The organism is Paraburkholderia graminis C4D1M (assembly GCF_000172415.1).
GTDB classification, from domain to species: domain Bacteria; phylum Pseudomonadota; class Gammaproteobacteria; order Burkholderiales; family Burkholderiaceae; genus Paraburkholderia; species Paraburkholderia graminis.
In genome coordinates this window covers 224,525-282,195 of sequence record NZ_ABLD01000005.1, presented here as the reverse complement: position 1 = coordinate 282,195, position 57,671 = coordinate 224,525, and the positions used below count along the sequence as shown (strand labels likewise).

47 protein-coding genes and 1 tRNA gene (1 of these 48 cut by a window edge) are annotated in these 57,671 nt (G+C 64.0%); 18 read left to right on the top strand and 30 right to left on the bottom strand.

What is annotated here, in order from left to right:
* Positions 1-85 precede the first annotated feature (85 nt).
* Positions 86-1,432: a trigger factor gene (tig, locus tag BGRAMDRAFT_RS11600; RefSeq protein ID WP_006048926.1), complete on the bottom strand. Its 1,347-nt coding sequence runs from the start codon at positions 1,430-1,432 to the stop codon at positions 86-88.
* 399 nt (positions 1,433-1,831) lie between these two features.
* Between tig and BGRAMDRAFT_RS11595 the strand changes: the two genes are divergently transcribed.
* Both BGRAMDRAFT_RS11595 and BGRAMDRAFT_RS11590 read left to right on the top strand, forming a co-directional pair.
* Positions 1,832-2,977 (top strand): glycerate kinase, encoded by a 1,146-nt coding sequence (locus tag BGRAMDRAFT_RS11595; RefSeq protein WP_006048925.1) that lies wholly within the window; start codon positions 1,832-1,834, stop codon positions 2,975-2,977.
* Between the two features lie 64 nt (positions 2,978-3,041).
* Positions 3,042-3,494 carry a MarR family winged helix-turn-helix transcriptional regulator gene (locus tag BGRAMDRAFT_RS11590; protein WP_006048924.1) on the top strand — a complete coding sequence of 151 codons (453 nt, stop codon included), beginning with the start codon at positions 3,042-3,044 and terminating at the stop codon, positions 3,492-3,494.
* 136 nt (positions 3,495-3,630) lie between these two features.
* Here BGRAMDRAFT_RS11590 and BGRAMDRAFT_RS11585 read toward each other — a convergent pair whose 3' ends face one another.
* Both BGRAMDRAFT_RS11585 and BGRAMDRAFT_RS11580 read right to left on the bottom strand, forming a co-directional pair.
* Positions 3,631-5,163 (bottom strand): DUF3999 domain-containing protein, encoded by a 1,533-nt coding sequence (locus BGRAMDRAFT_RS11585; protein WP_006048923.1) that lies wholly within the window; start codon positions 5,161-5,163, stop codon positions 3,631-3,633.
* Entirely contained in the window at positions 5,160-8,663 is a 3,504-nt protein-coding gene (locus BGRAMDRAFT_RS11580; protein ID WP_006048922.1) for a DUF2339 domain-containing protein, read from the bottom strand. The genes BGRAMDRAFT_RS11585 and BGRAMDRAFT_RS11580 overlap by 4 nt, the downstream gene beginning before the upstream one ends.
* 518 nt (positions 8,664-9,181) lie before the next feature.
* Between BGRAMDRAFT_RS11580 and BGRAMDRAFT_RS11570 the strand changes: the two genes are divergently transcribed.
* Positions 9,182-9,469: a hypothetical protein gene (locus BGRAMDRAFT_RS11570; protein ID WP_006048921.1), complete on the top strand. Its 288-nt coding sequence runs from the start codon at positions 9,182-9,184 to the stop codon at positions 9,467-9,469.
* A 345-nt stretch (positions 9,470-9,814) separates the two neighbouring features.
* Complete coding sequence (locus BGRAMDRAFT_RS11565; protein ID WP_006048920.1) at positions 9,815-10,042, top strand: hypothetical protein; 228 nt, start codon at positions 9,815-9,817, stop codon at positions 10,040-10,042.
* A gap of 160 nt (positions 10,043-10,202) precedes the next feature.
* On the opposite strand, the gene BGRAMDRAFT_RS35340 is transcribed toward BGRAMDRAFT_RS11565, so the two are convergent.
* Both BGRAMDRAFT_RS35340 and BGRAMDRAFT_RS11555 read right to left on the bottom strand, forming a co-directional pair.
* Entirely contained in the window at positions 10,203-10,463 is a 261-nt protein-coding gene (locus tag BGRAMDRAFT_RS35340; protein WP_232292256.1) for a hypothetical protein, read from the bottom strand.
* Between the two features lie 57 nt (positions 10,464-10,520).
* A tRNA-OTHER gene (locus BGRAMDRAFT_RS11555) sits at positions 10,521-10,606 on the bottom strand.
* A 230-nt stretch (positions 10,607-10,836) separates the two neighbouring features.
* Here BGRAMDRAFT_RS11555 and BGRAMDRAFT_RS11550 point away from each other — a divergent pair.
* On the top strand, positions 10,837-11,697 hold the full coding sequence (locus BGRAMDRAFT_RS11550; protein WP_029968337.1) for a squalene/phytoene synthase family protein: 861 nt from the start codon (positions 10,837-10,839) through the stop codon (positions 11,695-11,697).
* Between the two features lie 25 nt (positions 11,698-11,722).
* Here the strand turns inward: BGRAMDRAFT_RS11550 and BGRAMDRAFT_RS11545 are convergent, their stop codons facing one another.
* Positions 11,723-12,925, bottom strand: coding sequence for a DUF1501 domain-containing protein (locus BGRAMDRAFT_RS11545; RefSeq protein WP_006048918.1), 1,203 nt, complete (start codon positions 12,923-12,925; stop codon positions 11,723-11,725).
* A gap of 325 nt (positions 12,926-13,250) precedes the next feature.
* Positions 13,251-13,577, bottom strand: coding sequence for a hypothetical protein (locus BGRAMDRAFT_RS33650; RefSeq protein WP_082366974.1), 327 nt, complete (start codon positions 13,575-13,577; stop codon positions 13,251-13,253).
* A 229-nt stretch (positions 13,578-13,806) separates the two neighbouring features.
* Between BGRAMDRAFT_RS33650 and ompR the strand changes: the two genes are divergently transcribed.
* The 4 genes from ompR (at position 13,807) to BGRAMDRAFT_RS11525 (ending at position 17,315) form a co-directional block, all read left to right on the top strand.
* Positions 13,807-14,541: an osmolarity response regulator transcription factor OmpR gene (ompR, locus tag BGRAMDRAFT_RS11540; protein WP_006048917.1), complete on the top strand. Its 735-nt coding sequence runs from the start codon at positions 13,807-13,809 to the stop codon at positions 14,539-14,541.
* 44 nt (positions 14,542-14,585) lie between these two features.
* Entirely contained in the window at positions 14,586-15,935 is a 1,350-nt protein-coding gene (locus tag BGRAMDRAFT_RS11535) for an ATP-binding protein (protein ID WP_006048916.1), read from the top strand.
* A gap of 238 nt (positions 15,936-16,173) precedes the next feature.
* Entirely contained in the window at positions 16,174-16,722 is a 549-nt protein-coding gene (locus BGRAMDRAFT_RS11530; RefSeq protein ID WP_006048915.1) for a peroxiredoxin, read from the top strand.
* Positions 16,723-16,796: 74 nt separating this feature from the next.
* Complete coding sequence (locus BGRAMDRAFT_RS11525; protein ID WP_006048914.1) at positions 16,797-17,315, top strand: carboxymuconolactone decarboxylase family protein; 519 nt, start codon at positions 16,797-16,799, stop codon at positions 17,313-17,315.
* 78 nt (positions 17,316-17,393) lie between these two features.
* Here the strand turns inward: BGRAMDRAFT_RS11525 and ispF are convergent, their stop codons facing one another.
* A complete protein-coding gene (gene ispF / locus BGRAMDRAFT_RS11520; RefSeq protein ID WP_006048913.1) occupies positions 17,394-17,873 on the bottom strand; it encodes a 2-C-methyl-D-erythritol 2,4-cyclodiphosphate synthase in 480 nt (159 codons plus the stop codon).
* Between the two features lie 54 nt (positions 17,874-17,927).
* A complete protein-coding gene (ispD, locus tag BGRAMDRAFT_RS11515; protein WP_029968333.1) occupies positions 17,928-18,641 on the bottom strand; it encodes a 2-C-methyl-D-erythritol 4-phosphate cytidylyltransferase in 714 nt (237 codons plus the stop codon).
* 120 nt (positions 18,642-18,761) lie between these two features.
* Here ispD and mfd point away from each other — a divergent pair, with 120 nt between their 5' ends.
* From mfd to mscL, 4 genes are all read left to right on the top strand, one after another.
* Positions 18,762-22,244, top strand: a complete 3,483-nt coding sequence (gene mfd, locus BGRAMDRAFT_RS11510; RefSeq protein ID WP_006048911.1) for a transcription-repair coupling factor — start codon at positions 18,762-18,764, stop codon at positions 22,242-22,244.
* Between the two features lie 218 nt (positions 22,245-22,462).
* The gene (argE, locus tag BGRAMDRAFT_RS11505; protein ID WP_006048910.1) at positions 22,463-23,710 is read left to right on the top strand and encodes an acetylornithine deacetylase; all 1,248 of its coding nucleotides are present in this window, start codon (positions 22,463-22,465) and stop codon (positions 23,708-23,710) included.
* A 62-nt stretch (positions 23,711-23,772) separates the two neighbouring features.
* Entirely contained in the window at positions 23,773-24,807 is a 1,035-nt protein-coding gene (locus tag BGRAMDRAFT_RS11500) for a threonine/serine dehydratase (protein WP_006048909.1), read from the top strand.
* A 110-nt stretch (positions 24,808-24,917) separates the two neighbouring features.
* Positions 24,918-25,364, top strand: a complete 447-nt coding sequence (mscL, locus tag BGRAMDRAFT_RS11495) for a large conductance mechanosensitive channel protein MscL (protein ID WP_006048908.1) — start codon at positions 24,918-24,920, stop codon at positions 25,362-25,364.
* Between the two features lie 93 nt (positions 25,365-25,457).
* Here mscL and BGRAMDRAFT_RS11490 read toward each other — a convergent pair whose 3' ends face one another.
* The 3 genes from BGRAMDRAFT_RS11490 to BGRAMDRAFT_RS11480 all read right to left on the bottom strand — a co-directional run bounded on the left by BGRAMDRAFT_RS11490 (position 25,458) and on the right by BGRAMDRAFT_RS11480 (position 29,702).
* Complete coding sequence (locus BGRAMDRAFT_RS11490) at positions 25,458-27,431, bottom strand: hybrid sensor histidine kinase/response regulator (protein WP_006048907.1); 1,974 nt, start codon at positions 27,429-27,431, stop codon at positions 25,458-25,460.
* Positions 27,432-27,483: 52 nt separating this feature from the next.
* The gene (locus BGRAMDRAFT_RS11485; RefSeq protein ID WP_006048906.1) at positions 27,484-27,969 is read right to left on the bottom strand and encodes a response regulator; all 486 of its coding nucleotides are present in this window, start codon (positions 27,967-27,969) and stop codon (positions 27,484-27,486) included.
* Between the two features lie 122 nt (positions 27,970-28,091).
* The gene (locus tag BGRAMDRAFT_RS11480; RefSeq protein ID WP_044020853.1) at positions 28,092-29,702 is read right to left on the bottom strand and encodes a sensor histidine kinase; all 1,611 of its coding nucleotides are present in this window, start codon (positions 29,700-29,702) and stop codon (positions 28,092-28,094) included.
* 334 nt (positions 29,703-30,036) lie between these two features.
* On the opposite strand from BGRAMDRAFT_RS11480, the gene BGRAMDRAFT_RS11475 reads away from it, so the two are divergent.
* Positions 30,037-30,528: a hypothetical protein gene (locus BGRAMDRAFT_RS11475; RefSeq protein ID WP_006048904.1), complete on the top strand. Its 492-nt coding sequence runs from the start codon at positions 30,037-30,039 to the stop codon at positions 30,526-30,528.
* 101 nt (positions 30,529-30,629) lie between these two features.
* On the opposite strand, the gene BGRAMDRAFT_RS11470 is transcribed toward BGRAMDRAFT_RS11475, so the two are convergent.
* Positions 30,630-33,284, bottom strand: coding sequence for an AsmA family protein (locus BGRAMDRAFT_RS11470; RefSeq protein ID WP_006048903.1), 2,655 nt, complete (start codon positions 33,282-33,284; stop codon positions 30,630-30,632).
* A gap of 201 nt (positions 33,285-33,485) precedes the next feature.
* Here BGRAMDRAFT_RS11470 and BGRAMDRAFT_RS11465 point away from each other — a divergent pair, with 201 nt between their 5' ends.
* Together BGRAMDRAFT_RS11465 and BGRAMDRAFT_RS11460 are read left to right on the top strand one after the other, a co-directional pair.
* Positions 33,486-34,196 (top strand): ABC transporter ATP-binding protein, encoded by a 711-nt coding sequence (locus BGRAMDRAFT_RS11465; protein WP_006048902.1) that lies wholly within the window; start codon positions 33,486-33,488, stop codon positions 34,194-34,196.
* A complete protein-coding gene (locus BGRAMDRAFT_RS11460; RefSeq protein ID WP_006048901.1) occupies positions 34,193-34,999 on the top strand; it encodes an ABC transporter permease in 807 nt (268 codons plus the stop codon). The genes BGRAMDRAFT_RS11465 and BGRAMDRAFT_RS11460 overlap by 4 nt, the downstream gene beginning before the upstream one ends.
* A gap of 24 nt (positions 35,000-35,023) precedes the next feature.
* On the opposite strand, the gene BGRAMDRAFT_RS11455 is transcribed toward BGRAMDRAFT_RS11460, so the two are convergent.
* The gene (locus tag BGRAMDRAFT_RS11455; RefSeq protein ID WP_006048900.1) at positions 35,024-35,587 is read right to left on the bottom strand and encodes a DUF6013 family protein; all 564 of its coding nucleotides are present in this window, start codon (positions 35,585-35,587) and stop codon (positions 35,024-35,026) included.
* A 396-nt stretch (positions 35,588-35,983) separates the two neighbouring features.
* Entirely contained in the window at positions 35,984-37,000 is a 1,017-nt protein-coding gene (locus BGRAMDRAFT_RS11450; protein ID WP_006048899.1) for a zinc-binding alcohol dehydrogenase family protein, read from the bottom strand.
* 160 nt (positions 37,001-37,160) lie between these two features.
* Here BGRAMDRAFT_RS11450 and BGRAMDRAFT_RS11445 point away from each other — a divergent pair, with 160 nt between their 5' ends.
* Entirely contained in the window at positions 37,161-38,126 is a 966-nt protein-coding gene (locus tag BGRAMDRAFT_RS11445; RefSeq protein WP_006048898.1) for a LysR family transcriptional regulator, read from the top strand.
* A 19-nt stretch (positions 38,127-38,145) separates the two neighbouring features.
* Here the strand turns inward: BGRAMDRAFT_RS11445 and BGRAMDRAFT_RS11440 are convergent, their stop codons facing one another.
* The 4 genes from BGRAMDRAFT_RS11440 to BGRAMDRAFT_RS11425 form a co-directional block, all read right to left on the bottom strand.
* Positions 38,146-38,448: a hypothetical protein gene (locus BGRAMDRAFT_RS11440; RefSeq protein ID WP_006048897.1), complete on the bottom strand. Its 303-nt coding sequence runs from the start codon at positions 38,446-38,448 to the stop codon at positions 38,146-38,148.
* Positions 38,449-38,729: 281 nt separating this feature from the next.
* Positions 38,730-41,528: a DNA ligase D gene (gene ligD, locus BGRAMDRAFT_RS11435; protein ID WP_006048896.1), complete on the bottom strand. Its 2,799-nt coding sequence runs from the start codon at positions 41,526-41,528 to the stop codon at positions 38,730-38,732.
* 9 nt (positions 41,529-41,537) lie between these two features.
* Positions 41,538-42,545 (bottom strand): non-homologous end joining protein Ku, encoded by a 1,008-nt coding sequence (gene ku, locus BGRAMDRAFT_RS11430; RefSeq protein ID WP_006048895.1) that lies wholly within the window; start codon positions 42,543-42,545, stop codon positions 41,538-41,540.
* Between the two features lie 161 nt (positions 42,546-42,706).
* The gene (locus BGRAMDRAFT_RS11425) at positions 42,707-43,936 is read right to left on the bottom strand and encodes a cytochrome P450 (protein ID WP_006048894.1); all 1,230 of its coding nucleotides are present in this window, start codon (positions 43,934-43,936) and stop codon (positions 42,707-42,709) included.
* Positions 43,937-44,375: 439 nt separating this feature from the next.
* Here BGRAMDRAFT_RS11425 and serB point away from each other — a divergent pair, with 439 nt between their 5' ends.
* Positions 44,376-45,221, top strand: a complete 846-nt coding sequence (gene serB / locus BGRAMDRAFT_RS11420) for a phosphoserine phosphatase SerB (RefSeq protein ID WP_006048893.1) — start codon at positions 44,376-44,378, stop codon at positions 45,219-45,221.
* Positions 45,222-45,504: 283 nt separating this feature from the next.
* Here serB and BGRAMDRAFT_RS11415 read toward each other — a convergent pair whose 3' ends face one another.
* From BGRAMDRAFT_RS11415 to pgeF, 11 genes are all read right to left on the bottom strand, one after another.
* Positions 45,505-45,966 (bottom strand): hypothetical protein, encoded by a 462-nt coding sequence (locus BGRAMDRAFT_RS11415; protein ID WP_006048891.1) that lies wholly within the window; start codon positions 45,964-45,966, stop codon positions 45,505-45,507.
* Between the two features lie 205 nt (positions 45,967-46,171).
* Positions 46,172-47,356, bottom strand: a complete 1,185-nt coding sequence (locus BGRAMDRAFT_RS11410) for a cystathionine beta-lyase (RefSeq protein ID WP_006048890.1) — start codon at positions 47,354-47,356, stop codon at positions 46,172-46,174.
* A 126-nt stretch (positions 47,357-47,482) separates the two neighbouring features.
* Positions 47,483-48,127 carry a hypothetical protein gene (locus BGRAMDRAFT_RS11405; protein WP_006048889.1) on the bottom strand — a complete coding sequence of 215 codons (645 nt, stop codon included), beginning with the start codon at positions 48,125-48,127 and terminating at the stop codon, positions 47,483-47,485.
* 59 nt (positions 48,128-48,186) lie between these two features.
* Positions 48,187-49,371: a beta-ketothiolase BktB gene (gene bktB / locus BGRAMDRAFT_RS11400; protein ID WP_006048888.1), complete on the bottom strand. Its 1,185-nt coding sequence runs from the start codon at positions 49,369-49,371 to the stop codon at positions 48,187-48,189.
* Positions 49,372-49,441: 70 nt separating this feature from the next.
* A complete protein-coding gene (locus BGRAMDRAFT_RS11395) occupies positions 49,442-50,377 on the bottom strand; it encodes a sugar kinase (RefSeq protein WP_006048887.1) in 936 nt (311 codons plus the stop codon).
* Positions 50,378-50,380: 3 nt separating this feature from the next.
* On the bottom strand, positions 50,381-51,772 hold the full coding sequence (gene rimO / locus BGRAMDRAFT_RS11390) for a 30S ribosomal protein S12 methylthiotransferase RimO (protein WP_006048886.1): 1,392 nt from the start codon (positions 51,770-51,772) through the stop codon (positions 50,381-50,383).
* Between the two features lie 281 nt (positions 51,773-52,053).
* Entirely contained in the window at positions 52,054-52,665 is a 612-nt protein-coding gene (gene phaR, locus BGRAMDRAFT_RS11385) for a polyhydroxyalkanoate synthesis repressor PhaR (RefSeq protein ID WP_006048885.1), read from the bottom strand.
* A gap of 127 nt (positions 52,666-52,792) precedes the next feature.
* Positions 52,793-53,533, bottom strand: a complete 741-nt coding sequence (locus BGRAMDRAFT_RS11380) for a 3-ketoacyl-ACP reductase (protein ID WP_006048884.1) — start codon at positions 53,531-53,533, stop codon at positions 52,793-52,795.
* 198 nt (positions 53,534-53,731) lie between these two features.
* Positions 53,732-54,913 carry an acetyl-CoA C-acetyltransferase gene (locus BGRAMDRAFT_RS11375; protein WP_006048883.1) on the bottom strand — a complete coding sequence of 394 codons (1,182 nt, stop codon included), beginning with the start codon at positions 54,911-54,913 and terminating at the stop codon, positions 53,732-53,734.
* 123 nt (positions 54,914-55,036) lie between these two features.
* A complete protein-coding gene (phaC, locus tag BGRAMDRAFT_RS11370; protein WP_006048882.1) occupies positions 55,037-57,004 on the bottom strand; it encodes a class I poly(R)-hydroxyalkanoic acid synthase in 1,968 nt (655 codons plus the stop codon).
* 374 nt (positions 57,005-57,378) lie between these two features.
* Positions 57,379-57,671 carry the final stretch of a peptidoglycan editing factor PgeF gene (pgeF, locus tag BGRAMDRAFT_RS11365; RefSeq protein ID WP_006048881.1) on the bottom strand. The gene runs 568 nt beyond the window's last position, so 293 of the gene's 861 nt are visible here — the last part of the coding sequence; its start codon lies off the right edge, out of view; it ends in the stop codon at positions 57,379-57,381.

Here is a 57,671-nt window from a genome sequence, read left to right as displayed (position 1 = left end):
GCACGACAGGCAGTGCAAAAATGCCGCACAAAAAAACGGCGTGCGGGCCGTCGCTCCGACAGCCGGCACGCCGTTGCAGCGACGCTTACGCTTGCGCCGTTGCGCTTGCCAGTTCTTCGAAGCTCACTTCCTTGTCCGTCACCTTGGCCTTGCTCAGCACGAATTCGACGACGTTGGCTTCAACGACGTACGCTTCCATTTCAGCAAGGCGTTGCTGGTTCGAATAATACCAGCGGACGACTTCCTTCGGGTCTTCGTAGCTTTTCGCGAATTCGTCGACTTCGGCGCGGATCTGTTCCGGCTTTGCCTGCAGGTCGTTCGCCTTCACAAGCTCGGCCAGCACGAGACCCAGCTTCACGCGACGCTCGGCCTGTTCCTTGAACATAGCGGCAGGAATCGGCGCATCTTTAGCGTTCGGCACGCCGCGCTGCTCCAGATCCTGGCGAGCCATCGCGACGAGGCGTTCCTGATCCTGTTCGATCAGCGCGTTCGGCACGTCGAGTTCCGAAATCTTGAGCAGCGCGTCCATCACCTGATTCTTGACGATGGCTTGCGTGCGGCGCTTGGCTTCGCGCTCCAGATTGTCCTTGATCTCGGCGCGCATCTTGGTCAGATCGCCGTCTTCAATGCCGAGCGACTTCGCGAATTCAGCGTCGATTTCCGGCAGATGCGGCCACTCGATCTTCTTCATCGTGATCGTGAATTGCGCGGTCTTGCCGGCCACTTCCTTGCCGTGATAGTCGGCCGGGAATGCCAGGTCGAATTCCTTCGACTCGCCGACCTTCAGGCCCGTAGCCGCCTTTTCGAATTCCGGCAGCATGCGGCCTTCGCCCAGCACGAACGCGAAGTCTTCGGCGCTGCCGCCCTGGAACACTTCACCGTCGATCTTGCCGACGAAGTCGACCGACACGCGATCGCCTTCCTTGGCCGCCGTATCCGCGCCGCCGTCGCCGTGCTCGCCGGCTTCGCCGCGAGCGTGGAAATGCACGCGCTGCTTGCGCAGGATTTCGAGCGTGCGGTCGATTTCCGCTTCGGTGATCGTGGTCGTGGTGCGCTCGATTTCAGCCGTGGCGACATCGCCCAGCTTCACTTCGGGATAGACCTCGAAGGTCGCGTCGAAAGCGTAATCGCCTTCAGTCGCGTCGACCTTCGGCGCAAAGCTCGGCTGACCGGCGACGCGCAGGTTTTCGGCGCGGCTGATGTCGAAGAATTCCTTGCCGACCTTGTCGCTCAGCACTTCCGCTTCCACCTGGCCCGAATACTGTTGCGTCACCATCTTGAGCGGCACCTTGCCCGGGCGGAAACCCGGCATGCGCACGTTCTTCGCGAGTTGACGGATACGCGAGTCCACTTCCTTCTGCACGGCGTCCTTCGGCAGGGAAATCGTTACGCGGCGTTCGAGCTTGCCGAGGTTCTCAACAACGTTAGCCATGGCTTCAATCGTCCTAAAATTATTCGAGCGAATTCAGTTATCTTCTCGTGCCGCATTTGCGCGCCTGCGCCGCGGGCTTGCAGGCCGCCGGCAGCACGGTTGGGTCCAAAGAGCCGAATATTTTAGCAAACTATTTGCGCGCCTAGCCGGGATTCGATGATTACGCGCGTTTTTATCGGCATTCGGAGCCCTTTCCGGGCTGTTTTCGAGTCGGTTTCGCACTTCGCCGACGATGCCGCCGCGCTACCGGATCGCAATTTCCACAATGCCGCCTATGCCTTTCGGCATATTTAGTCGGCGCGGCCATGCTGATAAGCTAGCGAACGCGTTCGGAGCGGCCCCGCGTCCGCTCCACCGCCGCCTCCCGGCTCGTAACCATTCAAACCATTTAGAGACACCATGCCGAATTCGCCGTCCACGCCTGTCGTCGTCATCGCCCCCGATTCCTTCAAAGGCTCGCTCAGCGCCGAACAGGTCGCGCAGGCGATCGCGTCGGGCGTGCGGCGTGCCCGTCCGGACGCCGAAGTCCGTATCTGCCCGATGGCGGACGGCGGAGAAGGCACGCTCGACGCCATGCTGACGAGCGGCGGCGAGCGCCGCACGCTGAGCGTGCGCGGTGCGGCCGGGCCGGTGCGCGACGCGCTGACCGGCGTGCTCGCCGACGGCAGCGCGATCGTGGAAACCGCGGAGATCGTCGGCATCACCGATCCGGTCGGGATGGGCGTGCCGGTTCAGGCGCGCAACACGCGCGGCATGGGAGAAGCGATCAGCGCGCTCCTCGACGCGGGCGTGCGGCGATTTTTCGTCGCGCTCGGCGGCAGCAGCACGAACGACGGCGGCGCGGGCCTTCTCGTCGGACTCGGTCTGAAACTCTTCGATGCGCAAGGCGGGGAACTCGAGCCCTCGCCCGAGCAACTCGCTCGCGTCGCGCGCGTGGACGTGTCGCAACTCGACGCGCGGCTGGCGGGCACGCAATTCATCGGCATGTCCGATGTGGACAATCCGCTGACCGGTGAGCATGGAGCGACCGCCGTCTTCGGCCCGCAAAAGGGCGTCAAGCCGGAACAGGTCGCGACGATCGACGCCGCCCTCGCCCGTTACGCGGATCTCCTCGAAGCGGCGCTCGGGCGCAGTGCCCGCGATCTGCCCGGCGCGGGCGCCGCGGGCGGCCTGGGCTTCGCGCTGCACATGCTCGGCGCGCAGTTCGAGCCCGGCGCCGAAACGGTCGCGCGGCAACTCGGCCTCGACGCCGCGCTCGAAGGCGCGAACTGGCTGATCACCGGCGAAGGACGCTCGGACGTGCAAACGCTGCATGGCAAAGCGCCCTTCATCGCGTGCCGTCATGCGCAAGCCGCAGGCGTGCCGGCGACACTTTTGTCGGGCGCCGTGGACTCCGCCGCGTTGCCGCGCCTTGCCGAATTTTTCAGTGGTTGCTTCTCGCCGGCACCCGGTCCGATCACGCTTGAATTCGCGATTCGCGACGCCGCGCGGCTTTTGGCGGATGAGGCCGAACAACTGACGCGTTTGAAGTACGGCGCGCGTTGACCAGGCGGCATGGTTGCGGCAACAATCACAGCGCCACAACCACGCCACTCATCACGGGAAGACCATGAAGGACTCCGCCAAAGCTGGCCTGGAACAGCTCCTCACTTATCGTCTGCATGTACTCAACAAGCTTGCTGAGCGCGGCATCAGCGAGCGCTACCAGGACAAGCTCGGCGTGACGTTGCCGGAAGCTCGCGTGATTGCGTCGGTGGGATCGTTTGGACCGTTCTCGATCATGGAACTCGCGAGGCATGCCAATCTCGACAAGAGCCAGGCGAGCCGCGCCGCCGAAGGTCTGATCAGACAGGGACTCGTCAAACGCGAAGCGAGTGCCGACGACGGCCGCGTGGTGCTCGTGTCGCTCACACCCGAGGGCCGCGCGCTGTATCGCAAGGTGATGCCGATCGCGCGCAAGTGGAATGGCGATCTGTTCGATTGCCTCGACGAAAGCGAAAAGCTCGCGCTAGGCGAAGCGCTCGACAAGGTCATCGAGATGATGACTACGCGCGACACGTGAAGCACGTGAAGCGCTGCTCGAGTCTGAAACCGGCAAGCGTCAGACATGGCGCGCGGCGCTTCCAATTCGCGGCCAATGCCGTGCTAGTCAACAGAGGTCGATAACGCGTGTCGTTCGTTGCGAACGCACGCGTGCTTCAGTCGTTGCTCTCGCGCCGATGCCCGGCTTCCGGCGCGTGCCCTGCACCACCGGAAACCGCGTTCGCATTATCCTGGGGCGAAGCACTTGCTGGAACGTTTAGGTCCGTTGCCGCAGCCGCCGTAGTTGCAAGACCGCCGGCCATCGCGCCCGATGCGCTTGCCGCGGCATCGCCCGCCGGCACCCGATGCGACACGCTGCGCGCCAGACGCCACGCGATCGCCGCGAGCGAGCCGACGGCCAGTAGCAATGCGGCCCACAGCACATAGCGCCGATACGCATCTGCATTGGCCGGCGACGGCGCATTCGCATTCGGCGCAAGCGCGAGCGGCTCGCCGACGCGCGCGGTGGCAATCGCCGAGGACGCGTCCATCAGCAACTCATCGCGCCCGACCGCGGTCGACACTGCGGACGCATTGCCCACGCCGAGCGTGAAAGGCGCCGATCCGCGCGCGACGAACGTCAGCGTCGCCGGACGCCACCCCGCTGCAACAGTCAGCACGCCGCTGCCGAGTCCGCCGTTACGCGCATCGACAACCACCCGCCAGTGACGGTCCGTATCCGGCGGCAATTGAAGCGACGGATTGTTCTGTTCGACGTCTCCGTTATGCAAACGGAACAGCGTCGCATTCGACACCTCGCGCCACGCCCCGCCCAGTTCGCCGCGCGAATAGACGACCGCGGGCGCCACCGTGTTCGGCTGCGGCAGATTCAGCCGCAGCCGGTCGACCGGGAAAGGACCGCTGGTGCTAAAGAAATATTCGCCGGCCTTCGGACCCGCGCGCGCGACGATGCCTTCGCGCCACTCGCGCTGGCTGTCCGCGAGTTGCGCGCGCCCCGCGCCGGCCGCCTGCACTTCCACGTCGATCGATTCGAGGTACGGCGCGCCGTCGAGCCAGCGCAGGCGCAGGTAGCGCGCGTGCGCACCGTTCAGTTCGATGCGGTCCTGGCTCAGCGTGCTGCCGTTGTAGCTGACCTTGAGCAGTTGCGCGTCGCCGGCCGGTTGCCAGTTGCGCAGATCGTCGCTCGATTCGACCGACACACGCCCCTGGTAATTGTCGTCGCGCAGATGGATCAGCAGCGCGCTCGCGCGGCCTTCATGCGACGCCTGACCGGCATCGATCAGATCGGTGTCGTGCTGCGCGCGCCCAGGCGGCGCGGCGGTGGCGCGCAGCGATCCGTCGGCGGCGATCGTCACGCCCAGCGGCGCGCCCGCCTGACCTGCGGCGGCCGGACGAAGCGGGAACCAGCGGGCCGGACGCAGCGTCGGCGGCGTGCGGGCCGGCTCGCGGAGCCCCTCGAGCGAGTACGGCACGGGCTCGCCCGCGCCGTTGAAAACGCGCACGTCGCCGAGATCGTTGCGCTGGCTGGCCGCATAGACCGCGGCCGGCAGCCTCACGCTGTAGTAGGCCGCGCCGTCGTCGAGCTGAAGCGCAAAGTGCCGCGCGAAATCTTCGGCCCACGCGGGCGCCGCGGTCCACGCGCACACGAGCGCGGCACACCAGCCCGTCACTTTCAGAAGATGCTTCATTGTTCAGTTTCCCTGACCATCGGCTTGGGCGGCAGCGGCGAGAAGTAGCCGATCAGCAGCAACATCAGGCCGATACCGATAAACGATACGATGCGCTCGATCCCCGTCACGTGCGACAGGTCGAACAGAAATAATTTGACGACAGTCGCGCCGAGCAACCCGCCGCCGATGAACCACACGATACGGCTTGCGCGTCTCGTCGCCCAGATCATCGCCGCCAGCGCGCACAGCGTCCAGAAGACCGAGACCGACGCCTGCACGAGCATCGACTCGGACATCTGCGCGAACTCGTACGGCACGCCGATCCAATGATGCAGCGTGCGCAGCAGCATCGCATTCAACCACACGAAGCCGGTCGCCCCGGCCGCGACTTGCAACGGCAGCCGGTAGCCGTCGAGCGGCACGCCGAGACGGTGAACGCGCACGAGCCAGAGCGCGGCCAGTGCAAACACCACGGCCTGCACGAGATCGAGCGGATTCAACAACGGCAGCCGCGCCCACGCGCCGCCGTCCTGCGTCAGGTTGGCGTAGAAGGTCCACAGCCACATCACGAGCACGAGCGGCGTCGACGCAATTGCGCACAGGCGCACGATGCTGTCGCGTCGCGCGAGCCACAAACCGGCGAACGCGAACGCGCTCCATCCGACCAGGAACACCTGCTGCAGCGTGAACGACGCGAGCACCGCGGTCACGTCGTACGCCGCGTCGAAATGATGATGCAGCGTGCGAAGCAGCAACGCATTGAACCACAGGAACAGCGTCGCGAGCACGGCGTAATCGAACGCGCGCGGGTGCCATTGCACACCCAGTGCGCGCAGCCGCCGCAGCCACACGGCGCCCGCGACGAACACGAGTATCTGTGCGACGTCGAGCGGATTGACGATAGGCAGCCAGAAGAGCGGCGCGGCGCTGCCGTCGCTCGTCACGCTTGCAATGGTCCACGCCCACAGCAACGCGGCGAGCGGCGCCGCGGCCCACACCTGATAGGCCCACGTGAAGCGCCCAACCGGCCAACGCAGACGATGCCCCACGCCGGCCAGCAGCAACAGCAGCGCGCCGAAGCCATACGCCCACGCGCTCCACCTCCATGCACCTTCGGGCACGTAAGCGCGCAACGCCCAGTAGCCTTCGAGCGCGGCGAGCGTGCCGGCGGTCCAGAACATCAGCGTGTGCAGCGGCGCGAGAATGCGCTCGCCGACGTCGCGCTGCTGACGCCATAAAAGCGCGTAACTGGCGACGGCAACCAGCAGACAAACCAGCCAGCCGTAGCCGCTGACCGGCCTCATGTTCAATGCAAAAAGTCCGAGTGTGAGCGCGGCGAGAACAGGCACGAGCGCGAGCGCCGGCCACTCTGCGAGCGGCCAGCGCAGCTTGCGGCGCGCGCCATGAGCGAGCCATGCGCTCAGCGCGGCGAACAGCGCGACGAATGCGATGCCGACTCGGTCGCGGCCGTCCGGAACGTACGCATGGACGTAGCTCTGTATCTCGTTGAGCCCGCCCCCCACCCACCACAGCAGACCCCACAGACTCGCGACCACGCCGATCTGCGGCAGCCACGCGTGCCAGTCGCGTGCTTCGCTGCGACCGTGCAAACGCCATCCGGTGAAGATGCCGGCGAGCGCGATCAGTACGCTTGCCAGATACGCGCCGTTCAGCACCGGCAAGCTCGCCGCGTGGCTGAACGACAAAACCGTGCCGACGACAAACGCGCCCGCCGCGGCCAGTTGCATCAGCAGGCCGAAGGCGAACGCGACGAGGCGTCGTTGCCGCACGGCGAGCCATGTCACCGCGGCGCCTTCGATTGCCCACGTCGCGCTAGTCGTCGGTCCGGTGAACGCGAGCGGCACGGCGAGCGTCGCGAAGATGACGGCGAGCGCGAACATCGAGTCGAATAGCAGGCCGAGACGCGCGCGGCGCGGCGCGAGCCAGCCCGCTATCGCGAGATAGAACACGGCGAGCGCGACGGCGCTCCATGCGAGCCCGAACTCGGTGCCTCGCATCAGCGCGGACTGCAGGCCGATTGCGACGAGCGGCGTGCCGAACACGAGCGTGCCGTCGACGTAATGCCTGAGCGTCAGTTCGCGGCGCACCGCGTAGAGCAGCGCGATACCGACATACATCAGGAAGAAGAGGATCAGAAACGGCTCAGTGCTCGCGAGGAGTTCCGGACGATATGCCGTCGCGCCCCACGCCGCGCCGATCGAGAACGTGAAGACAAAGCCGAGCAGATTCAGCGGACGCCATGCCTTGAACCACGCGATCGCGAAGATGCCCGCGTTGAGCAACGCGTAGTAGCTAAAGAGCATCACATGACTGCCGCCGCCGGTGGACAAGAGGAGCGGCGCGAGGAAGCCGCCCGCGCTGCCCATGAACGCGAGCGAAGGCGCGTTCTGCCGTACCGCGAGGAACGCGCTCAGCGCGCAGGTCGCGACCATCAGCGGCAAGGCTGCGCCGGCGGGCAGCAGATGATAGAGCCGGGTCGCGGCGAACACCGTCAGGTACAGCGCGCCGACGCCGCCGCCTTGCAGCACGAGCCCGTACGCGCCGCGACTGTCGCCGATGCGCCAGCCGAGCACGAGCAGGGCCGTCGCGGCGAGCGCGACGCTTGCGAGGCGGAATTCGATCGGCAGCAGGCTGTTGTCGGCGGCGTATTTCAGCAGGAAGGCAATGCCGAAGAACAGCACGACGATGCCGACGCGCACCACCGTATTGCCGCCGAAGAGCCAGTCGCGGCCTGCTTTGAAAAGGCGCTCGACGACGCCGGGGCCGCGTGGAGGTGCGGGTGGGAGGTTGGGTTGTGCGGGGGCGGCGAGGTCAGGTTGGGTATGCGCAGCGGCGGCGGGTTGCGGTTGGGCGCGTTGTGCCGCGTCGGTCGCAGTGGCTTGCGGGAGGCCCGCGAGGTTCGGTTGTGCTGGCGCGGCGGCGTCGGCTTGGGTGCGCGCGGCGGCGGCGGGTTGTGCTTGCGCTTGTGCTTGTGCTTGTGCGGCGGCGTCCATGCCGGTTGACGTTTCCGTCTGCGGATCAATCGACGCGCCCGCCTCCCCGCCCGCTGGCGCAAGTGCCGCCGACGCTCTCGCCGTAAGCTTCACGGCCTCTTGCGGCGCGATTGCGTAGCGATGCTCAGTGGTGGCTGCCGCGACGGAGTCGCGCATCGTTGCGGCGTCTGATGCGTGCATCGGCGCTGGCGCTCGAGCGTCGTCGTCGGCTGATGCAATACCCGCTGCCTCACGCAATTGCCGGATCTCGCCGCGCAGCGAAACGAGTTCACGTTCCAGCCACTCGACGCGAGCCGCCAGGTCACGAGGCGCGCCGGGCGCATCCGCGGCGGTAGCGCCCGGCAATGGCGACTGCCCAGTGCCCGCTGGATTTCTCTTGCGCAAGCGCGCCAGCGCAAAGCCCGCGAGCGCGCCGAAGAATGCGCCGTAGCCGACCGGAAGATCGTTCGACAACGAAGCCAGCATGCCGACCACCGCGCCCAGCACGGCAAATATCACGCTCATCGCATCCCTCTTTTATTGTGTTTTCCGGCGATATCCGTTTGATCGCAACCTCGGTCGCGCGGATTATCCGCGAATACGGCATGTGGAATCAGCGAAAATCGGCGCGCAGAATAACATGCAAAGCGACGTGCAAAGCGGGCTTTTCAAGCAGCTATCCCCCGATAGATGATGACGAGCGGCAGGCAAGCCAATTGAACGCGGATGTCGCCACGTCTCCGACAACACTTGCCGAAATTTCATCGCTCATTATGCGGCTGATGTGCGTCGATTAATTAAAGCGAATCGCTTACCGAATCGAACCGTTATTGTCAGCGCCTTTGCCGAGTCAATTACCCGAACAACGGCACGCGATTATCCGCGCGCCGCATTCTCACTGATCGCGACGCTGTCTTCGCGGCAAAACGCCAACCGTGTCAAAATCCCGGGTCCGCCGCGTGCGCCGGGTTATCGCTTCCATTCAAGTCGATGAACCGCGCGGCGCGCGAGCCAGTCATCCAACTCTATTCAGGGAAGTTTCAGTGGACATCAACAAACAGGTCGCGGCGCTCACGGCGTCGGAACTCCAGACGGCCGGTGCGAGCCAGGCGACGGCGATCGCGGTAAGCGTGCTGTTGCGCCATCTGCGTTCGCCGGAACTGGTGAAGCTGTTGTCGTCGGCATTCGAAAACCATCAGGCGGTCATGCTGCAAACGCCGTGGCCCGAGCCGATGTTGCAGGCTTTCGAATCGACGCGGCGCTTTCTCGAGGGCGCCGCGCAAGCCGATCTGCCGGGCACGCAGGCGCCGCCCGCCACACCGGAAGCCTGAGCGGCCTGACCTCGCCATGCAGGCCTCTACGGGCCTGCATCGCGCGCACCACCTATCCGGGTCACCAAAAAAGAGTCACCCAGGAGCCATCCAAGAAAGAGCCCCGGCGAGTGCAATGACCTGACGGGGGTTCTCACTACACATCGCGACGATCGCGAACACTCGGCGTCGTACCGCTTCAGGCCGCCGTCAATTCCTGATTGCAGCCTCGCCAGCAGATTGTCGGGCGCGCTTTTGATTCGTCCCGCATGACAGGACGGCACAAGTTTCCGAAATTGGAAGTTACGACATCAGAAAATCGGAGTATCTTTCCGATCAATCAAAAAAAATACCAAAGACCAAGAGATGGCAGATAACGAACCGACCAAGCCGGACTACCTTCTGTTCGATGAAATGAAGGAAGTCAGCGCGACCGTGCGCCGCACTCGCTCAGCGCAGGGCAAAAAGAATCCCGAGGACGTTCCGTTCGGTACGCCCGAGTGGATCGAGGTCAGCACGGACCTCATGCGGGACATGTGTGTGGCGATGGGTGGAGATCCCGACGCATGGCCGGCACTCCCGAATATCGAGTGATTGATAACCTGCGGAACCGGACCGACGGTCTCAGTTGTACAGGTGGGCCATAGCGAACGGCCCGCTGTTCATCGACCCAACGACGCGCGAACGGTACGCCGGCCCGCACCAGATTTACCGCGTCTGGCAAACGGCGCGCAAGCGCGCCGGCGACGATTCTTCAGGCGCAAAGACCGTGGATAAGTTTGGAAAAGAAAACGGCGAAAAGAATGCAGCGATGCACGGAAAGCTTCTTGAGCGCGCAGGCCTTCAACAGGTTCCGATTCCGGCCTAGCGCCGCGGACTCTATTTCTTCTTGAGGCAGCGGAATATCCAATACATTGGAAAGACAGAAGATGTCTATACGCGGCGCGGGCAGCACATCAACGTCAAGAAATTCGATGATGTTATGTTCCTGCCGACAATCCCGGATTCGCTTCAAGGCCGCCGGTCAACCACGCCAAGGAAATCCGCAGACCGCTCTATATCGAGAAGTTAATGGTGCGAGGGAGGGGACTCGAACCCCTACACCCTTGCGGGCGTCAGGACCTAAACTGGTGCGTCTACCAATTTCGCCACCCTCGCAGCCGGGCCAACGTTGTACGTCTCGCCCGATGTCCTGCATGCTTTCCGGCGCGTTCAAATGTACGCGCCCAAAAGCGTAAGCGCGAGATTCTAACGCATTGATTCGCGCTTGTCTGCAACTGCCGGGCATCCGGCTCGCGCCTCTGCCGTTGCCCCGCCGATGCTACAATTTTCGGCTTCGCGCACGCATGCCGTGCTCACTTCGCCTGCCCTTCCCCACATTCCACGCCGTGAATTTCGACGAATATTGCCAGCAAAAAGCGGCGCCCCCTGGATCGAGCGCCTACTACGCGCTGCGGCAAGCGCCGGCCGCCAGTCAGCCGCGCTTGACCGCGCTCTTCGCACTGCGCCGCGAGTTCGAGGAAACGGTCAAGGAAGTGAGCGACCCCGCGATTGGCCGCACCAAGCTCGCGTGGTGGCAAAACGAACTCGGCGCGTTGGCTGCGGGGTCGCCCACGCACCCGGTTGCAAAGGCGCTCGCGGCTTCGCTGCCCGACGTCAAAGCGGAATACCCCGCGTTGCAGACGCTGCTTGGCGGCTTCGAGATGGATCTCGACCAAGCGCGTTACCTGGACTATCCGAATTTGCGCCGCTACGTGCAGGCGGTCGGCGGCACTTTTGCCGCGCTTGTGGCGCGCGCGGCGAGCACGAATGGATCCACGAGCGCACACACCAGCGCACCCACCGACGGCGCGCAGGCTCCTGGCTGGTCCACGCCGTTAGGCGAAGCGCTGCTGCTCGCACAACTCGTGGCGGAAACGGGCAACGATGCGCGCCACGGCCGCATCTACATTCCTATTGACGAAATGCAGCGCTTCAGTGTGACAGCCGCGGACCTGATCAATCGAAAATATTCGGATGCGTTCACGGAACTCATGCGCTTTCAGACGAAGCGTGCCCGCGATGCCTTGCATAGCGCGCTCGCCGCGGTGCCGCGCAGCGAGCGCCGTTCGCAGCGCACGCTGCTTGCGCAGGGCGCGCTTGCTGGCGCGTTGCTCGATGAAATAGAGCGCGACGGTTATCACGTGCTGCATCAACGTATCGCGTTGACGCCGGTCCGCAAGCTGTGGATCGCGTGGCGCGCAAAGTAAGCGTAACGGGCGGCGCGCGCCGTCGTCAGATGTGCAGCAAAGGGAGTGGCTCGAACTGCTGCCGCAAGATCGCCTGTGCGTCGACACGCCACCAGCGCGCGAGCACCGTCGCGTAAAGCTGTCGAAAATCGACGCCGACCGGCAGCTCCCCATTGCCGTCGAGCCGCGCCAACTGCGGCGGCACGCCGTGCAAGCCGCCGAGCACTCGTCCACCCATCATGAAATGCGGCGCCACGGTGCCGTGGTCCGTGCCGGCGCTGCCATTCTCACGCGGATGCCGCCCGAACTCGCTGTACGTCATCACGAGTGTGTCGTTCCAACGGCCCAGTTCGACAAGCGCCGATCGCATCGCGGCCAAACCTTCGGCAAATTGCGTGAGCAACAGACGGTGGCGCTCCGGCTGATTCTGATGCGTATCGAAGCCGTTTAGCGTCAGGCGGATTGCGGTTGCGGGGGCGGTCGTGTCCGCTTGCGCAGCATGTAGTCGCAGTGCCTGCCCTTGCTGTGCTTGCACGCGCAACCTATCGCGGGCCGCGAGCATCTGCATCGCGCTTTCTATCGACGCGCCGAACCTGCTGCATGGAAACGCGGTCGTCAGTCGCGTTGCGTCTTGTGCGCGCAGCGGCCGACCACATAGTTGAGCGATGCCTTTCCCGGCCTCTACAACTTGAGTGCGACCGGCACGCGCCCCGTCACCGCCGCCCAGCGCCAACGGTCCCATTTCAGCGCTGCCGATCACGACGCCCTCAGCGGCAAAACCAGCCGCCGCCGACGCGCTGTCGAACGCGCGACTGAGCCAGCCTTCGCGCAGGTACTGATCGGAGCGCGATGCCGTGTCCCATATCTGCATCGAACGAAAATGCGAGAGGTTGGGCGCCGCGTAACCGACGCCCTGAACGATCGCAAGCTGCCCGCTTCGCCACAAAGGCATCAACGGTTCGAGCGATGGATGCAGCGCCGTGCGTTCGTCGAGTTGAATCGCGTGCTCGCGTCTGATTGCGATGCGCTTACGGAGCCGGTAGTACGCCGGATCGGCGAACGGAATGACGGTGTTCAGACCGTCATTGCCGCCCTTCAATTCGATGAGGATCAGCAGCTTGCCGTTATCGCGCGCGAACACTGGAGCGTGACGTGCCCTGTGCGCGGCGGGCTCAGCGCCGAATGTGCGAGGCAGCCAGAGGGCCGCGCTGGCGGCGGCGCTCATCGAGAGAAAGCTGCGTCGTTTCATGGGGCGTCCGGAAGGATGCGCGAATCACTGGCGAGCAAATGTGCAAGGCGCGCGATGCGTTCATGACAGACCGCATCTTCACGCACGATGACGCATCGCATGCGGCATGCCGCTCCCTTGTCTGCCCGCTTCTAGTACACAGGCCATATGCAAGACTCGACACACCTTGTCAGCATGATGAGCAAGACATGCCCAGCAAAATCACGAACGGGAAGCACAGCGAAGAGCGATGCAAGTGCGAACAAGCACAAGACAGCACAAGAACGGAAAGACAGCGTGGAACGCTAAAACCAGAACAAGCACGACGACCACCACCACCAAAACCCTACCGCTTATAAAGCTCCCGCACAGCATCTTCGATATGCTGCCTCAGCAAACGACGTTCGTCCGGCGTCATATGCCCATCGCGGCGGCGTTGATCAAGGTCGGGGGGAACCGCGGTGCGCAACATCACGTCCGATGCAGGCCGCTCGCTGTTCGAGTCATGACGGTTTGCTTTTGAGGGGCTCAGTCTGGGCGCGCGCGCGCTCGCAGCTCTGTCGGCAGAAGGCTGGGCGTGGGCGAGCGTTGATCCCAATGTGCCTGCGAGCGTACCGGCAACCGCCAGTGCAATCACGTTCAGGCGCACATTCGGCCAAACCCCTCCCTTCATGTTGTTCCCTTCGTGGCGCGGCAACCGGCGACCTCAAATGCGTGTGACAAACCCGGTTACGAGCCGGGCGCGTGGGTTTTAGTCGAGTGAAGTATCCACCGAACAGCCGCATTCAGTAAAGGAGTCTAACTGGCGTCGCTTTACGCCGTGCCACAGGCAGGGTAAATTTTGTAACTGACTGTAACTCGACAAATGATGCAACCGCGCACCACTTTCTAATCGCGCTAAGATGCCGACCATGGAAACCAAAAACCCTTCGAAAATCCTCGTCGTCGACGACGATCCGCGCCTGCGCGACCTGCTGCGCCGCTACCTCGGCGAACAAGGCTTCAATGTTTATGTGGCGGAGAACGCGCCGTCCATGAACAAGCTGTGGGTGCGCGAGCGCTTCGATCTGCTGGTGCTCGACCTCATGCTACCAGGCGAGGACGGCCTGTCCATCTGCCGGCGTCTGCGCGGCAGCAACGACCGCACGCCGATCATCATGCTGACGGCCAAGGGCGAAGACGTCGATCGTATCGTCGGCCTCGAAATGGGCGCTGACGACTATCTGCCGAAGCCGTTCAATCCGCGCGAACTCGTCGCGCGAATTCATGCTGTGTTGCGCCGTCAGTCGCCGTCGGAATTGCCGGGCGCGCCGTCCGAAACCACCGAGGTCTTCGAGTTCGGCGAGTTCGCGCTCAATCTCGCGACCCGTACGCTTACCAAGGCAGGCCAGGAAATTCCGCTGACCACCGGCGAGTTTTCGGTGCTCAAGGTATTCGCGCGTCATCCGCGCCAGCCGCTGTCGCGCGAGAAGCTGATGGAACTCGCTCGCGGCCGCGAATACGAAGTGTTCGACCGCAGCCTCGACGTGCAGATCTCCCGTCTGCGCAAGCTGATCGAGCCCGACCCAGGCAGCCCGCGCTTCATTCAGACGGTATGGGGTCTTGGCTACGTGTTCATTCCCGACGGCGCAGCCTGAGTTTGTTCACACCTCAAGCTTTTGTTTTCAGATAAGAAGGGCCCATGCGGATCGACCGGCGCCTCCTGACGCTCGCGTTCGGCGGCCTTTTCTGGCGGACCTTTCTGCTGATCGCGCTGTTGATCGCAGTCAGTCTCGCCGCGTGGTTCCAGAGCTTCCGGGTGATCGAACGCGAGCCGCGCGCGCAGCGCGTGGCGTTGCAGCTCGTCGCCATCGTCAAGCTCACACGCACGGCACTCCTTTATTCCGATCCCGATCTGCGGCGCGCGTTGCTGCAAGATCTGGAAAGCAATGAAGGCGTGCGCGTGTATCCGCGCGAAACCACCGACAAGTTCAAGCTGCAGCCCGACGAGTCGCTGAACCGGCTGATCGAACACGACATTCGCGGCCGTCTCGGCGACGACACCGTGATCGCGCAAAGCGTCAACGACATCCCTGGCGTGTGGATCAGCTTCAAGATCGACGACGACGATTACTGGGTCGCCCTCGACCGCGATCAGCTCGACAATGCGACCGGCCTGCAATGGGCCGGCTGGGGCGTGTTCGCGCTTGCGTTGTCGCTATTCGGCGCGGCCTTCATCACGAGTCTCGTCAACCGGCCGTTCGCACGTCTCGCGATGGCCGCGCGCCGGGTCGGCTCGGGCCAGTCGCCCGAACCGCTGCCCGAGCGCGGCATGGGCGTGGCCGCCGAAACCAATCGCAGTTTCAACCAGATGGTGCGGGACCTCGAACAGCTCGAGGCCGACCGCGCCTTGATGCTCGCCGGCATCTCGCACGATCTGCGCACGCCGCTCGCGCGGCTGCGGCTCGAAACAGAAATGAGTCCGTCCGATCAAAGCACGAAAGACGCAATGGTCGACGACATCGAGCAGATGGATATGATCATCGGCCGCTTCCTCGATTACGCGCGGCCGGTGCAGCGCGTGCCAGAGCCGGTCGATCTGTCGGTGATCGCAAGCGAACTCGCCGCGCGCATGCAAAGCGAGGACAGCATGCGGCTGATCACGCGGCTTGCGCCGTCGGCGGTGATCGAAGCGGACGAGACCGACATGCGGCGCGTCGTCGGCAATCTGCTGGAAAACGCGCGCAAATATGGTTTGAGCGATGGCGACGGCATTCCGCACGTCATTCTGGAGACGCGCGTGTCGCACTCGCGAGTCGAGCTTTCGGTGGTCGACGAAGGCCCGGGCATTCCGGAAGACCAACTCGCGCTCGTCACACGGCCGTTCTATCGTGTGAACTCCGCTCGCACGCAGGCGAACGGCACGGGTCTCGGCATGGCGATCGTGCAGCGGCTCGTCGGCCGTTATCGCGGCGCGCTGCGCTTGCGCAATCGCACGCCGGGCCCCGGCCTCGAAGTCACGATCGAATTCCCGCTTGCCAAAGGCGCTTGAGTCCACTGCGAGCCCGCTGTGAACCGCTGTGGCCCGCGCCTTGCGACACCGGCGACATCAGACCAGGCTGCGCACTGCCAATGCCCGCCCCGTTGAATAATAACTATCCGGGTTGTTAGTTAAAAACTATTGAGCGGATAGTTCCATAGAGCTATAGTTAAAAGTCTGACACGCGCTCGTGATGACGAGCTGGTAGCCTCAACATGCTGTTTTTTCCAACACACGAAGGAGCACTCGCATGAAAACCGTTGGCGACAAACTCGAAGCGTTCACCGTCACCGCTGCCAAGCCTGGCTTTAACAACCACGAGGAAAACGGCGTCTCGGCGTTCGAAGAGATCACGGAGCAGTCGTTCCCCGGCAAGTGGAAAATCATCTACTTCTACCCGAAGGATTTCACCTTCGTGTGCCCGACGGAAATCGTCGAGTTCGGCAAGCTCGCGAAAGACTTCGAGGAACGCGACGCGGTGCTGCTCGGCGGCAGCGTCGACAATGAATTCGTCAAGCTCGCATGGCGCCGCGAGCACAAGGACTTGAGCAAGCTGAACCACTATTCGTTCGGCGACGTGAAGGGCGAGCTGATCGACCAGCTCGGCGTGCGCGACAAGGAAGCGGGCGTCGCACTGCGCGCCACGTTCATCGTCGATCCGGACAATACGATCCAGCACGTTTCGGTGAACAACCTGAACGTCGGCCGCAATCCTGAGGAAGTGCTGCGTATTCTCGACGGTCTGCAAACGGACGAGCTCTGTCCGTGCAACCGCGCAGTCGGCGGCGCGACGCTGTAAGCCGTGTCTGCCCAGGCCCGCCACGCTTGAAAAAGCCGCGGGCTTTTTTATCGACAACCCGATAGGAGATCGCAATGGAGTTCTTGTCTTCCATTAAGGCGCTCGTGCCCGACTACGCGAAAGACATCCGGCTGAATCTCGACGGCACGATCGCGCGCTCGTCGCTGGAAGGTAACGATGCGGTGGGCGTCGCGTTGGCCGCGGCCTTCGCCGCGAAGAGCACGGTGATCGTCAACGCGATTCGCAACGCGGGCGTGCTCTCGCCCGAAGAGACGAACGGCGCGTTGACCGCCGCCGCGTTGATGGGCATGAACAACGTCTGGTATCCGTACGTCGAGATGACGGACAACGCCGATCTGAAATCGCAACCGGCCCAGTTACGCATGAACGCCTATGCGTCGCATGGCGGCGTGGACAAGCGGCGCTTCGAGATGTATGCGCTCGCCGCGTCGATCATCGGCAAGTGTCACTTCTGCGTGAAGTCGCACTTCGATACGCTGGTCGCCGAAGGCATGAGCACGACGCAGTTGCGCGACGTGGGCCGGATTGCCGCCGTGATCAATGCGGCCGCGCAGTGTATTGCCGCTGAATAACGGCGGTTGATTTCGTCGCGGCTTCCGGGCTTTGTCGACGCCGCGCAAGCCGCTCTTCGCGGCCGCATAAAAAGCCAGTCAATCCTTGACCAGCAACACGACGGCCTGCGCCTCGATGCCCTCGCCGCGACCGAGATAGCCGAGCTTCTCGTTGGTCTTGGCTTTTACGTTGACCTTTTCCGTCGGCAGGCCGAGGTCGGCGGCAATGTTCGCGCGCATGCCTTCGATATGCGGCGCCAGCTTCGGCGCCTGCGCGACCACGCTGCTGTCCACATTCGCGATCGAAAAGCCCGCGGCCTTCACGCGCGCCACGCACTCGCGCAGCAGCACGCGGCTGTCGGCGCCGGCGAACTTCGCATCCGTATCGGAGAAATGGCGGCCGATGTCGCCGAGCGCGGCCGCGCCGAACAGCGCGTCGGTGATCGCGTGCAGCAGCACGTCGGCATCCGAATGGCCGAGCAAGCCGCGCTCATAGGGAATCGTCACCCCGCCGATAATCAACGGACGCCCCGGCACCAGCGCATGCACGTCGTAGCCTTGCCCAATTCTGAAATCCATCTGCGTCAAGTCCTCAAGTCCGTTCACTGAATTCACTGAAAATGAAACCGCCGGTCACGCTGCCGAAGGCCGCAGCAAAATCGCCTCGGCGAGATCGAAGTCTTCCGGGTACGTCACCTTGAAATTGCGCAGGCTGCCCTGCACGAGCCGCGGCGCATGGCCGGCCCATTCGATCGCGCTCGCTTCGTCGGTGAGATCGTGGCCGTCGGCCTGCGCGCGCAAGATCGCTTCGCGCAGCATGCCGATGCGGAACATCTGCGGCGTCTGCGCCTGCCAGAGTCCGTCGCGCGATTCGGTGCGGGCAATGCGGCCGTCCGCCGATGCGCGGTCGATGCGCTTTAACGTATCCGCGACCGGCAAGGCCATGATGCCGCCCACCGCGTCGTCTTTCAGCGCGCCGGTCAACGTGCGGATCAGCCCCGGCGTGATGCCCGGCCGCGCGGCGTCGTGCACGAGCACCCAGTCGTCGTCGCGCGCGTTGAACTCGGTCAGCGCGTGCAAGCCGTTCAGCACCGACGCCTGGCGCGACGCGCCGCCGCAACGGCGCACGGCAAAGCGCAAGCCGCCGAAGCGGCGCGCGTCGAAGTGCTGGTCGTCGGGCGCAATGACGACGAGCGTTTGCGCGAATTCGCTGCACGCGTCGAAGGCGGCGAGCGAATAATGCAGCAGGTCGCGGCCGGCGACGGTGCGATACTGTTTAGGCATCGCGGCGCCGGAACGGCTGCCGGTGCCTGCGCACGGAATCAGGGCAAATAGACGGGAAGTCACGAGTGCGGATGCCGCGAGGTCAAAGTAAAGGACGGATTTTATAATAGGTCCTTCGCATCCACGCCCCGACACGCGTAAACTTGCCGGTTCGTGTGAGCCCGAGGCCGCCTTTTCCTTTCTATGCCAGATATCGCCGCAACATCGCAGTACTCCCCGCCCGTCGCGCTCGTCAAGGCCGGCCAGCGTTTCGCCTTCGACGGCACGCATGGCTCGTCCGACGCCCTGCTGATCGCCCGCTACCATCTCGCCTATCGCGAGAAGGTGCCGTTGCTCGCGGTCGTCTGCGAAAGCGCGGTCGATGCACAGCGGCTGTCGCAGGAAATCGGCTTTTTCGCGCCGGACGCGCGCGTGCGCCTGCTGCCCGACTGGGAAACGCTGCCTTACGACACCTTTTCGCCGCACCAGGATCTGGTCTCCGAGCGCCTCGCCACGCTGCACGATCTCGGCGAGGGCCGCTGCGACATCCTGCTCGTGCCCGCCACCACGGCGCTGTACCGGATGCCGCCGGCGTCGTTTCTGGCCGCCTATACGTTCTCGTTCTCGCAGGGCGAGCGCCTCGACGAGGCCAAGCTCAAGGCGCAGCTCACGCTGGCCGGCTACGAACACGTGAGCCAGGTCGTGCGCCCCGGCGAATACTGCGTGCGCGGCTCGCTGCTCGATCTTTACCCGATGGGCTCGCCCTTGCCCTACCGGATCGATCTGTTCGACGACCAGGTCGATTCGATCCGCGCGTTCGATCCCGACACGCAGCGCAGCCTCTACCCGGTGAAAGACGTGCGCCTCTTGCCGGGCCGCGAATTCCCCTTCGACGAAGCCGCGCGCACCGCGTTTCGCAGCCGCTGGCGCGAGACGTTCGAGGGCGACCCGAGCCGCGCGTCGATCTATAAGGACATCGGCAACGGCGTGCCGTCGGCGGGCATCGAATATTATTTGCCGCTTTTCTTCGACGAGACGGCCACCCTCTTCCACTATTTGCCCCAAGGCGCGCAACTCGCGTTTATCGGCGATCTGGATGCGGCGATCCGGCGCTTCACCAACGACACCAAGCAGCGCTACAACTTCCTGTCGCACGACCGCGACCGGCCCATTCTCGAGCCGCAGCGTCTCTTTCTGACGGACGAGGATTTCTTCACGCTCGCCAAGCCCTTCGCGCGCCTCGTGCTGCCGGCCAACGCGGGCGGCGGCTGGGCGACGCCGCTGCGGAACCTCGCGATCGACCGTCACGCGGACGATCCTGTCTCGGCCTTGCGCGCGTTTCTCGACACGACGCCGAACCGCGTGCTGTTCGCCGCGGAATCGGCGGGCCGCCGCGAAACGCTATTGCAGTTGCTCGCGGACAATCATCTGAAGCCCGCGTCGAGCGACAGCTTCCAGGACTGGCTCACCGGCGACGCGCGTTTTTCACTCGGCGTCGCGCCGCTTGCGAACGGCTTTGCGGTGCCGGTCGACGGCATCGCGATCATCACCGAGACCGAGCTTTACGGACCGCTCGCGCGACGCGTCGGGCGACGTCGTCAGGAACAGGCGAGCAACGTCGATTCGATGGTGCGCGATCTGTCCGAGCTGAAGGTCGGCGATCCGGTCGTGCATTCGCAGCACGGCATTGGCCGCTATATGGGCCTCGTCACGATGGACCTGGGCGAAGGCGAAACGGAGTTCCTGCACCTCGAATACGCGGGCGACAGCAAGCTCTACGTGCCGGTCGCGCAACTGCATGTGATCTCGCGCTATAGCGGCGCGGACCCGGAAAGCGCGCCGCTGCATTCGCTCGGTTCGGGTCAATGGGAGAAGGCCAAGCGCAAGGCTGCGCAGCAGATTCGCGACACCGCCGCCGAGCTGCTGAACCTTTACGCGCGCCGCGCCGCGCGCTCGGGCCACGCGTTCGCGCTCGAACCGAAAGACTATGTGAAGTTCGCCGAGAGCTTCGGCTTCGAGGAAACGCCGGACCAGGCCGCGGCCATCGCCGCCGTGATCGGCGACATGACGAGCGGCAAGCCGATGGACCGTCTGGTATGCGGCGACGTGGGCTTCGGCAAGACCGAGGTTGCATTGCGCGCCGCGTTTATCGCGGTGATGGGCGGCAAGCAGGTCGCGCTTCTCTCGCCCACCACGCTGCTCGCCGAACAGCATACGCAAACCTTCACGGACCGCTTCTCCGACTGGCCGGTGCGTATCGCCGAACTGTCGCGCTTCAAGTCGACCAAGGAAGTGAACGCCGCGATCCAGCAGATCAACGAAGGCAGTGTCGACATCGTGATCGGCACGCACAAGCTGCTCTCGTCGGATGTGCAGTTCAAGCGGCTCGGGCTCGTGATCATCGACGAAGAACACCGCTTTGGCGTGCGTCAGAAAGAAGCGCTCAAGGCGTTGCGCGCCGAAGTGGACGTGCTCACGCTGACCGCCACGCCGATTCCGCGCACGCTCGGCATGGCGCTCGAAGGGCTGCGCGATTTCTCTGTGATCGCGACCGCGCCGCAAAAGCGTCTGGCGATCAAGACCTTCGTGCGTCGCGAGGAAGAAAGCGTGATTCGCGAAGCGATGCTGCGCGAACTGAAGCGCGGCGGCCAGGTTTACTTCTTGCACAACGAAGTCGAGACCATCGAGAATCGCCGGCAGATGCTTGAAGCGCTCGTGCCCGAAGCACGCATCGCGGTCGCGCATGGGCAGATGCACGAGCGCGAACTCGAACGCGTGATGCGCGACTTCGTCGCGCAACGCGCGAACGTTTTGCTGTGCACGACGATTATCGAAACCGGTATCGACGTGCCGAGCGCGAATACGATCCTGATTCATCGCTCGGACAAGTTCGGTCTTGCACAATTGCACCAGTTGCGCGGGCGCGTCGGGCGCTCGCATCACCAGGCGTACGCGTATCTGCTCGTGCACGATCCGCAAGGTCTGACGAAGCAGGCGCAGCGCCGGCTCGAGGCGATCCAGCAGATGGAGGAACTCGGTTCGGGCTTCTATCTGGCCATGCACGATCTGGAGATTCGCGGCACGGGCGAAGTGCTCGGCGACAAGCAGTCGGGTGAGATTCACGAGATCGGTTTCCAGCTTTACACCGACATGCTCAACGACGCCGTGAAGGCGCTGAAGGACGGCAAGGAGCCCGACCTCACCGCGCCGCTTGCCGCGACGACCGAGATCAATCTGCATGCGCCCGCGATTCTGCCCGCCGACTATTGCGGCGACGTGCAGGAACGTCTGTCGCTCTACAAGCGGCTTGCGAACTGCGAGCACAGCGATTCGATCGACGGCATTCAGGAAGAGCTGATCGACCGCTTCGGCAAGCTGCCGCCGCAGGCGCATGCGCTTGTCGAGACGCATCGGCTGAGGCTGGCGGCGAAGCCGTTGGGCATTTCGAAGATCGACGCGGGCGAAGCCGTGATCGGCTTGCAGTTCATTCCGAATCCGCCAATCGACGCGATGCGTATCATCGAGATGGTGCAGAAGCACAAGCACATCAAGCTCGCGGGCCAGGACAAGCTGCGTATCGAAACGCGCAGTCCCGACCTTGCCGTGCGCGTCGCGACCGTCAAGGAGACCTTGCGCGCGCTCGGGTCGCCGAGCCGCGGTACGGCCGCGGCAACGGCCGCGCGATGAGTTGAGTAAGTTGAGTTGAAACGCCGCACGGCGTAGGGCGCGCTCATTCGATGCACGGGTTACGCGCGGCCCAGCGCACAAAACCGCCCTACGTCTAGCGTTATTCCGCAATGCTGCGCTGCGCAACCCGCGCGCAGCAGCACACTCAACGTACACAAGCCGCATACGGCCCGGCATTTTTGGGTATGATCGAAAGACTCAAATGCCGGAGTCTTGTCATGTCTCACGTCGCTGATTCAGCGCAGTCCTCGCAAACATCCGCCACTGCATCATCCGCTTCCGCCTCCGATACGCCTGTCTCGCTGCCCTGGGTCACACGGCTCGTGTCGATGGATACCGTGAGCCGCAATCCGAATCTCGGTCTGATCGAAACCGTGCGCGACGAGTTGCGCGCCGTAGGCATTGACGCCACGCTCACGCACGATCAAAGCGGCAAATGGGCCAACCTCTTTGCGACGATCCCCGCGCACGACGGCGAAACGAATGGCGGCGTGGTCTTGTCCGGCCACACGGACGTGGTGCCCGTCGACGGTCAGCAATGGGACAGCGATCCGTTCAAGCCGGAAATTCGCGGCGACAAACTGTATGGCCGCGGCACCTGCGACATGAAAGGCTTCATCGGCGCGGCGCTTGCGCTCGTGCCCGACATGCAGCGCACGAAGCTCGCCAAGCCGATTCACTTCGCGCTTTCATTCGACGAGGAAGTGGGTTGCGCGGGCGCACCGCTGCTGATCGCCGACCTGATGAAGCGCGGCGTGAAGCCGGACGGCTGCATCGTCGGCGAGCCGACCAGCATGCGGCCCATCGTGGCGCATAAGGGCATCAACGCTTATCAATGCTGCGTGCGCGGCCAGGCGGCGCATTCGTCGCTCACGCCGAAGGGCTTGAACGCGATCGAATACGCAGCGCGCCTCATCTGCTATATCCGCGACATGGCCGATCAGTTCCGCGAGCAAGGTCCGTTCGACGAACTGTACGACGTGCCCTTCACCACCGCGCAGACCAGCACGATCGTCGGCGGCAATGCGATCAATACGGTGCCGGCCGAGTGCAAGTTCCAGTTCGAATTCCGTAACCTTCCCACGCTCGACCCGGAGCCGATCTTCGCGCGCATCGACCAGTACGCACGCGAAACGCTGCTGCCGAAAATGTTGCGCGAGCATCCATCGGCGGCCATCGAGATCACGAAGATCGCCGCGGCGCCGGGACTCGATTCGTCCGAACAGGCGGCCATCACGCAGCTCGTGCGCGCGCTCACCGCGGATCAGGACAAGCGCAAGGTTGCATACGGCACGGAGGCCGGACTGTTTTCGCTGGCGGGCATTCCGAGCATCGTGTGCGGCCCCGGCGACATTCAGCAGGCGCACAAGGCCAACGAGTTCGTCGCACTCGATCAGCTCGTGCAGTGCGAACGCTTCCTGCGCAAGTTCATCCACAGCATGTCGGTGGAAGCGCATGCGCTCTGAAAACGCGTGAGAAAGAAGCACACACTCACGCGTTTCCCGATCAACCCATTGTCGCCCACGCCATGTCAACCGCCACGCCGCAGCACACCGACCATACGATCGACGGCGAGCCGATCCCCACTCTCGACGACATTGCCGCGCAGCACTTCGCGCTGACGCCGTGGGTGGCGCGAACGCCGGTGTTCGACAGGCTCGACTTCGCGTCGCTCGAAGGCACGGTGGTGAACTTCAAGTTCGAGTTGCTGCAGGCGGGCGGCAGCTTCAAGGCGCGCGGCGCGTTCACGAACCTGCTCGCGTTGGATGAAGCACAGCGCAGCGCAGGCGTCACCTGCGTGTCGGGCGGCAACCATGCGGTAGCGGTCGCCTATGCGGCGATGCGGCTTGGCATCAGCGCGAAGGTGGTGCTGTTTCGCGCGGCGAATCCGGCGCGCGTCGCGCTGTGCCGGCAATATCGCGCGGAAATTGTCTTCGCCGAAGATCTCGCCGAAGCGTTCGAACTGGTGCGCCGCATTGAAGCGGAAGAAGGCCGCTACTTCGTGCATCCGTTCAACGGTTATCGCACGGTGCTCGGCTCGGCCACGCTCGGCTACGAATGGACCACGCAAACGCCCGACCTCGAAGCCGTGATCGTGCCGATCGGCGGCGGCGGTCTCGCGGCCGGCGTCGCCACGGCAATGCGGCTCGCGAATCCCGACGTCCACGTGTTCGGTGTCGAGCCAGAAGGCGCCGATGCAATGGGCAAGAGCTTCGCCGCGAATCACACGGTGAAGATGGGTCATATGCACAGCATCGCCGATTCGCTGATGGCTCCGCATACCGAGGAATACAGCTATGAACTGTGCCGCCGTCATATCGACGAACTCGTCACGGTTTCCGACGACCAGTTGCGCGCGGCCATGCTGACCCTGTTCGGACAACTGAAGCTCGCCGTCGAACCGGCTTGCGCGGCTGCCACCGCGGCGCTGCTCGGACCGCTGCGCGAGAAGCTGCAAGGCAAGCGCGTCGGCGTTCTGCTGTGCGGCACCAACACCGACCCGGTTACTTTCGCGGCGCAGATCGAACGCGCGCGCCACAGCGCGTCGCAGTTTCCCGACTAGGCTAGTCATGCCGACCAAGCCGAACTACGCTCACTAAGCTATAACTAAGGGCTGGCCTATCCGTCTGAGATTGGTATGATTAAGTCATCGATATTCGGGAGGAAAACCCTATGAGCATGGTCAAGGAATTCAAGGAATTTGCCCTTAAGGGCAACGTGATGGATCTCGCGGTCGGTGTGATCATCGGCGGCGCATTCTCCACCATTGTCAATTCAGTCGTGAAAGACCTGATCATGCCGGTCGTCGGCGTCGCCACGGGCGGCCTCGACTTCTCGAACAAGTTCATTCGCCTCGGCGACATTCCGCCGAGCTTCAAAGGCAGTCCGGAATCGTATAAAGACCTGCAAACAGCGGGCGTTGCCGTGTTCGGTTATGGCTCGTTCATTACGGTGCTCATCAACTTCATCATCCTCGCGTTTATCATTTTCCTGATGGTGAAGTTCATCAACAATCTGCGTAAGCCGGACGCTGCCGCGCCGTCGGAACCCCCGCCGCCGCCCGAAGACGTGCTGCTGTTGCGTGAAATCCGCGACTCGCTGAAAAACTCGCCGCGCTAGGCGACCGATGCTTGCCGTGCGGCGCACTCATGTGTCGCACTCATGTGCCGCATTTATGTGCCGCACTCATGTGCCACACCTACGCGCCGCGCGTCACATTTCCTTCTGCGCCTTCAGATTGATCGCGTTCTCGATCATCGTTTCCAGTTGCGCGAAGTTCACCGGCTTCGTCAAATGCGATGTGAAACCAGCGGCGAGACAACGGCGCACGTCTTCGTCGGTGCCGAAACCGGTCAGCGCAACGGCGGGCGCATTCGAACGCTCGCGATACGCCTTGATGAAGTCGAGGCCGGTGCCATCCGGCAAGCCGACGTCGCTGATCACCAGATCGAAAGTTTGCAACTGCGTGGCGGCGAGCGCGTCGTCCACGCGGCCCACCGTCGTCACGTCGTGGCCGAGCGTGCGTATCAGTTGCGCCATGACTTCGGCCGTATCGACGTGATCTTCGATCAGCAAAATGTTAAGTACACCGGCCGGATGCACCGGGTCGGGCAACACCGGTTGCGAGGTGCGCGCGGGGGCGGCAGCCGTCGGCAGCGTGATGGTGAACGTGGCGCCGCAGTGCGGGCCCGGGCTTTGTGCGGTCACCGTGCCGCCATGCACGTCCGTGAGCGCCTTGGTGATCGCAAGACCGAGGCCCAAGCCGCCGAATTGCCGCGTCATCTTCTGATCGCCCTGCTCGAACGCGTTGAACAGCTTGCCGATCTGTTCGGGCTCGATGCCGATGCCCGTGTCTTCCACCGAAATCTGCACATGCATGCGCTCGTCGCGCGTGCGTACGTAGATGTGGCCGCCGTCGGGCGTGAACTTCGCGGCGTTGCGAATCAGATTCCATAGCATCTGTTGCAGGCGCGCGCGATCGGCAAGCACGTAGTGATGCGTCGCGTCCTTGTGCACATGCACGTCCTGCTGCTTGACCTGGATTTCGCTGCGGAACAGTTCGAGCACGCTGTCGATCACCTCATGCACGTCGACCGTTTCCAGCGACAGACGCAGCTTGCCGTTGGCTACCCGCGTAAGGTCGAGCAGATCGTCGATCAGGCGCGCTTCGAGTTCGATGTTGCGGCGAATCATGCGCACGCTCGAGCGCGCCTGATCCGGCAGATCGGGAATCATCTCCAGCACGCTCGCGCCGGCGAGCACCGGCGTGAGCGGCGTACGCAACTCGTGTGAAAGCATCGCGAGGAAGCGGTCTTTCGCGCGGTTCGCTTCTTCGGCGATCTGGCGCGCGGCCTGTTCGGAAGCGAGCAGCCGTTCGCGTTCCTGCATCGCTTCGCGCTCCGAATGGATGTCCGTGCAGCTGCCGAACCATTTGCTGATGTTGCCTTCGTTGTCGCGCGTGGCGACGATGCGCGTGTCGAACCAGCGATATTCGCCGTCATGGCGGCGAATGCGCAGTTCGTGCCGATAGGTGCCCGCATTGCCGGCCACCGCTTTGAGCCAGCTACGGCGCACTTCCTCGCGATCGTCCGGATGCACGGCATCGAGCCACGCAAGACCATGCGAGCTGTTTTCGGTGAGACCGGTGTAGTCGTACCATTGCTTCGACAGAAAATCGCAGTCGCCCGCGGCGTTGCAGGTCAACACGAGGTGAGGCAGCGCTTCGGACAGGTCGCGGTAGTGCTGCTCGCGATCGCGCAGCAGCAATGCTTCGTCCGACGCGCGCTGCAGGCGCACTTGCGACAGCACGCGCTCCACCGCTTCGGGCAGGTAATCGAGGTAATCGCCTGACTTCGGCACCACGTCGGACACGCCCGCGCGCAGCGCTTCGATCACACGCGATTCGTCGGTAAAACCAGTCACGAGGATGGCCGGAATCCGCACGCCTTCCGAACGCAGCCGGCGAAAGAAGTCGAGGCCCGTTTCCGGTCCGCTCAACTGATAGTCGAGCACCAGCAAGTCGAGGCCGCCCGCGGCGAGCCGTTCGCGCGCGGCCTCCACGCTCGGGCATACCGCGACCCGGCAGCCGGCGCGTTCGAGCGACTTGCGCGCGAGACGCAAGATGCCCTCGTCGTCGTCGACGACGAGAACACAAGCGGCGGGCTGCGTGGACACTTCTTCGGTCATGCGCGATCTTCGTCGGGTAGATATATAGAGTATGTGAACAAATTGAGGCACGTCATGATGGCGACGCAAAGCGATGCCCGGACGGCAGCTTCACCACTTGCAGGAAAAACCCCAAGCGGCGCACCGCTTCAATAAATGCATCGTACTCGACTGGCTTCGTAATGTAGACATTGCAGCCCAGTTCGTAGCAGCGCGCGATTTCGCGAGGATCGTCGGTCGTGGTGAGGACGATCACCGGCACCGGCGCCGTTTGCGGCGACTCCTTCAGGCGCCGCAATACTTCGAAGCCGTCGACGCGCGGCATCTTCAGATCGAGTAGAACCACGGAATTCCTCAGATCTTCTGCATCGGGATGCGCGCCCGGCGCGCTCTCGCTATCTGTCTGCGCGCCGAAGAAATAATCGAGAGCCTGCTGACCATCGCGAAAGCGCACGAAGCCATTCGAAATACCGGCACGGCGCAGATTGCGTTCGACGAGCGTGGCGTGGCCGTCGTCGTCTTCGATCAACACGATGCTGACCGTTTCCCCGTGACTCATATGCCCTCCGTTCTCCCAGTTCACGGCAGTTCACGCCAGGTAAGCCCACGTAGTGCCGGCGCTGCGCTGGAGCGCAGGCCGCGCGAATCATGCGCTGCGAGTTTTCATTGCGCCCGCGCGACTCAGAGGCGCGCGGGTTGTTCCGGCAGCACGACAAAAAAGCTCGATCCCGCACCTTCCGCGGACTCGACCCACACTCGCCCGCCATGCCGTTCCACCGTGCGCCGCACCACCGCGAGACCGACGCCGTCGCCCTTTGCCACGTCGATATGCAGACGTTGAAACGCACGAAACACTTTCGACATATACGCGGCCGGAATGCCGAGGCCGTTATCGCGCACATAGTACGTGCGCATGCGCACGGCGCGCGGCCCGTTCGCTTCGACGGGCTCCGGCTCGAGTGCGCCGATCTCGATGCGCCCGATGCGCGCCGGGTCGAGGTAATTCAAAGCATTGCCAATCAGATTGCTGAAGACCTGTTCGATTGCGGCCGGGTCGCCCCAGGCCGGCGGCAAATCGCGCACGGTGACGACCACGCCGCGCTCGTCAATGGTGCTTTGCAGATTGTCGACAACGCGCGCCACCGCGCGCGCGACGCTCACCCGTTGCCACTGATACTCGAGCCGCCCCGCACGTGAAATGCGCAACAGCGCCTCGATAATCGCAGCCGCCTGCGTGACCGCACCACGCAAGTATTGCAGGGATTCGCGCACGTCGCCGTCGAGAATATGCGCCATCCGTTTATGTTCCGCTGCCGGCAGGCGCGCCTCGCCGACGATACCGTCCAGCTCGTCGCACGAAACCTGCAATTCCTTCGAGAACCCTTGTAGGTTGACGAGCGGCGAGCGTAAATCGTGCGATACGCTGTAGATAAACATTTCGTTGTCTTGCGTCTCCTGGCGCAGTTCCTCATTGACGCCGGCGAGTTCGTGCGCACGCGCTTCGAGGCGCCGCTTGAGCGACGCCTGCTCGGCATCCGCCTCGCGCAGACGCGCGCCTGTCTGATGCAGCACGGCGTCGAGCGCAGCGATTTCGTCGTTGCCGGACAGGCGCGCGGCAAGCGGCCGCCCGTTGCCGAGGCGCTCCGCGTTATCGGTCAGCACCTCGAAGCGCCGGCCGATGCTGCGCGCAAAAACGACTGCGGTGCCGGCCCAGATCAGCATGGAGCCGATCACTGCCGCGATCAATGCATATTGCTGACGCTCGCGACGCCGCGCGAGCGCCGCGGCACGCTCGCCATCCAGACGCGAGGCCTCTTCGCCGAATGCCGCGAGTTCGTCGCGAAAGAGCGCGATAGGCTGCGGCAGCGCACCACTTTCGAGCGCGGCCAGCGACTTGCCGCTACGCCCTTCATGCAACGCCTCCGAAACGGTGGCGGTCTGCGCGCGATAAGCGTCGATCGCGCGTCTCATGTTCTGCACGCGTTGCACTTGCTGCGGCGTGTCGGCCACGAGCGCGTCGAGCTTCGACAGACGATCGCTCATGTCGATCCACACCGTGTGCCGGTCGAGCAATGACGGATCGCCGATCACCATGCCGGTTCGAACGCGTGCGGCCTGGCGCAGCAGCGGATCGACGAGCGCGGACGACTGATAAAGAATCTGCTTGCTATTGGTGACCCATTGCGCGGCCTGCGCTGTCTCTTCCTGCGTATCGAACACGGCGCCGAGAAGCGCGAGTTCGACGAGGCTAGGCACTGCGATCAGCAACAGACCCTTGGTGAATAATTTCATGGTCGCCCGAAGGTCGTTCACGCCGCGGCAAGTCACGGGAACCCGCCAGCCGGACGGGCCATTATCGACGTGAATCGGCAATATTTCAACGTGGCCCAAAGATGCGCCGACCCACATAAAAACGACTTTTTTATTGGTGCGAGATGTTTTTTCGGCGCGCCGTGCGTCTATGATGGAGTCAGATGTGCTCGAATGCTAAGGCGCACGGCGAGGCGGTTCGGCATGATTCGTGCGGGAGACGGTGAGGCGGCGGGATTGTCGAATCATCGTGAATCCGGCCTTGTCGTATGCTATAAAAGATCGACGTGCGGCGCGCGAAGCCGGGAGTTGTCGCATGAGGACGCTGCGTTTCTTGCAATTCTTTTTCAGGCGAATTTTTATGTCCTTCCCGAAAAAGCGTAGACGCGCGAAGGTGGACGGCGATGAGTCGTTCCTCGCGGTACTGCGGCATTTCAAACCCTTCGGCCAACTCGACACCAAGATCGCACGCGCTCGGGCGCAAGACGAGCCGGTGCTTTATGCCCACGTGCTGCCGGGACTCGACGTACTCCTATGCAGCGTGCGCGGCGCACATCCACCCTACCCGGCCGCTGCCGAACTGCGGCGGCGCTGCATCGAATCCATTACGAATGCGCTGGAACAGCCGCTCGACGGTCTCGAGAACGGCGGTTACTGGTATGAAGCCGACGGCTTCGGCTTCCTCGTATTCGCAAGCCGCGCTCGCGGCAAGATCCTGACCGAGTTCGGCGCGACCCGCGTGGGCGCACGTCGCGGAGTTCGCCGGCAGGACGCGGCAGGCGACGCGACGCCGCGTTCGCTGCGCTAGGCACGCTGGCCTTTCATAGAAAGACAAAAGAAAGGCCGCCGCCGAACGTGCGAGTTTCACGAGTCGGCGGCAACAGGCAAGTGCCTCAGCTTCCCTTGGCCTCAGCTTCCCTTGTATTCGGCGGCGCTCGCGGGCGACATCGGCGCGGGCTTGCGCGTTGCCGGTGCAACCGCCGAAGCGCCAGAAGCCGCCGATGCCCCCGAACCCGAGCCTGCCCCCGACGAACGCTTGTTGACCGGCACGCCCTCGAGCGAGATGGCGGGCTTCGGCTGCTGCTTGCTGCCCGGCGGCGGTGCAGTCGGCGCCTGACGCACTTGCGAGAGCAGTTGCGCGCACGGCAACGGCTTGTTGTTGCTCGGCGCGAGCAACGGCAAAAGCGCCGCAAACGGATTGATGAGGCCGAGGCCGACGGCCGCGCCGCCTCGCAACGCCAACGCGGCAGCATTAACGCCGACATGCGGGTTCTTGAACGTGCCCTTCGCGTACAGCGGCGAGCGCAGCGAGAACACGCGAAAACCCTTCGTATGCGGATGCACGCCGAGGTCCATCGTTTCGTCGCGCATGTTGACGTTGCCGTCGATGTCGATCACCGCGTCGTCGGTATCGAGTGCGAACACGCGCGAATCCAGCACGCCGTTGGTCGCGACGAAGTCGGCGGCCGCGCAGTTGATCTTCACGTCGCGATTGCCGAAGAGCTTCTCGTACACGACGTTCGCCACGTTCAGGCCGGCGGCCTCCATCAGCAGGCGGCTCACCGTGCCTTCGGTGACGAGCGCCTTGACCTCGCCGTTCGATGTCGCGGCGAGCGCGGCCGGCGAATTGCCCGTCGCGGTCAGCGAGGCGTCGCCGTTGATTTCGCCGAGTGCGTTTTGCATCGTCTTGAAGTTCGGGAAGAGCTGCTTCAACTTCAGATGCCGCGCCGAAGTCGCGAAGCGTCCCTTGAGCGGCGTGCCGCTGCCGTCGAGGTGAATATCCGATGCGAGCGTGCCGCCTGCCACGCCGAACTTCAATGGTTGAAGCGACAGCACGCCGTCGGTCATCACGATGTGCGTGTAGAGGTCGGTGATCGGCAAATCGGCGTTCTTGACGATGCGCCGGCCGGTGAACTTCACGTCGGCGTCAATCGCCTTCCAGCGGTCAGTGCGGAATTCTTCGACGGGCAGTGCCTTGTTGGACGGCTGCTTCGCCGCATCGCCGCGCTTGGCCTTGCTCGCGTTCGAGTCCGCGCCGATCACCGGCGCGAGATCGGAGAATTGCAGCAGACGCGACTCGAGTTCGCCCTGCAGCAAGGGGCGCGGCCGACGCGCGGTGTAGGTCAGCGAACCGTTCAGATCGCTGCCGCCCACGCGGCCTGTAAAGTTTTCATACTTGAACACGTTGCCGCTCGTTTTGAACTGGCCGACGAGACGTCCTTCGGTTGCGTAAGGCGGCGTGTCGGGCAAGGTGACGCCCGTCAGCGAATAGAGCTTGGCCATGCTGCTGCCTTGCACCCACAGGCGCAGGTCGACGGCGGCGAGATGCGCGGGGTCGGTGATGGTGCCGACGAGACCCACGTGCAGATCGCCCGCCTTCACGTCCGCTTGCACGGGAAACGGGCGGTTCGCGTCCTGCAGCGCGAGCACGCCGCCGACCTTGCCGCTGCCCGACACGGGCGTCTTGTGGTAGGTGCCTTTCAAGGTCCAGCCGATCGCGTACGGCGGCAGGTCGGGTTTGCCGTTGCGGGCGGTGTTGGCGGCGCTGGCGGGGTTCGTATTGCTGGCCTCGTTGGCGCCGTTGGCTTCGTGCGTGCCGCTCGTTCCGTTTGCATCGCTGGCGCGGTTCGCTCCATTGGCTCCATTGGCGGTGCTCGCGCCGCGTGCATCGCTCGGCGTCGCAGCCGATGTACCCACCGCGCCGCTCGCGCCTGACCGCGCACTCGCTGTCGCGCTTGCCCCCTTCGAACCGCCCGCGACCAGCCCACCCGAAGCGCCCGTGGCCGCCGTGGTCCCCGACGCATGCACATCCGTCGCGGAAGCCCCGCGCGCCGCGGCCGCGGAAGCAGCGGACGCCGCCGAGGCCGCCTGCGCATCGGCCTGCGCGCTCAGCTTCTTCGCGCCGTCCTTGCCCACCGCTTCCGCCGATGCCTTGCGCGACGCCTCTTCCTGCTGCTTCATCGCCTCGCCGATCGGAATCGGCTGGCCGAGCGTATCGACGACCATCTGCGCGTCGACCTTCTTCTGCTGATCGGACAGCGCGATGTTGCCCTTCGCGAACACGATGTCATGCAACTGCAGCTTCCACTGCGACGGCGTCTTCGACTTCGGCAGCTCGAAGGTCCAGTTGTTACGTCCGTCGAGCATGCGTTCGAGATCGACGGAAGGATTCACCAGATTGATCGCGGGGATCACGATGTCGTGCGCGAGAAGCGGCAGCACCTTCACCTGGAAATCGATTTCGTCGAGTGTCGCGAACTGCGGGCGCTTGGCCCAGTCCGGATTCGCGATGGTGATGTTCGCCGCCGAGAAGCGCGGCCACGGCACCCAGCTTTTCAAGCCGGTCTCGCCGACCGGACGCCGCAAGCCGACCTTCAGATCGCCGTTGATCGTGAACTGCCGGCCGATGGCCTGCGTGACCTTGTCATTGACATAAGGCCGCGCGCGGTTCCAGTCGAAGGTCAGAATGAAAACCGTGAGCGCCACTATCAGAATGACGATGATCGCCAGTATCCATGCGACGATTTTGCCGGCCCGTCTTCCGATTGTGCTCGACCCTGCCATCAACGGCTCCGCGTTTTCTTCTTGGGTGCCGATCGTTCAGCAGATATTGTGCCCGGCGATTGCGTATCGTAAGAGTCGCGATCGCGTTTGAGCGCGGCACGGACTCATGCGAATGCTGTACGTTCGGTGCCCTTCCGTGCCCTTCCGTGCCCTTATGATGCTGCATCGCTCATCGCGTTTTCTCACGCCTCGTCCATTGTCATGACCGACGTCCCCCTCGTCCTCGCCGACGGCATCGTGCGGCGCGATCCGTCGCGCGGCCAGACGCTTCTGCAGTCCACGCGCTTCGCGCTCGACGCCGGCGACCGCGTCGCCATCACCGGTCCGTCGGGCTCCGGCAAGAGCGTGTTCCTGCGCGCGCTCGCCCTGCTCGATCCGCTCGACGCGGGACGCATCGTCTGGCGAGGCGCACCCGTCGCGCGCGCCGCGATCCCGCAATATCGGCGCGACGTCGCGTATATCCGGCAGCGGCCCGCTCTGCTCGATGGCACGGTCGAAGACAATCTGCGTTATCCGTTCGAACTGCGCGCGTATCGCGATGTGCGCTTTAACCGCGAGCAGGCGGCGAGTCTCGTTGCGCAGGCAGGCCGCGGCAACGGCTTCCTCGACAAGCTCGCAAGCGAACTGTCAGGCGGCGAGGCGCAAATCACCGCATTGATTCGCGTGCTGCAACTCGCGCCCGAAGTGCTGCTGCTCGACGAACCCACCGCGTCGCTCGACCCCGAGTCGTCGCACGCCATCGAGGGACTCGTGCGCGCCTGGTTCGACGCCGCGCCGCACGCGCGCGCTTCGATCTGGGTGTCTCACGACGCCGCGCAAGCCGCGCGCATGAGCGAGCGTCATCTGACGATGAAGGCTGGCGTGCTCGACGAACCGGCCGTCGCCTCCACTCACGAGGAAGCCAGCCGATGACCTTGCAGAACCTGACGCTCTGGGACGTCGCGATCGCCGCGTTGCTGATCGTCGTGAACGGCGCGGTATCGGTTGCGCTGAAGCTCGATCTCGAGCGCAAGCTCGCATGGGCCGCCGTGCGCACCGTCGTGCAACTGCTCGCGATCGGCTATGTGCTTGGTTGGGTCTTTCGCTACGACCACTGGTTCGTCGTGCTGCCCCTGATGATCGTGATGACGCTGATTGCCGGCTTCGCGGGCGCGCAGCGCGGCAGCCGCACTTACCCGGGCCAACGCGTGGACAGCGTCCTGTCGATCTGGATAAGTTCGTGGCTGGTGGCCGCGGTTGGGCTCTTCGTCGTGATCCGCATTCACCCGTGGTACGAGCCGCAGTATGCGATTCCGATTCTCGGGATGATCCTCGGCAATACGCTCACGGGCGTATCGCTCGGCATCGAACGCATGACCGAGGAGTTGACCGCGCGCCGCGACCGCGTCGACATGGCGCTCGCGCTCGGCGCGACCCGCTGGGAAGCCGCGCAGGCGCCCGCGCGTCAGGCCGTGCGCGCCGGCATGATGCCGACGCTGAATCAGATGGCTGTGGTCGGCGTCGTGAGCCTGCCCGGCATGATGACCGGCCAGGTGCTGGCCGGCCAGTCGCCGCTGCAGGCGGTGCGCTATCAGATCGTGATCATGTTCCTGATCGCCGCGTCGTCGGCGCTCGGGACCGTGGGCGCCGTGCTGCTTACTTACCGGCGGCTGTTTTCGGCGGAGCACCGGTTTTTGTCGGCGCGGCTGGTGGAGCGGAGCGCTGGGCGGCGGTGAGCCGGGCGAGCGCGGGCCAACCCTTCACCGCCTGGCGCTGATCGCGACCACCGTGCCGTCGCTGAGCGTCAGGGATTTGGTGCTGCCGTTCACGGGCATCGTGAAACGCAGGACCTGGCTCATGCTGACATCGTTCGGACACTTGAGCGATTTGCCGCCGGCCGTGACCGTCTTCATGCCGTCCGGCTTGTGCGCCTGGAAGCTCAGTTGCACGGTCGCCGTGCCGTCTTCGCCGACGACCGGCGCGAGCCGAATCTGCGTCTGGCGGATCATTGCGCCGTTCGCGTCGAGCGGCAGCGACGCGTAGTTCGGGCACGCATCGGTAGCAGGCACCGCGCCGCCGGGCGGCACGGTTTTCCACGTGAAATCGTCCGACTGGCCAGAGCGGATCGTGCGGGTTTCCTGCGAGTTGCCGAACTGTTTCGACGTGACGCGCACCGTGTAGCGAATCGGACCGTCGAGCGCGGATTGCGACGTCACCGTGATCGGCGTCGCCGCATGAGCGGCCGGCGCGAGCATGCCGCAAGAAAGCGCGCAAGCGAGAGAAGCGACAACTGGAACGGCGGAGAGTTTGAAGCTGGAGCTCATACTGTCACCTCGTTGTTGTGCCGTTGCATGCCCGCCAGAGCCCGGCCCTCCCGCATGGTCCCAGGTACGGTCCAGATACAGCGTTCGGGAGCCGGCAACGGACGCGAGACACGCAACCGTTTTAGCATGATGCATTACCAGTCTACCGCCAAGCGATGCCGCGCGTGCTCGCGCGGCATCGGGTGTTACCCCGGTTGCGCTGACGCGTTTTATCGGGGGCCGCTTGTCGAAGTTGCGTCAACAGCCGCACGTCGCAAGCCGCTCATGAAAAGCCGCGTGAGAAGCTGCTTATCGAAGCCGCGTCAGCAGCCACTCCTCACAAGCCGCTGATCGAAAGCCGCGTTAAAAGCCCCTCATCACGAGCAGCTCGTCTAAAGCCGCGTCACAACGCACGCATCAAAACCCGCTCAGCACCAGCTTCCCGATCACGCGCCCTTCCTCGAGCAGGCGATGCGCGCGACGCAGATTGGCCGCGTTGATCGCGCCCAGGTGCTGGCCGACCGTCGTGCGCAAAGTCCCTGCATCGACGAGACGCGCCACCTCCGTCAGCAGCTTGTGCTGTTCGATCATGTCGGGCGTGCCGAACATCGAGCGCGTGAACATGAACTCCCAGTGAAACGCGGCGCTCTTCGCCTTCAGCAGTTCGACCGGCACCGGCTTGCTGTTCTCGACGATCGTGCAAATGCCGCCTTGCGGCTTGACGAGCTCGGCAGCGGCGGGGAAATTCGCGTCGGTGTCGTTGAAGAGCAGCACGTAGTCAACCTGCTCGATGCCGAGCTTTTTCAGTTGTGCGGGCATGTCGCCGAAGTGATCGACGATATGATCCGCGCCCAGCTCGCTTGCCCATTTCGCCGACTCCGGGCGCGACGCCGTGGCAATCACCTTGAGCTTGCCGAGCTGCTTGGCCAATTGGATGCCGATCGATCCGACGCCGCCCGCGCCGCCGAAAATCAGCACCGTGCGGCCTTCGTGCGCGCCCTGCGGCGAGACGCCGAGGCGATCGAACAATGCTTCCCACGCTGTTATCGCGGTCAACGGCAATGCGGCGGCATGCGTGAAATCGAGCGATGCCGGCTTGCGTCCGACAATCCGCTCATCGACGAGATGAAACTCGCTGTTCGCGCCCGGCCGCGTGATGCTGCCCGCATAGAAGACCGGGTCGCCGACCTTGAAAAGCGTCGCCTCCGGGCCGACCGCGACGACGGTGCCGGCGGCGTCCCAGCCGAGCACGCGCGGCTCCTTCTCGACGGTGTCCTTCGGCGCGCGCACTTTCGTATCCACGGGATTGACGGAGATGGCTTCGACTTTCACCAGCAGGTCGCGTCCGGTGGCTTGCGGTTGCGCAATCTCGACGTCGATCAACGCTTCTTCGTGGTCGATGGGCAGATAGCGGTAGAGGCCGACGGCTTTCATACAGGCTCCTTGTTTTGTTCAGGTCAGAGTTGAAGGACGAGGACCGGCGATGTGCGCGTGTGACGAGTACAACCGTCGATCCGTGGACGTGATCGTAAGACGCCTCTTACTGCGACAAAAGCGGCATAATCGCTGAAACATCTTTTTGATTTTCCGAAGAATGGACCTTGCTGCCGCTCCACAATCGCGTGATGCGCGCCCCGCTGCCGGCGAGCGCGAGCGCCTCGATCTGCTCGACGTCGCCCTGTTCGTGCGGGCCGCGCTGCTCGCCAACGTGTCGGCGGCCGGACGCGAGTTCGGGTTGTCGGCGGCGGTCGCGAGTTCGCGCATCGCGCAACTGGAAAAGCTGCTCGGCGCGCGGCTGCTGCATCGGACCACGCGCCGCATCAGTCTCACGCAAGACGGCGAAGTGTTCATGACGCGTGCCGAAGCACTGCTCGACGCGGCGGCGGCCGCGCGCGCGTCGGTGGGACGCGGCCAAGTGGAGCCGCAAGGCCGCTTGCGCGTGTCGATGCCGTCGTCGTTCGGACGGCAGCACGTGTCGCCTGTCATCAGCGAATTCCTGCGCCGTTATCCGGGCGTGAGCGTCGATCTGCGGCTGACCGATCAGGTGATCGATCTCGTCGATGCCGGTATCGACGTCGCGATCCGGATTGGCACGCTGAAGGATTCGTCGCTGGTGGCGCGCCGGCTCGCGGTCAACCGGCGTGTGTTGTGCGCGGCGCCTTCCTACCTCGAAGAGCGCGGCACGCCGCATCATCCGTCGGATCTCGCGCAGCACGAATGCATCATTCTGTCGGACCAGCGCGACTGGGCCTTCCACACGCCGGCCGGACGGCTCGACGTGCGCGTGAGCGGGCGCATCGTCAGCGACAACGGCGAAGTGATCCGCGATGCGCTGCTCGCCGGCTTCGGCATCGCGCTGAAATCGACGTGGGACGTCGCGTCGCTTTTGCGCAGCGGCGAACTGGTCAGCGTGCTCGAAAATTATCCGCTCGCCGAGCAGGTGGCGATCTGGGCCGTGTATCCGAGCCGCGCGTTCGTACCGCCGAAGACGCTTGCCTTCATCGACTTTCTCGCCGCTCATTTCGGCGACCCGCCCTATTGGGACGTCGAGCCGGACTAGCTAGCGTCGCTCGCGCGAATCAGCGTTTGCCGGTGCCCGCGCCGGTCGATCTGTCGTCCGAATTGGTGTCGGCGTGCCCGTCGTTTTGCGTCTTTTCCTGATATTCGCCGCCACCGCGGCGGTCCGTGTCCTGCAGACCGCGTTCGACGTCCCGATGTGCCTGCTTGCCGACGCGCCGCGGATCTTCGTCGTTCTGCGATTCGGCATTCTGGTCGTTCTCATGCGGCAGCGGCGCGGCGGCTTCCTCCAGCGACTGAGGATTCTTCGGTGCGTGCGGATCGGCTTGCTTGTCGCCGTCGGACGATTGCGGTGTGCTCTTCATAGTGGGCTCCTTTTTTGCGTTTGAGGTGCCTGAAAGAATGCGGCAGAGGCGATATGTCACGATGTGCTATGTGTGCGAAGGCGCGTTTGACGTGGTGAGGACGTGCCGCCGTATGTGTCAAGTACGCCGCATATGGCATGTACGCCGCGTATGGCACGTATGCCGCCAACGTCACGCACGCGATTTCCGCCACATACGTCACAACGTGACATACGCCGCGTGGGCCACATAGGCTACATAGGCCAAATACTCCACGCCCGGCTGTGTGCAGCCACCCTCACCTACGCGCCGCTCAGACGCTTCCTCATCGCCGCCGTAATGCGTTGCCGCGTCTTTGCATAATCGGCCCACGGGTCTCCCTTCAGTTCGTCGAGCCGCTCGTGCAGGTTCTCGATATTCCACTGATCGCCGCCCGTCGTTTGCGCGACCTCGTCCCATGCAAGCGGAACCGAAACGCCGAGGCCGGGACGCGCCCGCACCGAAAACGCGGCGACGGTGCTCGAGCCGCGGTTATTGCGCAGATAGTCGACGAAAATCTTCTGCTTGCGATTCTGCGCGCCCATCTTCGCGCTGAAGTACTTGGGCAGCGTGCTCGCCATGTGTTGCGCGACGGCCTGCGAGAACTCCTTCACCTCGTCCCAGCCCGCGTGTTTCGAGAGCGGCACGACCACATGCAGCCCTTTGCCGCCGCTCGTCTTGCAGAACGACGTGAGGCCGAGTTCCTCGAGCAGCGAGCGCGTCAACATCGCGGCCTCGATCATCCGGTCCCAGCCGAGCGACTGGTCCGGGTCGAGATCGAACACCACACGGTCGGGCTTTTCGATGTTCGACGCCACGCCGTTCCATGTATGAAATTCGATCGTGCCCATTTGCGCGGCGCCGACGAGCGCCTTCGCGCTATCGACGGTGATCAGCGGAGGATGACCCGGATCGAGCCCGGGATGCTGCGTGATGTTTGGAATCGACAGCTTCTGCGTGTGCTTCTGAAAAAACAGCTCGCCGCCGATGTCCTCCGGCGCGCGCACGAGCGACACGGGTCGGTCGACGAGATGCGGCAGCATCCATTGCGCGACGGATTCGTAGTACTGCACGAGGTCGATCTTGCGCGCGCCGGTGCTCTTGTCGATGACGCGGTCGGGATGCGAGATGCGGACCCCGGCGACTTCGGCGGGCGAGGATTTTTTGGCTCGCGGTGCGGTGGGTTCGGTTGAGTTTTGGGTGGCGGATTTGGTGGCTACTTTGCTCGCGGTTTTCGTGGCCACTTTGCTGGCGGATTTGGTGGCGGTTTTGTTGGCCTCGCCGCGCGCCGCACGCTTTTTCGGCGCGACCTCGGCCTCGATGTCGGTTTGCTGTTGCACGTCGTCCCCCTTGCGTGGTGCTTCCTTGACGATCTGGCGCGCCGGCTTGTCCTTGCGCAGACTCACGAACGACGCCTGACGCACGATGCCGTCGCTCGTCCATTCGGCGAAATTGCATTCCGCGACGAGCACCGGCTCGACCCAATGCACAGGCGTGCGGCTGCGCTCGCGCGGTGTGCTCGCGAACGGCATGCGCTTCGTTTCGTGCGCGTCGAGTTCCTTCTTCACCGAGCGCAGCAACGCGGCGTCGAAACCGGTGCCCACGCGCCCCGCATACTGCAGTTTGCCCTTGCTGTCGTGCACGCCGAGCAGCAGCGCACCGAACGCCGCACGGCTGCCCGACGGTTCCGAATAGCCGCCGATCACGAACTCCTGGCGTCGACGGCACTTCAGCTTGATCCACGTGGCAGAGCGGCCGGACACATAGCCGCTGTCGCGCCGCTTGCCGATGATGCCTTCGAGCGCCATGTCGCACGCGCTTTTCAGCAGATCGTCGGCGCTGAACTCGAAGTCGTTCGAAAAGCGCAGCACGCTGTCGTCGACGGGCTCCAGCAGCGCGCGCAGAATCGCGCGGCGCTGTTGCAGCGGCACGCCGCGCAAGTCGTAACCGTTGAGAAACGGCACGTCGAACAGATAGACGACGATGTCTTGCGGACGGTTCGAATCGAACGCGTTTTGCAGCGCCTGGAAACTCGGCACGCCGTTTTCGTCGAGCACCACGGCTTCGCCGTCGAGCCACGCGCTTTCGAGGCCCAGTTGCGCGAACGCCTTCACCTGCTTGCTGAATTTCGCGGTCCAGTCGTTGCCCGCGCGCGTGAAGACCTGCACGCCGCGGGTTTTCTCGCTTGCGTCGATGCGGGCCAGCACGCGATAGCCGTCGAACTTGATTTCGTATGTCCAGTCGTCGCCGGGCGGCGTCGCGTCGACGAGCGTCGCCAGTTGAGGCTTCAGCGAGGCAGGCAGTTTGGCCTTCACCGCGCCTTCTATCGCGGGCGATGCGGCGAGTTCGCGCAGCGACTCGCTGCTGCGTGTCGCGACGATGTCGGGGCGCTTCGGATCGCCGCGCACCGAGGCGGTTCTGGTTTTGCCGGCGCTCTGCTTGCCGGCTTTTCCCTTCCCCGCAGACGGCGCGGCGCCGCTCAGCACGCTGCCGGGCCGTTCGGCGAGAATGTCGTATTCGCTTTCGTCGCGCGCCTCGTCGTCGCGTTCCTTGATGAGGAGCCACTGTTCCTTGTCCGCGTCGCCGCGCATGTGGCTGCGCACGAGCGTCCAGCCGCCGTGCAGCTTGTCGCCGTGCAGATGGAACTTGAGCTTGCCCGCGCGATACGCGCGCGCCGCTTCGGCCGGGCCGCCGACAGGTTCCCACGTGCCGCGGTCCCATACGATGACTGTGCCCGCGCCGTAATTGCCCGGCGGAATCTCGCCTTCGAATGTCCCGTATTCGACCGGATGGTCTTCGACATGCACGGCGAGGCGCTTCACTGACGGATCGAGGCTCGGCCCCTTCGGCACGGCCCACGACAGCAGCGCGCCGTTCAGTTCGAGCCGGAAGTCATAGTGCAGACGCCGTGCGTGGTGTTCCTGGATCACGTAGGACAGGCCCTGTTCGACTGTCGGCCGGGTAGCGCCGCGGCTGCCGCGCTTTTTCGCGGCGGTGCCCGCGGGCTCCGGCGTTTCGTCGAAGCGGCGCTTGCGGTTATAGAGGTCGAGTCTGTCGTTCATGGAGTGTCGTCATGCCGCCGCGCGGCGTTTGCGCGAAGCCGTCGTCGATTTCGCCGCGGCGCGGCCGCTCTTGCCGCCGCTCGTGCTGGCGCGAGACGTGCGCGTCGAGCGTGATTTTTTAGGCGCTGCCGTCGAGCCGCTGTCCTCGTCCGCATCGGAAGTTTCGTCGGCGGCTTCATCGTCCGCGGCACGCTTGCGCGAGCCCGACGCGGGCTTGCTCTTACCGCGTCCCAGGCTGCGCTTCAGCAAGTCGGACAAATCGAGAATATCCGCCGATTGACGCGATTCGCGCGGCGCTTCGATGTCGGTGATTTCCTCCGTCTTGCCCTCGCGGACCTTGCGCTCGACGAGCGCCATGATGTCGTCGCGGAACGTGTCGTGATATTTCGACGGGTCCCACGTGTCGCTCATGTCGTCGATCAGTTTCTGCGCCATGTCGAGCTCGCGCGCGCTCACGCCGGCGGCCTTGGCGCCTTCGGCGGGCAACTTGAATTCGTCGAAATCGCGGACCTCGTCGGCCCAGCGCAGCGTGTTCAAAGCGAGCACGGGGCCGACTGGAATCAGCGCCGCGAGATGCTGCTTGTTGTGCAGCACGACGCTTGCGACGCCGACCTTGCCCGATGATTTCATCGCCTCACGCAGCAGCGCATAGACTTTTTCGCCTTTGCGATCGGGCGTCAGGAAGTAAGGCGTGTCGAGGTAGAGAAAGGAGATGTCCGGGGCGTCGACGAACGCGAGAATATCCACGGTCTGGGTCGACTCGGGATTGGCCGCGCGGATTTCCTCGTCGCTCAGGACGACGTACTTGTCCTTCTCGTACTCGAAGCCGCGCACGATGTTATCGCGCGTCACGTCCTTTCCGGTGCGCTTGTTGATCTGCTTGTAGCCGACCGGATCGATCGTGCGTTTGTCGAGCAGATTGAAGCCGACCTTTTCCGATTTCGTGGCCGGATATAACTGCACCGGTACGTGGACAAGGCCGAAGCTGATCGCGCCTTTCCAGATCATGTGTGCCATCGTGCGCTCCCCTGGGCCTGGAATCTAGGAGAAGCAGCAAGCATGCCACGGCACTCTGCCGACGCACGGCGCGGGCGCGCCGTCATCGGCGCGCGCCGTGCTGTAACTCTTGCATGATGGCGGCAAGAACTACGGAGTCCCGCGTATTGCTGCCTCGCCTTCTATCGACACAACAACGGTACTTCCGCGAAGCCGCGAAAACGCACGCGTCCGCCGCGCGTCGGCTCGCCATCGAGCTGATACGACGGAAAACGTCGAACGAAACGTCCGATGGCGATCCGCGCTTCGAGCCGCGCCAGCGAAAGCCCCGCGCATTGATGGATGCCGAAGCCAAACGCAAGGTGCCGGTTCGGCTCGCGGCGGATATCGAAGCGGTCGGGGTCGGCGAACTGCTCGGGATCGCGATTCGCCGCGCCGATGCACAGCGTGACCGGCGTGCCGCGCGCGACCGGCTGGCCGCCGATTTCGGTATCGACAGTCGTCATGCGGTTGCCGAGCTGGTTCGAGCTCTCGTAGCGCAGGCATTCCTCGATAGCCGATTCGATCAACGACGGTTCGGCGAGCAAGGCCGCGCGTTGGTCCGGCCATTCGGTCAGCGTAACGAGCCCGTTGCCGATCAGATTGGTGGTGGTTTCATGGCCTGCATTGAGGATGAAGATGCAGTTTTGCAGCAGTTCTTCTTCCGACAATTGCTCGCCGCCGGCCTCGCCCTGAATCAGCCGCGTCAGCACATCGTGCTGCGGATCGCCCGGCTCGCGTCGGCGCCGCGCGACCAGGCCGCGCAGATAATCGACGAATTCGCTGACGGCACGGTTGCCGCGCTCGAATTGCGCGTCGGTGAGCGACGGTTCGAGCGCGCCGAGAATCGCGAGCGACCAGTCGCGCAACGGGGCGCGTTCGGCATGCGGCACGTCGAGCAGATTGCCGATGATCTCCACCGGAATCGCCGACGCGAAGTCGCCGATCAGGTCGATGCGTCCGCGCTCGGCAGCGGCGTCCAGCAAACCGTCGACGAGTTGGACCAGACCCGGCTCCATTGCCGCAATCGCTCGCGCGGTCAACGCGCCGGCGATCAGCTTGCGCACCCGCGTATGGCGCGGCGGATCGTTGAATACGAGGCTCGTGGTGTGATGCGTGTAGAGCGGCGAGTCGCCGTACTTCGGACGGAATTCGACGGTCTTGTCGGAACTGAAGGTTCTCGGGTCGCGGTATACCGCCTGCACGTCGCGAAAGCGCGTGAGAAAGAGCGAGCCGTCCGGCATCCGCTTGACGGGTTCGTGAGCGCGCAGCGCGTGATAGACCGGGTACGGGTCCGCATAGAACTCGGGGCTCAGGTGGCGCAGATCGAAGTTGCGCGCGAGGGTGGCTGCGTCGGCGGTCGCCGTGGACATGCGTTGTCTCCTTGTTGTGTGTTTCTGTGCTCGTGTGTTTCTGTGCTCGTGTGTTGCGGGGCGTGTTTTGGTCGGGCGCTCGCTGCGTTTTGCGTTTTGCGTGTGCTTTGCCTGTACGTTGGCTGTGCGTTGCCACTGCTTCGCGGCGCTTCAGTGCAATGAAGTCCGTTTGAACTTCACGCCAAAATCTCGCGGCGGCTTCTGCATGCAATGGCAGTGAGCAGTGAGCGTGGTTTGATGCGTCAGTATGAACCGGGCGGACGCGGATTGCACTTGAGCCAACGCCCTGTTTGCGTTTCACGCGCGCAGAGGCGCTCGACGGCGGCAGCAAAGCACTAGGACGGCCCCCTAGCCCCCGAGCCGTTACAATAGCGGCATTTTCCGCGCCCCCTTCGCGCTCGCCCTTTCCTGCATCACTTCCCGCGTCAATGCGTCGTTCATGAACCTCGTCATCCAAAGCCCCACGCCTCTTTCCGCCGATCACCACAAGACGCTCGTCGCGCTCGCACGCGGCACGCACGCGACCGTCATCGATGCGACCGCGATTCGCATTGCCGACGCGGATGTCGCGCAGCGCCCCGACCTCGACGTCTATTGCGGCACACATCGGCTGGACTACGCGTTTGTCGAAAGCGGCCGCCGTTTGCGCGACTTCGGGCTCGTGGCGATGGACATGGATTCGACGCTGATCACGATCGAATGTATCGATGAAATCGCCGATTTCTGCGGCCTGAAAGCGGAAGTGGCGGCGATCACCGAGGCCTCGATGCGCGGCGAAATCAAGGACTTCAACGAAAGCCTGACGCGCCGCGTGGCGCTTCTGAAGGGCCTCGACGCGAGCGCGCTCGAACGCGTGTACGAAGAACGCCAGCAACTCTCGCCAGGCGCCGAGCGGATGCTGGCAGGCGCAAAAGAAGCCGGGCTGAAAACGCTGCTGGTCTCGGGCGGTTTCAACTTCTTCACCGAGAAGCTGAAGGCGCGGCTTGGACTCGACTTCACGCGCGCCAATACGCTTGAGATCGTCGACGGCAAGCTGACCGGCAAAGTGCTCGGCGAAATCGTCAATGCCGATGTCAAAGCGCGCACGCTGCGCGAGACCTGTGGGCAACTGAACATCGAGCCGTCCCGCGCGATTGCAATGGGCGACGGTTCCAACGACCTGAAGATGATGGCGGAAGCCGGACTTTCAGTCGCGTTCCGTGCGAAGCCGGTAGTACGCGAAGCGGCCAGCGTGGCGTTTAACTACGTGGGGCTCGACGGGTTGTTGCGGTTGTTTGAAGCGTGATGCAGTTTGATGGACCGGCGCGATAGCTCGACGCGACGGTGCGATGATGTGATGGCCAGGTGAAACGGCTGCATGATCGTCAACCAATGCTGCGCCTGACGGCGCAACCAGGCGACGTTATTTTCTCGGAAGCCCGAGAAGAAATAATAAAGCCGTGCTGATCCCGTCGACGACGATGAAGATGGTGGACCACTTCACAAGACGCGTGCGATTTTGTTCCGATGCCAGAAAACTTACGACCTTATTCATAGTGCCTCCTTGAGCGGTCAGTATAACGGCCCGACTATCCCATAAATGACATGATGCAGATATGTAGGATTGCCAATAGTAGGGCGGCCGCACACGTGGATGCGATCGAGCAGCCGATTGCCGTTCGGGAGAACGTCCGCGCCGCCGGACGCGCAGTATCTGAGTTAGAGGCTGCAGCCGGCCGGGCGTACCGTGTACTCAGAAGACACGTCATCACCACAATAGAACACGCAAACGCGAGCAGACAAAAAGCCACGATCCCCGACTCCAGAATCGGCGCGGCAGCGCTGCCCTGCTCCAACGCCGTCACCAGCTCATACACTCCGGCAGCGCACAGACCGATAGCACACCAGGACAGTTGTCCGTCCTTGATCGAGTCGGCGATCAATTCTTTCGCCACCGTCCAGCCATGTGCCGGCGCGACGAGCGCCAGCGTGAAGACCGGGCCGACGATCGGCACGCCGAGGTTCAGCAACATCCAGAAGAATAGGTTCATCGAAGCTCGCGGTCGTGCTCGGCAGTGAAATCGGATACGCACGATCGTAGCGTTTGCGCACTGCCGCAGCTATTCAGCCAAACGGCTAGTTCGTGAGGCAAAGCATAAGAAAAAAGCCCACTGAAAACCGAAGTCCAGTGGGCTTGTGTCGCTGCAACATTGCGTCGTCGCGGCGCGGAAAATTCACATCAGGTTTGCCTAAACTTCACGCGAGCGCCGCCAAACACTGCTCGATGTCCGCACGCAGATCCGCCTCTTCCTCAAGGCCGATATAGAACCGGACCAGCGTGCCCCGATGCGGCCACTGCGCCTCGGTCCGCATCGATGCGATGTCGTACGGCATCACGAGGCTATGCGCCCCGCCCCAACTCCAGCCGATCGCAAAGAGCTCCAGCGACTCGCAGAACGTGTCGATTTGCGCCGCACTATAGCGAGCATCGAACACGACGGAAAACAGTCCGCCCGCGCCCGTGAAGTCGCGTTCGTAAAACTCATGGCCCGGACAGTCGGCCATGGCGGGATGCAGCACCGCGGCAATCTCCGGCCGCGTCTTCAGCCACTGCGCGAGCGCGAGCGCCGAGCGGTCGTGCTGCTGAAAGCGTACCTGCATGGTCGGCAGGCTGCGCAGAATCAGCGAGCAGTCGTCCGACGATACGCCGAGCCCCATGCGCATGCGCGCCGACTTCAGCTTCAGATGCAACTCGCGATCGACGGTAATGGTCGCGCCCATCAGCACGTCGCCGCCGCCCGATTGGTACTTGGTCAGCGCCTGCACCGAAATATCCACGCCGTGATCGAACGGCCGGAAAGCGAGGCCGGCGGACCACGTGTTGTCGATCGCCGTGACGACGTTGCGCGCGCGGGCCGCGGCCGTGATCGCGGGCACGTCGGACACTTCCATCGTCACCGAGCCGGGCGCCTCGAGCCAGATGAGCCGCGTGTTCGGCTGGATCAGGTCGGCGATTCCCGCGCCGATCATCGGATCGTAGTAGCGCGCCGTCACGCCGAAATCGCGCGCGAGCCAGTCGGCGTGATCGCGATTCGGCGAGTAGACGTTGTCGGGAATCAGCACGTCGTCGCCCGACTTCACAAGCCCGAAGTACACGTTCGAAATCGACGACAAGCCCGACGGCTGCAACAGCGCGTGATTGCCGCCCTCGATGGCGGCAAGGCGCTGCGCGAGCGCTAACGACGTGGGCGTCGCATGCAGGCCGTAGCGCCACTGCGCGTCGTTTTTCCAGTCGAGCGCGCGCATCGTCGCGAGATCGGGAAATACGACCGTCGACGCGCGCGTCACCGGCACGGAGAAAGACTCGAAGCCCGGCGTGAGCTGGTCTTCGGCTTGCACGATGCGGGTTTGCAAAGCCCGCTTGAGTTTTGATTGGGTCATGGCGAATTCGATGAAAAAGACAATGCGACGAGCGGACAATGCCGCGCCGTTCACGCAAGAGTAGACGAGTCGGCGGATTTTCGCCGCGGCGGGCGCAAGCGCCGCGAGGCTCGCGCCGTGGCGCGATTACTCGCCGGTTTGGAGATTGCTGACGCCGCCCACCGGATGACCGGCGCCGGTTGCGGGTGCGGATTGAGCCGGCAACGAAGGTGCGGTTGCAGCAGGAGCCGCCACATTCCCCGGCTTGCCCGCTTTGCCCGCCGCGGCCGGCACCGCCTGCCCCGCCGCCAGCGGCTTCAGATCGAACGGCTGCGGGTCGGAATCGTCGACGTTCATCCGCTCGCCGGCCAGCGAACCGTCGGCGGCAAACTTGCCGACCCAGTTCCCGGTGATGTGCGTGCCGTCGTTCGACTCCTCGACTTCGAGCGTGTCGCCGTCACGGTCCCCCGCGATCAGGATCACTTCGCCGGTATCCGCGAACTGGTATTCGCCGTGGACGCCTGCCGGATCGTCGGCTTTCGGCCCGAGGCGCAGCACGATTGGCCGCGAGCCGAGCGTGCCGCTGTAGCGCGGCAATTTCGCGAATTCGGGGCTCGGCTTGAGCGGCAACTGGATCGGCGGCGGTGCGGCAAGTTCCTTGACTGCGTCGCTCTGCGCGCAGGCCGCGCCCGGAAACCAGGCCACCGCGCTCACCGAGAGCAATGCGGCAACACTCGTCGCCGCCCAGCCGCGCCGGCGTACCGCGCCTTCCACCGATTTCACTTCCCGCATCCGTCGATCCTCATTGCTTGATACAGTTCGTGCGCCTTTCGCGACACCGTTCGTAAAACTCAGATCCGCTCGAAGACCGCCGCGATGCCCTGCCCGCCGCCGATGCACATCGTCACGAGCGCGTAGCGCCCGCCGATGCGCTGCAGTTCGTACAGCGCCTTCACGGTGATTAGCGCGCCGGTCGCGCCGATCGGATGACCGAGCGAAATGCCCGAGCCGTTCGGGTTGACCTTGGCCGGATCGAAGCCCAGTTCCTTGCTGACCGCACAGGCTTGCGCGGCGAACGCCTCGTTGGCCTCGATCACGTCGAGATCGGCGACCGTCAGGCCGGCGCGCTCGAGCGCCTTGCGCGTCGCCGGCACCGGACCGATGCCCATATACGCCGGATCGACACCCGCATGCGCGTACGACACGAGCCGCGCCAACGGCTTGATGCCGCGCTGCTCGGCGACGCCGCGCTCCATCAGCACGACGGCCGCGGCCGCGTCGTTGATGCCTGACGCATTGCCCGCCGTCACCGTGCCGTTTTCCTTCGCGAACACGGGCTTGAGCTTCGAAAAGTCTTCCGCCGATGCGTTCATGCGCGCGTGTTCGTCGGTGTCGAACACGACATCGCCTTTCTTCGACGCCAACGTGATCGGCAGGATCTGTTCCTTGAAGTAGCCGTTCGTGATCGCGTGCGCCGCGCGGCGATGCGATTCTAGTGCGAGCGCGTCTTGCGCTTCGCGCGAAATTTCGTATTTGCGCGCGACGTTTTCCGCGGTCACGCCCATATGGATCGACTGGAACGGATCGTTCAGCGCGCCGACCATCATGTCGACGAGACGCGCGTCGCCCATGCGCTGACCGAAGCGCGCGGCGGGCATCGAGTAAGGCGCGCGGCTCATGTTCTCCGCGCCGCCGCCGATCGCGATGTCGGCGTCGCCGAGCAGCACGCTCTGCGCGGCCGAGACGATGGCCTGCAAGCCCGAGCCGCACAGGCGGTTGACGGTGAGCGCGGGCGTGTGCTGCGCGACGCCGCCGTTGATCGCGGCCACCCGCGCAAGGTACATGTCTTTCGGTTCGGTATGCACGACATTGCCGAACACGACGTGCCCGACTTCGTCGCCGGACACGTTGGCGCGCAGCAGCGCCTCGCGCACGACGCGCGCGCCGAGTTCGGTCGGCGCAATATCCTTCAGACTGCCGCCGAAACCGCCGATTGCCGTACGCACACCGCTCACCACCACTACGTCCCGTTGCATCGTTCGCTCCTCTTTCAGTCTCTGCCGATAGTTTTGCTGCGGCGTGACCGGCATCGCGACTTTACGACGCTCAGCCCGCCAGAATCTCTTCGACCGCCTCGCGCGAAGGAATCGGCGCGACCGCGCCATAGCCTTGCGTGGACAGCGCCGCCGCAACGTTCGCATAACGCGCGGCTTCGAATGGATCATCGCCCTCGACGAGGCGCGCGATAAACGCGCCGCCGAAGCAATCGCCCGCGCCGGTTGCATCGACCGCATTGACGGCGTGGCCCGGCACGACGCGCCGTTCATCCGGCGTCGCGATATACGAGCCGTCCTTGCCGAGCTTCAGCGCCACCACGCGCGGACCGTGCGACAGCAGAAAGTCGACGATCTCGTCGCGGCCAGTCAAACCGGTCAGCTCGGTGACGTCGTCCCAGCTCGGCAGGCAGATGTCGGTTTGCCGGATCGCTTCGAGCATCACGGCGCGCGCGCGGTTCAGCGGCCACAGCTTGAGGCGCAGATTCGTGTCGAAGCTCACGCGCACGCCGTTGGCGCGAGCATGCGCGATCGCCTCGAGCGCCGCGTCGCATGCGGACAGGCTGATCGCGAGACTGATGCCCGACAGATGGATGACCTTGGCCGCGGCAATCGCGTCGAGCGGCAGGTCATGCGGCGCATAGCGGCTCGCCGCCGAGCCCGCGCGCAGATAGTCGAACGCGTGGCCGTCCGGACCGTGCGACACGAAATACACGCCGGTCGACGCCTGCGGATCGACGCGCACATGCGCCGTGTCCACGTTCTCGCGTTCCCACAGGTCGATCAGCAGCCGACCGAAATGATCGGCGCCGACCGCGGACACGAAGCCGGTCCGCGCACCTTGCCGCGCTGCCGCGATGCAGAAGTTCGACGTATCGCCGCCGAAGCCTTGCAGATACTTCGGCTCGCCTTTCGCCGACTGGTTGAACTCGATCATCGCCTCGCCGAGCGCGAGAATCTCCGGGTTAGCGGGCGTGTTCACCGTCATCGTTCAGACCTCGCCCCACAGGTCGTGACCGTCGGCGCCGGTGATTTTCACCGACACGAAGTCGCCGACCTTGTAACGCTTCGACGCCTTCGCGGCCGGCGCGATGTATACGACGCCGTCGATCTCCGGCGCATCCGCGGCCGTGCGGCCAATGCCGCCGTCGGCGTTGATTTCGTCGACCAGCACCTTCAGCGTCTTGCCGACCTTCTTCGCGATCCGTTTGGCCGACACTTGTTCGGCCACTTCCATGAAGCGCGCGCGCCGCTCTTCGCGGACTTCGTCCGGCAACGCGCCGTCGAGCTCGTTCGCCGTTGCGCCTTCGACCGGCGAATAGGCGAAGCAGCCCACGCGATCCAGTTCGGCTTCGCGGATGAAGTCGAGCAGCGTCTGAAACTGCTCCTCGGTCTCGCCGGGAAAGCCCGCGATAAACGTGCTGCGGATCGTGAGGTCCGGACACATCTCGCGCCACGCCTTCACGCGCTCCATCACCTTCTCGGCGTTGGCCGGGCGCTTCATGCGCTTGAGCACTTCGGGATGCGCGTGCTGGAACGGCACGTCGAGATACGGCAGCACGTGGCCCTTGTACGGGCCCGTTGCCATCATCGGAATGACTTCGTCGACGCTCGGGTACGGATACACGTAATGCAGGCGCACCCACGCGCCGTATTGCGCGGCCAGTTCGCCGAGCGCGCCGACGAGATCGGTCATGCGCGTCTTGATCGGCTTGCCGTTCCAGAACCCGGTGCGATATTTGACGTCGACGCCGTAGGCGCTCGTGTCCTGCGAAATAACGAGCAGTTCCTTCACGCCGGACTTGAACAGATTCTCGGCTTCCAGCATCACTTCCGCGACCGGACGCGACACGAGGTCGCCGCGCATCGACGGAATGATGCAGAAGGTGCAGCGATGATTGCAGCCTTCGGAAATTTTGAGGTAGGCGTAATGGCGCGGCGTGAGCTTGACGCCCGCGGGCGGCACGAGATCGACGAACGGATCGTGCGGCTTCGGCAGATGCATGTGAACGTGCTGCATCACTTCGCCGACCGCATGCGGGCCGGTCACGGCCAGCACTTTCGGATGCACTTCTTCGATGAGACCCGAGCCGCTCGCGCTCTTCTTCGCGCCGAGGCAGCCGGTCACGATCACCTTGCCGTTTTCGTTGAGCGCCTCGCCGATCGCGTCGAGGCTCTCCTGCACCGCTTCGTCGATGAAACCGCAGGTATTGACGACCACGAGGTCCGCGCCGTCATAGGTGCCCGAAATCTCGTAGCCTTCGGCGCGCAGCTGCGTGATGATCTGCTCGGAATCGACTAAAGCTTTTGGGCAGCCGAGGCTAACGAAGCCTACCTTCGGACTGGAAGGCGTCGGCGAGACGGAAGAAGTGGTTTGCGACATAGGTGAATCCGGCGGATAGCGGTGACGTGGCGACAATGGGGATCGGGGATGGTGCGGCAAGCGGTGTGGCAAGGACAGGCGGCTCAGAAACCCATGTCCCCGACTGCTGAAGATTCAGCGCCCCGCGCACGCAACCCGCTATTGTACCGCGCGCATTGGGCACACGTTGGGGCACCCGTCGGGGCACGCGTTCGGACCCGCACCCGCGCCCGAGCCGCTCGCTTACCCGCCGTCCGCCGTCCGCCGTCCGCAACGAGCGCGAGCGCCGACACAACCTTACGTCACTTCTTCTCCGGCTCCGGATTCGCCTGCGGAGTGGCGGTAGCAGACGGTGCCGCGGAGTTCGCGCCGCCCGGCGTGAACGGGAACGTCGCGAACATCGACTTCGCCTGGTTCTGCATCTGCTCCTGCATCTGCACGAACATGTTTTTCGACTGCTCGATGTAGCTGGTCATCATGCCTTGCATCATCGGCGCCTGCATGTTCATGAATTGCGACCAGACCTCCGGGTTCATCGCCTTGCCTTCGTACAGGTTCTTCGACTGATCGGCGAGCTTTGCCTGAATGTCGATGAACGCCTGGATGTTCTTCTCCAGATACGTGCCCATCATGCCCTGCATCGCATGGCCGTAGAAACGGATGATCTGCGACAGCATCGACGACGAGAACATCGGCAGCCCGCCGCTCTCCTCTTCGAGAATGATTTGCAGCAGGATCGCGCGCGTCAGGTCCTCGTTGCTCTTCGCATCGATAACCTTGAAATCCTCCTGGTCCAGCACGAGTTGCTTGACGTCCGTCAGCGTGATGTACGTGCTTGTCTCGGTATCGTAAAGCCGCCGATTCGGATATTTCTTGATCAGTCGTTCGGCTGCTTTCTTTGTAGTAGTAGTCATGTAACGCCTTTGAGCGCAAGTAAAGCGCGGACGGCGTGCCGGCTGCGCAATCGGGCCGTTGCGCAACGGGACGCCGCCGGAACCATCCGAGCGGGGCGCGCTGCCTCGTGAGCGGCGCGCCGCTTGCTCAGCCCATATGCAAACCGCCGTTCAGCGAGAAATCGGCACCCGTGGAAAAACCCGATTCTTCGGACGCGAGCCACGCGACGATCGAGCCGATCTCATCCGGCCGGCCGAGGCGGCGCACCGGAATCGTCGCAACGATCTTTTCGAGCACGTCGGGGCGGATCGCCTTGACCATGTCCGTGCCGATGTAGCCAGGCGACACGGTGTTGACCGTCACGCCCTTGGTGGCCACTTCCTGCGCGAGCGACATCGTAAAGCCGTGAATGCCGGCCTTCGCGGTCGAGTAGTTGGTCTGGCCGAACTGCCCTTTCTGCCCGTTCACCGACGAAATATTGATGATGCGCCCAAAGCCGCGCTCCACCATCCCGTCGATCACCTGCTTGGTGACGTTGAAGAGACTGGTCAGGTTGGTGTCGATCACCGCGGTCCAGTCTTCGTGCGTCATCTTGCGGAACACGACGTCGCGCGTGATGCCCGCGTTGTTCACCAGCACGTCGATCTCGCCGACCTCGGCCTTAACCTTGTCGAACGCGGCCTTGGTCGATTCCCAGTCGCCGACGTTGCCTTCGGATGCGACGAAGTCGAAGCCGAGCGCCTTCTGCTCTTCGAGCCACTTCACACGGCGCGGCGAATTCGGGCCGCAGCCCGCGACGACCCTGTAGCCTTCCTTGTGCAGGCGCTGGCAAATGCTCGTGCCGATGCCGCCCATTCCGCCCGTTACATACGCAATTCGCTGTGTCATAACCTAGACTCCGTTGTCGTTCTTGAGGCGCCGGCCGGCTGCCCCAGCCGGCTACCTCTACCCTCGCCTGATGCTTTGTCCACACTGCCGCCGGCGAGGCCGCTCTCGGGCGTCACACGAGCGCGCGCCGGATTCGCAAAGCGGCGCGCGTCAACACCGTGCACGGCGCCTGATGCGCGGTCGGCGTGCGGATCGTCGTCAAACGCGCTCGAGCGCCAGCGCGACGCCCATGCCGCCGCCGATGCACAGCGAAGCCAGGCCCTTCTTCGCATCGCGCTTCTGCATTTCGTGCAGCAGCGTGACGAGAATCCGGCAGCCGGACGCGCCGATCGGATGGCCGATCGCGATCGCGCCGCCGTTCACGTTGATCTTCGACGTGTCCCAGCCCATTTGCTTATGCACGGCGAGCGCCTGCGCGGCGAAGGCTTCGTTGATCTCCATCAGATCGAGATCGTTCACGCTCCAGCCCGCACGCTCCAGACAGCGCTTCGACGCCGGCACCGGACCCATGCCCATGATCTTCGGATCGACGCCCGCGTTCGCGTACGCCTTGATGCGCGCAAGCGGCGTGAGACCAAGCGCTTCGGCCTTTTTCGCGGACATGACGACCACAGCCGCCGCGCCGTCGTTCAGACCCGACGCGTTAGCCGCCGTGACCGTGCCTTCCTTCGAGAACGCCGGCTTCAGACCTGCCAGCGACTCGGCCGTCACGCCGTGACGCACGAATTCGTCGGTGGCGAAACGCACCGGGTCGCCCTTGCGCTGCGGAATCTCGACCGGCACGATTTCGTCGTCGAAACGGCCCGACTTCTGCGCGGCTTCCGCCTTGTTCTGCGATAGCGCCGCGAACGCGTCCTGCTGTTCGCGCGTGATGTCGAATTCCTTCGCGACGTTTTCGGCCGTCACGCCCATGTGATACTGGTTGTACACGTCCCACAGACCGTCGACGATCATCGTGTCCACGAGCTTGGCGTCGCCCATGCGGAAGCCGTCGCGCGAGCCCGGCAGCACGTGCGGCGCGGCGCTCATGTTTTCCTGACCGCCGGCGATCACGATGTCCGCGTCGCCCGCGATGATCGCGTTGGCCGCGAGCATCACCGCTTTGAGGCCCGAACCGCAGACCTTGTTGATCGTCATGCCGGGCACCGCGGCGGGCAGCCCCGCCTTGATCAACGACTGGCGCGCCGGATTCTGTCCCGAGCCCGCCGTCAGCACCTGGCCCAGGATCACTTCGCTCACCTGTTCGGGCTTCAGGCCCGCACGTTCCAGCACCGCGCGAATCACGGTCGCGCCGAGTTCGGGCGCGGCGATCTTCGCCAGCGACCCGCCGAATTTGCCCACTGCCGTACGCGCGGCCGATACGATCACAACATCAGTCATTTCCATATCCTCCGGGCTTCGCGGCCAATCAGGCCGGGGCCCGTCAAGTTAAAAATCTCGTTGCTCGTGAACCTGCTAGCTCGTCTTGCCCCGTTGCGTTGGGTGGCATCTGAGATCGTGTTCTTACTCGCGCTTGCGCACGTAGCGGCCCGGCGCCGGCTCGATGACCGGGAATTCCTCCGAGCCCGCCGCGGCGCGCGGCTTCACTTTCCTGCCGCCGTACTGATCGAGCCACGTGGTCCACTCGGGCCACCAGCTTCCGGGCACTTCCTTCGCCTCGCCGAGCCAGTCGTCCGGGTTCTCGGGCAAGCTCTTCTGCTCGCCCTCGAGCGTCCAGTAGCTGCGCTTGTTTTTCGCGGGCGGGTTGATGACACCCGCGATATGACCCGACGCGCCGAGCACGAACTTCAACGGTCCGGTGAGGAGCGGCGCCGACGCATAGGCCGACGGCCACGGCACGATATGGTCGTCGCGTGAACCGTAAATGAAGGTGGGCACGTCGATCTTCGACAGATCGACCGGCTCGCCGCAGGTGGTCACTCCACCCGGTTCGCGCAGACGATTCTTGAGATACGTATTGCGCAGATACCAGACGTACATGGGACCGGGCAGGCTCGTGGAGTCGCTGTTCCAGTACAGCAGGTCGAACGGCACCGGCGTGCGTCCCTTCAGATAATTGTCGACGACGTAGTTCCACACCAGGTCGTTCGGACGCAGGAACGAAAACGTGTTGGCGAATTCGATGCCGCGCATGAGTCCCGCCGGCGCACCGTTCTTGCCGCCGATGGTCTGCTCGCGCATTTGCACATGCGCTTCGTCGACGAAAATATCGAGCACGCCGGTGTCGGAAAAGTCGAGCATCGAAGTGAGCAGCGTCATCGACGCGGCCGGATGTTCGCCGCGCGCCGCCGCAACCGCGAGCGCGGTGGCGAGCATCGTGCCGCCGATGCAGAAGCCGAGCGTGTTGATCTGCTCGCGGCCGCTGATCTTGCTCACGGTTTGCATCGCGGTGAATACGCCCTCGCTGACGTAGTCGTCCCACGTCTTATGCGCGATGGAGGCGTCCGCATTGCGCCACGAAATCAGGAACACCTGGTGGCCCGAATCGAGCGCATGGGCGACGAGCGAGTTCTCCGGCTGCAGATCGAGAATGTAGTACTTGTTGATGCAAGGCGGCACGATCAGAAGCGGCCGCTCGCGCACGGTCGCCGTGCGCGGCTTGTACTGGATCAACTGCATCAGGTCGTTTTCGAACACGACCGAGCCTTCGGTGGTCGCGAGATTTTCGCCGACCACGAAACGCGATTCGTCCGTCTGCGAAATCTTGCCGCGCTGCATGTCGGCAAGCAGATTCATCACGCCTTGCCGCAAGCTCTCGCCCTGGCTCTCGAGCAAGGTCTTTTGCGCCTCGGGATTCAACGCTAGGAAATTGCTCGGCGACGCGGCGGCCGTCCATTGCTGAACGGCGAAGCGGATGCGCTCGCGCACTTTCGGTTCGGTCTCGAGCGCGTCGACCATTTCCTGTAGATAGCGCGCGTTCAGCAGATACCATGCGGCGGTGAATGCAAAGGCCGGCGTGGCGCTCCATGCGTCGGAACTGAAGCGGCGGTCCTTCAGTTCGGGCGCCTTCGGCGCCGCGCCGCCGCCGCTTGCCTGCTGCAGCAGCACCATCGCTTCACGCGTGTAGTCGGCTTGCAGTTTCTGCAGACGTTCAGGAGGAATCGCCGCGGCCGGTATGTTCAGACCGGCGAACGACGGCATGCCGGGTATCGCACCAGCGCCACCCGCCGCACCCGCTGCGAGCTTGCTGAAGTCAGGCATGCCAGGGAACGATGGCATCGACGGCATGCCGGGCACGCTCCACGGCGCCGCGCCCTGAACTGGAGGAAATTGCGGCATCGCGAACGGCGCGCCGTTGCCGCCGCCCGCCGCGCCTGCGCCCAACGAGCGCCAAGCGTTTAACCACGCGTCGAAAAATGGCTGAAGGCCCGCCGTCGCTGCGGCGCCGCTCGCGCCACTGGTGCCGGCCTGCTGCGTTTGCTCCTTCGAGGAGTCGGTGCTGGGGGAAGCTGGGGAATGAGGAGCTGCCATACCTGCTTTTGACCGGTAAGTCCTTGCGGACGGTTGAGAGGCAGGTTCTTGCGCATGTGGGCGATCGCTCGCGCCCTCGTCACGCCCTGTCCCATGTACGAGGAGCTGTGAGGAACATTCTTGCTCCCCATCGCAAGGCATGTCAATGCTTGTTCCCGATTTTGCCGCAGTGCGATAGTTTTTTAATTATCGTTTTCCCTGTATCACTGGCCGGCATTTTCAGACATATGTCAATCGAATGGCGGATTGCGAAAAAACGCTGTATTGCCGCGCTTAATTCACATTTATTGCTCGGTGTTAATGCGGGTATTAACGGACGAAACGATTCCGTTCGACGCTTCCGGCAGCGCAGCAAAATGCGAGTCGCGCTCGCCTCAGTCGCCGAGTGTCTGAGCCTGGTCGTCGAGCCAGATCAATGCGGCCATGCGGCCTGTCTCACGATCGCGGCGGTATGAATAGAAGCGCTCGCGCTCGCTGACCGTGCACAGGTCGCCGCCCACAACGCGCGTCACGCCGAGCCGCTGCAAACGCAGACGAGCCAGCGCCGGAAGATCCGCAAGATATTTGCCGTCGTTTCGCGGATGCGCGACGAAGGCGCTCGCGGTTGCATCGCGTTCGCTTGCATTCGCGCCGTCGAGGAACGCGTCGCGCACGTCGGGCCCGACTT

Coding starts and splice junctions, on each gene's coding strand:
- BGRAMDRAFT_RS33650 (WP_082366974.1), bottom strand. CDS start 13,577: ATGAAGGGAGGGGTTTGGCCGAATGTGCGCCTGAACGTGATTGCACTG.
- BGRAMDRAFT_RS11585 (WP_006048923.1), bottom strand. CDS start 5,163: ATGAAGCATCTTCTGAAAGTGACGGGCTGGTGTGCCGCGCTCGTGTGC.
- tig (WP_006048926.1), bottom strand. CDS start 1,432: ATGGCTAACGTTGTTGAGAACCTCGGCAAGCTCGAACGCCGCGTAACG.
- BGRAMDRAFT_RS11440 (WP_006048897.1), bottom strand. CDS start 38,448: ATGAAGAGCACACCGCAATCGTCCGACGGCGACAAGCAAGCCGATCCG.
- ompR (WP_006048917.1), top strand. CDS start 13,807: ATGCCGACCATGGAAACCAAAAACCCTTCGAAAATCCTCGTCGTCGAC.
- BGRAMDRAFT_RS11465 (WP_006048902.1), top strand. CDS start 33,486: ATGACCGACGTCCCCCTCGTCCTCGCCGACGGCATCGTGCGGCGCGAT.
- bktB (WP_006048888.1), bottom strand. CDS start 49,371: ATGCAACGGGACGTAGTGGTGGTGAGCGGTGTGCGTACGGCAATCGGC.
- ligD (WP_006048896.1), bottom strand. CDS start 41,528: ATGAACGACAGACTCGACCTCTATAACCGCAAGCGCCGCTTCGACGAA.
- phaC (WP_006048882.1), bottom strand. CDS start 57,004: ATGGCAGCTCCTCATTCCCCAGCTTCCCCCAGCACCGACTCCTCGAAG.
- BGRAMDRAFT_RS11395 (WP_006048887.1), bottom strand. CDS start 50,377: ATGACGGTGAACACGCCCGCTAACCCGGAGATTCTCGCGCTCGGCGAG.
- BGRAMDRAFT_RS11580 (WP_006048922.1), bottom strand. CDS start 8,663: ATGAGCGTGATATTTGCCGTGCTGGGCGCGGTGGTCGGCATGCTGGCT.
- serB (WP_006048893.1), top strand. CDS start 44,376: ATGAACCTCGTCATCCAAAGCCCCACGCCTCTTTCCGCCGATCACCAC.
- BGRAMDRAFT_RS11590 (WP_006048924.1), top strand. CDS start 3,042: ATGAAGGACTCCGCCAAAGCTGGCCTGGAACAGCTCCTCACTTATCGT.
- BGRAMDRAFT_RS11530 (WP_006048915.1), top strand. CDS start 16,174: ATGAAAACCGTTGGCGACAAACTCGAAGCGTTCACCGTCACCGCTGCC.
- rimO (WP_006048886.1), bottom strand. CDS start 51,772: ATGTCGCAAACCACTTCTTCCGTCTCGCCGACGCCTTCCAGTCCGAAG.
- BGRAMDRAFT_RS11375 (WP_006048883.1), bottom strand. CDS start 54,913: ATGACTGATGTTGTGATCGTATCGGCCGCGCGTACGGCAGTGGGCAAA.
- BGRAMDRAFT_RS11470 (WP_006048903.1), bottom strand. CDS start 33,284: ATGGCAGGGTCGAGCACAATCGGAAGACGGGCCGGCAAAATCGTCGCA.
- BGRAMDRAFT_RS11485 (WP_006048906.1), bottom strand. CDS start 27,969: ATGAGTCACGGGGAAACGGTCAGCATCGTGTTGATCGAAGACGACGAC.
- BGRAMDRAFT_RS11535 (WP_006048916.1), top strand. CDS start 14,586: ATGCGGATCGACCGGCGCCTCCTGACGCTCGCGTTCGGCGGCCTTTTC.
- BGRAMDRAFT_RS11595 (WP_006048925.1), top strand. CDS start 1,832: ATGCCGAATTCGCCGTCCACGCCTGTCGTCGTCATCGCCCCCGATTCC.
- BGRAMDRAFT_RS11415 (WP_006048891.1), bottom strand. CDS start 45,966: ATGAACCTATTCTTCTGGATGTTGCTGAACCTCGGCGTGCCGATCGTC.
- BGRAMDRAFT_RS11455 (WP_006048900.1), bottom strand. CDS start 35,587: ATGAGCTCCAGCTTCAAACTCTCCGCCGTTCCAGTTGTCGCTTCTCTC.
- argE (WP_006048910.1), top strand. CDS start 22,463: ATGTCTCACGTCGCTGATTCAGCGCAGTCCTCGCAAACATCCGCCACT.
- BGRAMDRAFT_RS11405 (WP_006048889.1), bottom strand. CDS start 48,127: ATGCGGGAAGTGAAATCGGTGGAAGGCGCGGTACGCCGGCGCGGCTGG.
- ispF (WP_006048913.1), bottom strand. CDS start 17,873: ATGGATTTCAGAATTGGGCAAGGCTACGACGTGCATGCGCTGGTGCCG.
- BGRAMDRAFT_RS11450 (WP_006048899.1), bottom strand. CDS start 37,000: ATGAAAGCCGTCGGCCTCTACCGCTATCTGCCCATCGACCACGAAGAA.
- BGRAMDRAFT_RS11380 (WP_006048884.1), bottom strand. CDS start 53,533: ATGACACAGCGAATTGCGTATGTAACGGGCGGAATGGGCGGCATCGGC.
- mfd (WP_006048911.1), top strand. CDS start 18,762: ATGCCAGATATCGCCGCAACATCGCAGTACTCCCCGCCCGTCGCGCTC.
- BGRAMDRAFT_RS11475 (WP_006048904.1), top strand. CDS start 30,037: ATGAGGACGCTGCGTTTCTTGCAATTCTTTTTCAGGCGAATTTTTATG.
- mscL (WP_006048908.1), top strand. CDS start 24,918: ATGAGCATGGTCAAGGAATTCAAGGAATTTGCCCTTAAGGGCAACGTG.
- BGRAMDRAFT_RS11480 (WP_044020853.1), bottom strand. CDS start 29,702: ATGAAATTATTCACCAAGGGTCTGTTGCTGATCGCAGTGCCTAGCCTC.
- BGRAMDRAFT_RS11500 (WP_006048909.1), top strand. CDS start 23,773: ATGTCAACCGCCACGCCGCAGCACACCGACCATACGATCGACGGCGAG.
- BGRAMDRAFT_RS11425 (WP_006048894.1), bottom strand. CDS start 43,936: ATGTCCACGGCGACCGCCGACGCAGCCACCCTCGCGCGCAACTTCGAT.
- BGRAMDRAFT_RS11545 (WP_006048918.1), bottom strand. CDS start 12,925: ATGAAACGACGCAGCTTTCTCTCGATGAGCGCCGCCGCCAGCGCGGCC.
- ku (WP_006048895.1), bottom strand. CDS start 42,545: ATGGCACACATGATCTGGAAAGGCGCGATCAGCTTCGGCCTTGTCCAC.
- BGRAMDRAFT_RS11490 (WP_006048907.1), bottom strand. CDS start 27,431: ATGACCGAAGAAGTGTCCACGCAGCCCGCCGCTTGTGTTCTCGTCGTC.
- BGRAMDRAFT_RS11525 (WP_006048914.1), top strand. CDS start 16,797: ATGGAGTTCTTGTCTTCCATTAAGGCGCTCGTGCCCGACTACGCGAAA.
- BGRAMDRAFT_RS11460 (WP_006048901.1), top strand. CDS start 34,193: ATGACCTTGCAGAACCTGACGCTCTGGGACGTCGCGATCGCCGCGTTG.
- phaR (WP_006048885.1), bottom strand. CDS start 52,665: ATGACTACTACTACAAAGAAAGCAGCCGAACGACTGATCAAGAAATAT.
- BGRAMDRAFT_RS11410 (WP_006048890.1), bottom strand. CDS start 47,356: ATGACCCAATCAAAACTCAAGCGGGCTTTGCAAACCCGCATCGTGCAA.
- BGRAMDRAFT_RS11565 (WP_006048920.1), top strand. CDS start 9,815: ATGGCAGATAACGAACCGACCAAGCCGGACTACCTTCTGTTCGATGAA.
- BGRAMDRAFT_RS11445 (WP_006048898.1), top strand. CDS start 37,161: ATGGACCTTGCTGCCGCTCCACAATCGCGTGATGCGCGCCCCGCTGCC.